This is a genomic window from Streptomyces sp. NPDC093109, from assembly GCF_040701725.1.
Classification (GTDB): Bacteria; Actinomycetota; Actinomycetes; order Streptomycetales; family Streptomycetaceae; genus Streptomyces.
In genome coordinates, this window is sequence record NZ_JBFBEZ010000031.1 from 1 (window position 1) to 57,671 (window position 57,671).

The following is a 57,671-nucleotide window of genomic DNA, read 5'->3' on the forward strand; positions in this document are numbered from 1 at the left end:
GCCCTCGTAGCGGAGCTACTAGGGCATTTCGGCAACGCCGCGAGCGTGCGTGCCACGCCCCGCGAGCCCAGATCACAACCCCACACAGGCCCTAGGCCCGCTCGACCGTGTCCCCGCCCTCCGGAGGCGGCGTCGGCGGCCCGATACCGGACGGCGGTGGCGGCCCGTCAGGGGCGGGAGCGGGGTCGGGGGCAGGCGCGGAGGAAGGGGCGGGATACGGGAGCGGGCCGTATCGCCTTCGGTAGGCGCTGCCCAGGTCGGCGGCGGCGTCGCGGGCCAGGTCGGAGTCCAGCGCGGCCAGGGAGCGGAGTGTCGCCAGGTAGACGGCGTCCGCGCGGACGGCGTCGGGGGAGGCCGGCCGCCTGCCCGGCGGCGTGACCTGGCGCCCGTCCACGATCGGTGCCGGCTCCTCCGGCGTCCCCGGCTTCCGCGACTTCCTCCGCTTCCCGCGCCGCCCCGACTTCTCCGGGAGAAGCGGGGAAAGCGGGGGACCCGGCATCCTCGCCGGATCCCCCTTCCCCGGCCCCTCCCCAGCGGGACCTTCCCCGACCGGGCCCACCCCCACGGGGCCCGGGAAGGTGTCGGTCCCGGAGAGCGGCCCCGGCTCCTCGGCCTCCCGGAAACCGAGCCAGCGTCCGATCCTGGGGACGTTCGTCACCAACCATTCCGGTCGAGCCATGTCCCGATCCTCCATTCCATCTCCGCGACCGCCGCTCGCCACTCGGCCCGCAGATCCCGTCCCAGTTGCCGGGCCCGGTACTCGACGAGCACCGGGAGGACATCCGCACACCAGACACGGACGTATTCGGCGCGGTAGCCGAGCGTCTCCCTGAACCCTCCTGTCGGAGCGAGGGAGTTGTCGTTCCTCGGCTGCAGCGCGCTCACAGCCGGTTGCGCCTCCTCTGCCGCTTCCTGTCCAGGTCGGCCAGCGCGTCCGCCCTGAGGTCGGCGTCCAGCCCGCCGGACATCAGCACCTGCCGTCCTGCCTGGTGCGCCGCCGCGATGGCCAGGACCGGAATGACGTCCTCCCGCATCACCCGCCGCTTCTCGTCCAGCAGTTGGATCGCGACGTCGCTCTCGTTCCGGATCTGGACCACGGCGTACCGCGCCGCCGACGCCACCCTGAGCGTGGTCCTGGCCAGCTCCGCGATCGCGGCCACCAGAGCTCCGTGCGGCAGCGCCGCCGGAAGTACCTGGGGCAGGCTGGCGAGCAGCCCGCTCCGGGAACCACTGAACGGCACCATCTCTTCGCTCATCGCACCTTCTCGCTCTCTCCGGGGGCCGGCCGTACGACATGCGGCCCTCGTACCTCACCCTGCACCGCCGTGCGGGCGCGCACCATCGCCCGAAGTGCGGGTGGGGACGCCCTCGGCCTCACCCTTCGGGTGACGTCGGGTGCGCGGGCGCGCGGGCGCGGCGGGGGTGTTCAGCGCGCCAGGTAGCGTCTGACGTCGTCGGCGATCTGGGCGCGGGAGCTCATCCCGTACTTCTGGCGGATTCTGCGCATATGGGTCTTGACGGTGTCGATGCTGCTGCCGAGCTCCGCGGCGATCCGCTGGTCGCTCAGCCCGTTCACCAGCGCGAGGACCACCCGCTCCTCGGCCTCGGTGAGCTTGCGGAAGCGCTCTTCGGGACCGCGGTCGGTGTGCAGCCCCATTTCGACGACTTCGGACCGTGTCCGCTCGCACTCCGCGACGATCCGTTCGAGACAGCTGTCGACGGTGTCCCGGCGCGTGTTGTCGTGTGCCGTCGTGCCACGTTCCGTGCCGCGTTCGATGCCGCGTTCGGTCATGGCCTTCTCCGCGAGCTCCTGGATTCCGGCGATCCGCGCGGTCAGATACTCGGCGACATGGCTGGAGGTCAGGGTCGGCGGCGCCGCGTCCTCCCCGCCGGGCAGTAACCGCAGGGCCTCGTCGTCCTCGGTCTTCCGGGTCAGGGCGCGCGCCACCCGGTCCGCCAGCCACTCGAAGGCGCGCACGGCGTTGTCGTTGAACGCGTTCGAGGTGTAGCTGTGCATGGACAGCATCCCGAAGACCGGCCCCCGGTCGGCGCCTTCGGACCGGAAGAGGGGGACAGTCACCACGTCGGCCGATTCCCTGAGGACATCGCCGAAGGAGATGCCGGTCCGCAGCATCGCGCCGTTGTCGTAAGCGAAGCGGTAAGTGGTCCGGTGCTTGACGATCCAGGCGGACGGGCTGTCCGGGCCCACCGTGTGGGTGACAGGGGAATCGAACTTGCCCGAGTCCCACCCATAGGCGAAGCGCACCCGGTCACTGCCGTCCAGCAGACCGATGTAGAAGGCGTCGAAGGGAGCCAGCTTCCTCATCGTCGCGCGAATGAAGTCGTACAACTCGTAGTGCTGACCGCCCGGTTGAGGAGCGAAGTAGTTCGAGATCTTGTAGTGGGCGTCATGCAGGACGAGTGTGGTGGCGGCGTCGACTCTGAGCGGTCCCGACGGCATGGCACCCCTTCGGCACGGGAGAAGGAGCGCCCATCATCACACCGGGACGCCCGCTCCTGGCCATCACCGGCGGTGCGTGCCTGACCTGTGGTAAAGCCGCCGTTACACCGGCCCCGTACCGTCGCGGGGGTCGCGGGGGTCCCGCGCGGTCAGCCGCTCCAGCAGCTCGTGGAAGTCCTCACCGACGGTGATCCGCAGCCCGTCGCCCTCCTTGGCGCTGAGCTGCGTGAGCGTGCCGCCGCGCCACCAGTAGACGTACGGGCTGATCGCGCCGGGCGTGTCCTCGAAGCCGGACGCGGCGAAGGCGGCCATCGAGTTGAGCGACGGTACGACCGAGGCGTCCCGGATGACATGGAAGGCGAGCTGGTGCCGGAACGGCATCGCGACCAGCGCGCCGTCCGGCGGGATCCACTCGCCCGTCACATGCCGCACGACCGACTCCAGGGCCAGCACCCGGCTCGCCGTGTAGAAGGAGTCTCCGACGATCACCTCGAAGCGGGTGCCGCCGGCCTCCTTGACGGTCTCGCGGCCCTCCACGGGCAGCCCCCGGAGGTTGTTCAGCGCGCGGTCCCGCAGCTGTCGGATCTCGCCGAGGGGCTCCAGCGCCTCGTCCGTGAGCATCATGACGCTCTCGGGAAGGTCGAGGGCGAGCACCTCGTACAGCCCGGGGGCGACCGAGCGCGCGTAGCCGAACGCCTGCGGGTCGAGGCTGTCCTCGCTGATCACCCGGGGGTAGAGCTGGGCGCGGATCCGCTCGGGCGGCAGCGTCTCCAGCGCGGACGGGCCGTCCATCGTACGCAGCACCATCCCGGCGTGCCGGCGGGCGAGGTCGCCCCAGACGCGGGGGCCGCGATCGTCGTTGTGGCAGACCGCCGCGAGATTGCCAAGGCCGAACTGGCGGCCGGCGCTGTCGGTCACCATGTCGGCGTAGAGCGTGACCTCCAGGCCCTGTTCCGCGAACGCCTCCCGGACCTGGCCCCGGAAGAGCGCGGCCTCGTCGACCGAGAAGAACGAGAACGCGGGATCCCGGGGCGTGTCACGGCTGTCACGCTTCGGCCCCCGTCGGAACAACCCCACGCCTTCCGCCTCCACCCATGCCGGTCCCGGACGGACGGCGGCAGCCGTCCGTCTTCGATGCTAGTCGCCACCACCGACAATCAGGTCGGCGCGCTCCCGGCCCCGCTCCACCAGCAGGGCGTTGACCTCGTCGGACTCCGCGACCCAGCGTTCGGCGAAGGGCCGGTCCTTGCCGAAGCGGACATGGCGGTCCACCAGCCGGCGCACCCGTACCGCCGGGTCGATCTCCAGGAACCAGACCTCGTCCAGCAGCGCGCGGACGGGGGCCCAGGCGGCGTCGTCGTGCAGCAGGTAGTTGCCCTCCGTGATGACGAGGGGGACGCCGGGATCCACGGCAATGCTGCCCGCCACCGGCTCCTCCAGCGAGCGGTCGAAGGCGGGCGCGTACACGACACCGCCCGGCGCTCCACCGCCACCGCCGCCGTCCGCGTGCGCACCGCGCAGCCGGGCGAGCAGCGCCGCGTACCCCGCCGCGTCGAAGGTGTCGGGGGCGCCCTTGCGGCCCGCGCGGCCGATCCTGACCAGCTCGGCCCGGGCCAGGTGGAAGCCGTCCATGGGGACGAGTACGGCGAGCCCGCCGAGGCCCTCGACGAGCCGCTCGGCGAGGGTGGACTTGCCCGCGCCCGGCGCCCCAACGATGCCGAGCACCCGCCGCCGGCCGGGGACGACGAGCCGGCGGGCCCGCTCGGTCAGCTCGTCGATCCGCGGTACGTCCGGCTTCCGCGCCAGCTCCAGCTCTGCGTCCATGGGGGCATTCTTCCATTCTTGCCACCCGGCAGTCATACGTATAACTTGTCCGCCATGTCATCTCTCGCCCTGATCACCCTCGTCGTGAACGACTACGACGAGGCCATCGCCTTCTACACGGACGCGCTCGGATTCGAGCTGGCCGAGGACACCGACCGGGGCGACGGCTCGCGCTGGGTCGTGGTCCGCCCGCGCCCCGCCGCGCCCACCGCGCCCGCGCCCACCTCCCCCGCCCCCACCGGGCTCCTCCTCGCCCGCGCCAAGGACGACGCCCAGCGCGCCAGCGTCGGCGCGCAGGCGGGCGGCCGGGTCGGTTTCTTCCTGCACACCGACGACTTCGCCCGCGACCACGCCCGGATGCGCGCCGCCGGCGTGCGGTTCCTGGAGGAGCCCCGCCACGAGCCGTACGGCACGGTCGCCGTCTTCGAGGACCTCTACGGCAACCGCTGGGATCTGCTCCGGCCCGCCCACGGCTGACGCGGCCGGCGGGCGGCTCGGCCCCGGCCGAGTGGTGCGGGGCCGCGTCGCGCCGGTACGGTCGCCCCGAACCGTCCCCGTACGCCTGGTGGTTCGGTGATCGGCGAGATGACGAGCGTCAAGGGAGCCGGCGCATGAGCCTGGCGCAGTTGCACTACACCTCGGTCCCACCGGGTCCTGACGGGGCCGGTCTGCGACTGGCGGCGATCACTCCCGGCACCCCCGAGCCACCGCTCGACGAGGTCGGGCGGATCTTCGGGTACGAGCCGCCGCGCGAGCACCGGCCCGACGCGTTCGCCAAGGCGTTGAGCCTCAGCGCGCTCTCCGACGGCGGCCGGCTGCTCGCCAGGACGGTGTACGCGGGCTCCGGGCGGCGCGGCGGGCAGCCGGGCCGCGAGGCGCGCGGGGGCGACTTCCACGCCCATGCCGTACGGCTGCCCGCGGGCGCCGCCCTGCCCGGCGGGGCGCTGCCCATCAGCGCCTGGGACTCCCCGGGGTGGGCGGCCGGCCTGCCCGAGGGCCCGGTCCCCGCGCCGCTGGAGGGGCTGCCGGGGACGGGGAGCGTCGACCGGCGCGCGCTCGTGCCGTTCGCCGCCGCCCGCGCGCCGTGGCTCGCGGAGTTCCTCGCCGCGGTGCGCGAGTCGAGCGAGCACGGGACGGCGCCGCGGATCGTGCTCGTCGAGAGCGGCGGTACGGAGGTGGCGCGGTGGATCGCGCTGGCCGCCGCCGTACTGCCGGCCGAGAGCGCCCACCGGCTGACCTTCACCACGCACACCCGTCGGCCGCACCTCGCCCCGCAGCAGATCATCGGTGTGCTGCCGGACGACGCGCGGGAGCTGGACCGGCGGGATCCGCGCTACCGGGTCATCGACTGCGCCGGCCCTCGGGCGACCGGGACGGCCTCGGTGAGCGGGGCGGCGCGCGAGCCGTACGGTGTCTGGGCCGAGACCGCCGCGCGGATCTGGCGGGGCGGCGCTCCCGAGGTGTTCGCCGAGGCGGACACCCTGCCGGGCGGCCGGTTCGCGCCGGGGCCGCTCGCCGTGGTCGCGCTGTGCGCGGGGATCGCACTGCCGACGGACGGGCGCACGGAAGCGGCGCTGTGGGCACGCGATCACGCGACCGCACTGACCGCGCCGGTGCCGCACCGGCTCGTCGAGGCCCTCTGCGCACCCGCCGAGGACCGTACCCCCGCCGAACTCGCCGCCCTGACCGGGCTGTTCACCGCGCTCGACGGCCGCGCTCCGGCCGCCACGACCGCGCCGCTCGGGGCGCTCGTGGTGACGGAGGCGGTACGGTCGCCGGGCGGCGCCGGGGCCGAACCGGCCGTCCTGCGTGCCGCGTTGTTCGACGACGGTCTCCGGCGGCGCCTCGCCGCCGAGCTGGGCACCGAGCTACGGGCCGGTATCGCGGGCGACCCGGCGGGCGATCCGGCGCACTATCCGGCGGATAACGCGACCGGCGGCCCGGCGGACGGCACTCCCGGCATCTCCCGCGCGGTCGAACTGCTCTGTGTCGCCGAGCCGTTGGGCGTGGACTGCGCCGATCTGCTCCCCGGTCTCGCGCACCGGCTGGCCCGCGCGCTGCTCACCGACCCCGAGGCCGCCCGCACCCCCGCCGTACGGACCGCGCTGGAGGAGCACTTCGATCTGCGCGCCGCGCTGCTCGGCGCGCTCGACACGCTCGCCGCCGCCGATCCCCCGGCCGCCGTCGCGCTGCTCGGCCGGATGCCCCTTCCGCTGGAGGGAGTTCAGAGCCTGCCGCAGCTGCGGATGTGCGCGCGGCAGCTGCCCCCCTCAGGGGACGGGGACGGCCCGGACGGCCGCGATCGCGTCGCCGCCCTCGGCGCACTGCTGCGCGCCGCGGGCGTCTCGCCGTTCGCCGATCCGCTCGTCCTGCGGACCGCCGTCCGGCTGGTGTGGCCCGAGTCCGTCCCGACCGCCGACGAGGCACGGCAGTTGCTCGCCGCGACCGGCTCGGACGCGCACCGCGCGGCGGGCACCTGGACCGTCCTCGTACGGGCCGCCCTCGACACGGCGGAGCCCGCTCACGCCCCCGGCCTCGCCCAGGACCTGCTGCGCTCCTTCCCGCGGGAGGTGGATCCCGCGGAGCGCCGTACCCTCCAACTCCTCGCGTTCGCCGGGGAACTCGCGGAAGGACCGCCCACCGCCGACTGGACCGCGCGGACGCTGTCGCTGCGGGCCCGCGCCGAGCCCGTCCAACCGGGCGTGCTGAACACGGTGTTCGCGATCCTCGCCCGCCAACTGCTCTCCGAGGCACGGCCGGAGGGCGAGCTGTACGCCCTGGTCCACTCCGGCGACGCCGAACTGCTCGCCGCGTACGACCGCGCCGCCCGCGAGGAGCGGGTACGGGAGCGGCTGCGCACCACGCCCGCGTACGCGGCGGACTGCTTCACGGCGTGGTCCGCGCTCCCGGGCGCGAACCGGGCCTGGGACGAGACGCGTACGGCCCTGCTCGACAAGGTGCTGCGGCCCGTGGTGCGGGCGCTGCCGGCCGCGGACGCCGAGGCCGTCGCGCGGTGTCTGCGCGAGCGGGGCACGGGCGACGCCAGGGTCGCGGAGTTCCGTACGTGGAGCCGGCCCGGCGCGCTCGGGCGGCTCGGGCTCGGCCGGCGGCTCGGGGGCGGGGGCGGGGGCCGCCGCCCCGGCGAGGGCGACGACCGGCCCTGAACCGACGGGCGGGCGGGCCTCCGGCCGGAGGTCCGCCCGCCCCTCACGTACCGGCGTCAGCCCTCGTCCGGGGCCAGCCGCAGCGAGATGCTGTTGATGCAGTACCGCTGGTCGGTGGGGGTCGCGTAGCCCTCGCCCTCGAAGACATGGCCCAGATGCGAGCCGCAGCGGGCGCAGCGCACCTCCGTGCGGCGCATGCCGTGGGAGGTGTCGTCGATCAGCTCGACCGCGTCCGTGTCCTTCGGGTCGTAGAAGGACGGCCAGCCGCAGTGCGACTCGAACTTGGTGTCGGAGCGGAAGAGGTCGGCACCGCACGCCCGGCAGGAGTAGACGCCGGTCGTCTTCGTGTCCGTGTACTCGCCGACGAAGGCGGGCTCGGTGCCGGCCTCGCGGAGCACCTTGTACTCCGCGGGCGTCAGCTCCTCGCGCCACTGCTCGTCCGGCTTGTCGATCTCGTACGGCATTTCGCTCTCTCCCTGCAGTCCGCCCGGCCCGGTCGGCCGCGCTCGGACCGACCGGTCTCAGTCGGCCAGGCGCGCCAGGATGCGCGGACCGAGGTCCGTGACATCGCCCGCGCCCATGGTGAGAACGAGATCGCCGGGCTTCGCCATTCCCGCGACGGCGTCCGGGACGGCGTTCTTGTCGTGGACGGCCGTGACCGTGGCGCCCGCGGCCTCGGCCGCGTCGGTGATCAGCGCGCTCGTGACCCCCGGGATCGGGTCCTCGCGGGCCGGGTAGATGTCCAGGACCACGGAGGCGTCGGCGAGGGCGAGCGCCCGGCCCATCTCGGTGGCCAGCTCCTGCGTACGGGAGAACAGGTGCGGCTGGAAGACCACCAGCAGCCGGGAGTCCGCCGGGGCCGCGGCCCGCATCGCCTCCAGGTCGGCGGCCATCTCGGTGGGGTGGTGCGCGTACGAGTCGATGACCTGGACGCCCGCGGCCTCGCCCTTGAGCTGGAGGCGGCGCTTGACGCCGGTGTACTTGCCGAGCGCCGAGGCCAGGTTGTGCGCCGGGATGCCGAGGGCGACCCCGGCGGCGAGCGCGGCGACGGCGTTGAGCGCGTAGTGCCGGCCGGGCACGGAGACGGTGAAGGTGAGGAAGCGGCCGTCGAGGACGACCGTGACCTCGCTGGTCAGACCGCGCGCGGTGATCTTGTGAACGCGGACGTCCGCGCCCTCGCTCTCGCCGTACGTGACGACGTTGAGGTCCGCGCGGCCCGAGACGCGCGCGGTCAGCTCGACGGCGCCCGGCTGGTCGGCGCAGACGACCAGGGTGCCGCCGGGGACGATCTTGCCGGTGAAGGCGTCGAAGGACTCGTGGATTTCGTCCATCGAGGCGTAGTTCGCGTGGTGGTCCAGCTCGACGTTGAGGACGATCGCGACCTCGGGGTCGTACTTCTGGAAGCTGCGGTCGCTCTCGTCCGCCTCCGCGACGAAGATCTCCCCGGCGCCGTGGCGCGCGTTCGTACCGGGGCCGGCGAGGTCGCCGCCGATCGCGTACGAGGGGTCGAGGTTCAGCTCGGTGAGCGCGACGGCCAGCATGGAGGTGGTGGTCGTCTTGCCGTGGGTGCCGGCGACGGCGATCGCGCGCGCGCCGCCCATCAGCGAGGCCAGCGCGTCGGAGCGGTGCACCACGGGCACGGACAGCTCGGCGGCGCGGGCCAGCTCCGGGTTGTCGGCGCGGATGGCGCTGGAGACGACCACGCAGGACGCGTCGTCGGCGAGGTGCCCGGCGGCGTGGCCGATGTGCACGGTGGCCCCCAGCGCCCTGAGCGCCTCGGCGGTCTCCGACTCCTTGGCGTCGCTGCCCGCGACCTTCGCGCCGCGCTGGGCGAGGATCTTGGCGATACCCGACATGCCGGCGCCGCCGATGCCGATGAAGTGCGGCCGTTCCATGGCGACGGGGATACCGGTACCGGATGCCATTCGTGTCTCTCCCAGGGTGCGAGCGGACGCGCGTCAGGTGTTACGCGTCGCCCCAGCCTATTCGCTGTGCGCGAAGAGTTTGAGCACCGGTACGCCGACCTTGTGGCGCGCCCGCGAGGCCCAGTCGCGGTGGAAGAACTCCTCCACGTAGTGCGGCTCGGTGAGCACGATGACCTCGTCGGCCGACGACTCGGCCACGACCTCCTTGAGCCGGTCGAGCGGGTGTTCCTCCACCACCTGGCCGACGGCCTGCGATCCCTGCTCGCGCAGCTCCGCCAGGGAGTGCGCGAGGGCGAGTTCGGCGGGCTGTCTGGCCTGGCCGCCCTCCGGTTCGTCGCCCTCCCTGGCCGCGTCCCGCAGCTCGCCGAGCGCTACGTCGTCGATGGCGCGCAGCAGCAGATCGGCCTGGTCTCCGCGGGGCTGCATGAGGACGACGAAGGAGACCGGCTCGTCGCCATGGAGGGTGGTGACGAACTCGACGTCCTCCGGTGACAGCGGCTTCTCGATCATCAATACGCTTGTGAACACGACTGGCGCCTTTCCTCTCGCAGGGCCGTGCGGCCAACTGCGGAAACCATCCTTCCCCGTGCCCGCACGGGGTCTCTCGACGTAAGTCTGCCCACCGGAGGCTAACCGGAACGGTGAATTCCGCCGATTGTCAGACGCTGTCGGCGTGGTCGGCGCGGCGGGTGCCGGGGGCCCGGCGATAGCGGGTGAAGAGGAATCCGTCCTGCTCCAGGAGCGACGCCAGGGCGAACCGCTCGGGGACGGCGGGGCCGGGACCGCCCGCGATGCGCTGCGCGGCGCCGGCCGTGAGGGCCGGAGAGACGGTCAGACAGAGCTCGTCCAGCACTCCGGCGGCCACGAACTGGCCCAGCAGCCGGGGCCCGCCCTCGGTGAGCAGCCGGACGAGCCCCCGCTCGGCCAGGGCGTGCAGGGCGCGTACGGGATCAACCCCGGGCCCGTCCCCGGCGATCAGCACCTCCGCGCCCGCCTCCCGGGCCGCGCGGATCCGCTCGGCGGGCGCGGCGTCGCCGGTCAGTACGAGCGTGGGGACGAGCGGCTCGGTGAACAGCGGGGCGGTGAAGTCGAGGCCGAGGCCCGCGCTGACCACGGCGATCACCGGCGCGGGACCCTGGCCGGCCGCCGCCCGGCGCGCGGCGAAGGCGTCCCGGGCTCGGGCCGGCCGGTAGCCCTCCAGCCGAACCGTTTCCGCGCCCACCACCACAGCATCGGCGAGCGCGCGCAGCGTGCCGAAGACCCGCATGTCGGCGGCCGAGGAGAGAAGCTGGGAGCGGCCGTCGTGCGCCGCCGCGCCGTCCAGCGTGGAGACCATGTTGGCGCGCAGCCACACCCCGGCCCGCCGCTCCTCGCCGGCCGGACAGTCGGTCGGACAACCGGTCGGACTGTCGACCGGATAGGCGTATGCGTCGGCCAGTTCGTCGAACGTCCATTCGCGGTCACCGGAGGCGTCGGCGTCGGAGGGTGTCTGATCGGTCACAGGGAACAGGCGGCGCATGCGAAGCAGTCTGGCACGGCGCATAGAGTTATTAACTGTGTCGTCCTTCCCCGCCGCCTCCGGCAGCTCACCGATAACCGCAGCGGCCCCGCTCTCCCTGTGCGCACGTGAGCCACGCGTACCCGCCGAGCGGCTGGTGGCCGAGATGGTGCCGCCGCCGCGCTTCGATTCCGTACGGTTCGACACGTACGTACCCGACCCGAACCAGCCCAGCCAGTCCGGGGCCGTGACCGTGCTGAGCGACTTCGCGGCGGGGCTCGGCGGCGCGCACCTCGCGGACGGGTCGGGGCCCGGCGGAAAACGGCGCTGGTTCACCCGGAAGCCGCAGCCGCCGACCGGGCCGCGCGGGGTCTACCTGGACGGCGGATACGGCGTCGGCAAGACGCACCTGCTGGCGTCCCTCTGGCACGCGACTCCGGCCGCGCCGGAGAAGAAAGCTTTCGGCACCTTTGTGGAGCTGACGAACCTGGTCGGCGCGCTGGGCTTCCAGCAGACCGTGGAGACGCTCGGCGGCCACCGGCTGCTCTGCATCGACGAATTCGAACTGGACGATCCGGGCGACACCGTCCTGGTCTCCAGCCTGCTCAGCAGGCTCGTCGACAAGGGCGTGGCGCTGGCCGCCACCTCGAACACCCTGCCGGGCAAGCTCGGCGAGGGCCGGTTCGCCGCCGCCGACTTCCTGCGCGAGATCCAGGGACTCTCGGCGCGCTTCCGCCCGCTGCGCATCGACGGCGAGGACTACCGGCACCGGGGGCTGCCCGAGGCGCCGGCGCCGTACTCCGACGAGCAGGTGACGAAGGCCGCGTACGCCACCGAGGGTGCCAGCCTCGACGACTTCCCCGGGCTCCTCGGCCATCTGGCGTCGGTCCACCCGAGCCGGTACGGCGCGCTGACGGACGGGGTGCGGGCCGTCTGCCTCACGGATGTCACGGCGGTGCCCGACCAGTCGACGGCGCTGCGGCTCGTCGTGCTCGCGGACCGGCTCTACGACCGGGAGGTGCCCGTACTGGCCTCCGGTCTCCCGTTCGACCGGCTGTTCAGCGAGGAGATGCTGAACGGCGGCTACCGGAAGAAGTACTTCCGGGCCATCTCCCGGCTGACGGCGCTCGCACGGGACGCGAAGGGACTGGTCGGGCAGTAGGTTCGCCGGAGAGCCAGTAGGTTCGCCGGAGGGCCGGACATCCGGCGGCGGGCATCCAGCAGCGAGCGGAAGGGTTCCACCATGGCCACCACGCGTCAGGCACACACCGTCTGGGAGGGCGACCTCCTCAAGGGCACCGGGACCGTCACCTTCGACTCCTCCGGCATCCCCGACCAGGCGGTCTCCTGGCCCTCCCGCGCCGACAAGGCGAACGGGAAGACCAGCCCGGAGGAGCTGATCGCCGCCGCGCACTCCAGCTGCTTCTCGATGGCGCTCTCGAACGGCCTGGCCACCGGCGGCACCCCGCCGGTCCGGCTGACCACCCGGGCCGAGGTCACCTTCCAGCCGGGCACGGGCATCACGGGGATCCATCTGACGGTGGAGGGCGAGGTGCCGGGCCTCGACGCGGCCGGCTTCGAGAAGGCGGCCCAGGACGCCAAGGCGAACTGCCCGGTCAGCCAGGCGCTCGCGGGCACGACGATCACGCTCAGCGCGTCGCTCGCCTGACCGCCCGGGGACACCCGGCGCCCGGCCGGTACCGGGCGCCGGAATCAGCCAGCCCGGGCCGACCACCCGTTGCAGGCGCCCCACACGGCGCATGAGGCTCTGGAGCGACGACCCGTACGCGGTTCCCGCGTTTCACACGTTCGCGCGCCCCCGGAGACGGGTGCGACGCGGGGACATGTGGGATACCTACGGGTCATGTCTCTGTCCGCCAGCAGGGAGTTGCCTCATGACTTCGACACGCCGTCAGATCCTCGCCCGCACCGGTGCGACCGCCGTGGGCATCGCCTTCACCGGAGCCGTCTCCGAACTCTTCACCGGCTCGGCCGACGCCGACGGGCGGCTCGGCCACAGCGGTTACGGACCGCTGGTCACCGACCCCGACGGGCTGCTCGACCTGCCCCGGGGCTTCCGCTACCAGGTCCTCTCCCGGGAGGGCGACAGGCTCCGCTCCGGCGAGGGGCTCGTTCCCAGCAACCATGACGGGATGGCCGCCTTCGCCGGGCGCCGGGGCCGGGTCCATCTCGTCCGCAATCACGAGAACCGGCACTACGCCCCGATCGCCGTCCCGGCCGTCGAGGGCCTCACCTACGACCCGATGGGCAAGGGCGGCTGTACGGCGCTCGAACTGGACGGTCGCAACAACGTCCTCGGCGAGCACGTCGCCATCGCGGGCACCGCCGTCAACTGCGCGGGCGGGCCGACCCCCTGGGGCACCTGGCTGACCTGCGAGGAGACCGAGGAGCGGGCCGGCACCAACGGATACACCAAGGACCACGGCTTCATCTTCGAGGTCGACGGCGCCGACCCGCACCGCACCGGAGCCGTCCCGCTGACCGCCATGGGCCGCTTCCAGCACGAGGCCGTCGCGATCGATCCCGGCAGCGGCATCGTGTACGAGACCGAGGACGCGTTCGACCACCCGTTCGGGCTCTTCTACCGCTTCCTGCCGGAGAAGCCGCGCGGCGGCGTGGGCTCGCTGCGGGCGGGCGGCGCGCTGGAGGCCATGCGGGTACCGGGGGTGCCCGACCTGTCGACCGTCCAGGAGCCCGGCGCGGCCTTCGACCGGGTGGAGTGGGTCCCCGTACCCGACCCGCTGGCCGTACAAACGCCCATCCGTTACCAGGACTTCGGCCCCGGGGGCATCACCCACGCCCAGAAGCTGGAAGGCTGTTACTGGGGCGAGGGCTGCGTCTACTTCGTCTCCAGCTTCGCGCACCGGTCGCAGGGCTCGGCGGCGTCCCACTACGGCCAGGTGTGGAAGTACGAGCCGGGGCGGCGCCGGCTCACGCTGGTGATCGTCTTCGGCCCCGACACGGACATCGATCTGCCCGGCGAGTCCCCGGACAACATCTGCCTCGCCCCCGGCGGCGGCCTGATGGTCTGCGAGGACGGCGGCGGCGCGCAGCACGTGTTCGGCGTGACACGGCGCGGCGAGGTGTACCCGGTGGCACGGGGTGCCCAGAACGTGGGGACCGCCGAGCGGCCCGAGTGGGGCGAGTTCGCCGGGGTCACCTTCTCGCCGGACGGCACCACGATGTACGTGAACTGCTACACCCCGGGCACCACCTTCGCCGTGACCGGTCCCTGGCGCTGAGCGCGGCCGGGACGGCGGGACCGCGGGCGGGCTCCGCCAGCGGTCGCCGTCCCGGCCGATCCGGCGCACCCTCGAAGGAAGCGACCGGAAGGGGTGCGCGGTGGCCAGGACGGACACGAAAGCGAAGAAGGCGAAGAAGACAAAGGGCGGCGCAGAGGCCGGGAAGACCGGTAAGGCCGTGAAGAGCGGTACGTACGGGAAGTACGCGACGAAGCCGGCCGGGACGCCGGCGGTGCCGGAGCGGACCGCCAAGCCCCCGAAACCGTCGCCCGGCCTCCGCGAGCTGCTGCGCGTCCCCCGGGACACCCGTATCGACCTCACCTCGTACGACACCCGCGCCACCCCCGGCGGCCCCGCCGACAAGGCGGCGGCGCTCGCGGCGGTGGCCGCGTCGGCGGAGCGGCTCGCCACGCTCCAGGAGCGGCTGTACGCGGCGAGCACGGCGGGCGACCGGCGGCGGGTGCTGCTGGTGCTCCAGGGCATGGACACCAGCGGCAAGGGCGGCACGGTCAAGCATGTGATCGGGCTGTTCAACCCGGCCGGCTGCCGGATCAGGGCCTTCAAGACGCCGACGGCGGAGGAGCGCAAGCACCCCTTCCTCTGGCGGATCCGGCGGGCGCTGCCTGAGCCCGGCGAGATCGGGATCTTCGACCGGTCGCACTACGAGGACGTGCTGATCGCGCGCGTCCACGAGCTGGCCGGCCACCGGGAACTGGGCCACAGGTACGAGCAGATCAACCGCTTCGAGCAGGAGCTGGCCGACGACGGGGTCACCCTCGTGAAGGTCTTCCTCCACCTCGGGCACGACGAGCAGCGCGACCGGCTGCTGGCCCGCCTCGACAATCCCGACAAGCACTGGAAGTTCAACACCGGTGACCTGGAGGAGCGCGCGCTGTGGCCCGACTACCGGGCGGCGTACGAGCTGGCGCTGCGCCGCTGCTCCACGGACGCGGCGCCCTGGTATCTGGTCCCTGCGGACCGCAAGTGGTACCGGAACTGGGCGATCGGCACCCTGCTGCTGGAGCATCTGGAGGCGCTGGCCCCGGCGTATCCTCCAGGGGGCTTCGATGTCGAGAAGTGCCGGCGGAGGCTGCTGGAAGACGCATAAGCATCATTGGCGCATAAAGGCCATCAGCGCATAAGCGTCATCTTCGGGTCGAGGGAGCGCCGCGCGCACGCTACGCACTGATCATCATATATTTTCCGTGCGTGACCAGATATGTACGCGTATGCACCGCCGTCGCCGTCCTCGGTGCCGCCCTCACCGGCTGCGGTGACGGGAGGACCGCCCCGGCGTCCGCCGCCGCCTCCGCGCCCGCCGCCCCGGCCTCCGCCTCCGTAAGCTCCCCAGCGAGCTCCTCCCCCGCGTCCGGCTCCCCGGCGGTGAAGGGGCCGCCGACCCTGGCCCCCGGCGCCGACGGGCTGACCCCGGTCTTCGAACGCGGCGGGAAGACCGCCGGGAAGACCGTCGCGCTCACCTTCGACGCGGACATGACGGCCGATCAGGGGCCCCGGGCGGCCGAGGGCGAGAGGTTCGACAATCCGTCACTGATCGCCCTGCTGCGCCGGCTCGACGTACCCTCGACGGTCTTCATGACCGGCCGGTGGGCCGAGGAGTACCCGACGCAGGCCAAGGCGATCGGCAACGACCCGCTCTTCGAGATCGCCAACCACTCCTACAGCCACTACGCCTTCACCGCCGACTGCTACGGGCTGCCGGTCGTCGGCAAGGAGCGGATGGCCGACGACGTGCGGCGGGCCTTCTCGGCGTTCAGGACGGCCGGCGCGCGCAACGTCGTGCCGTACTTCCGCTTCCCCGGCGGCTGTTACGACGACACCGCGCGCCGCGCCCTCGCCCCGGCCGGGGTCACGGCGGTGCAGTGGGACGTCGTCAGCGGCGACGCCTTCGCGACGGACGCGGACGCCGTCGCGCGGGAGGTGCTGGCCGGGGTGCGGCCCGGTTCCCTGGTGGTGATGCACTGCACGCGCAGCGCGGCGCCCGTGACGGAGGAGGCGGTGCGCCAGATCGTCCCCGAGCTGCGGAAGCGCGGATACCGCTTCGTCAAGGTCTCCGAGCTGATGAAGCCCTGACCCGGCGCCCCTTCACCCCGAGCACGCCGTCCGCTGGGCCTCCTGCCACTCGCAGACCGGGCAGAGCGTCGCACCCCTGACCGTCGCCGGGTGCTCGGTCGGCTCCCGGCACAGCACGCACTCGGCGTACGCGACCCGCGCGCTCTCGCCGCTCTCGTCGTCGCTCTCGTCCATGCCCCCAGCGTACGACCGGCCGGCGCCGGTCAGTCCCGTGCGGTGACCAGCGCGCACGCCACCGCCGCCGCCACGGCCGCCACCAGCGCGGCGGCGGCCAGCGGCAGCAGCGGGGTGTGGATCACGCCCGACCGCGAGCCGGTCACCAGCCCGACGATCGCGGACTTCGCCGGGGACCCGCTGATCACCAGGGCCAGCATCGAGACCAGCGCACTGGCCGTGATCGACCAGCCCCGGCCGCGCAGCACCGGCCTGCTGCACAGCGCGCCCGCCGCGGCGCCGATCAGCAGACAGACGGCGGCGGCGAGCAGCCCGGCCGTCCCCGCCGACAGGACGGGCACGTCCACCGTGCGGCTCGCGTTGCTCGGCTTGCTGATCAGTGTGACGACCAGCGTGCCGGCCAGGCCCGTCCCCGCCGCGAGGGCCACGGCGGTGAGCAGCGCCGAGAGATGGACCCGGCGGGCACCGGTCGCGGCGGCGGCGACCGCGCGGGCCGCGGCCGGTTCCTGGTGGACGCAGATCCGCACCAGCCAGACGGTGACGGGCAGCAGCGCCGCCGCCGCGTAGCCGAGCGAGTCCAGGATCGGCTGGCCCACCTGCACCCCGACGATCAGGAAGATCCCGTAGAGCAGGAAGGGCGGCAGCCAGCGCTGCGAGCGGACGAGCAGGGCGGTCTGGTAGCGCACCAGCGCGGTCATCATGGCTATCTCGGTCATCGGGGGGAGCGCTCCGTCGTCGTGCCGGAAAGGGCGGAGGCGGTGTCCCCGGCGGAAGCGGTGTCCCTGCCGGAAGCGGTGTCCCCGGTGGGAGCGGTGTCCCCGGCGGGCGGGGTCTCCCGGACCTCCCTGATGTGCCACGCCGGACGCGCCGTCAGCAGCGCGTGCAGCAGGGCGTCGGAGTGGACGCCGGGCGCCGTGAGGAGTACGGAGCCGTCGGGCCCCGGCTCGCAGACCGGTCCGCCGGGCAGCCCGTCCGGTGGCGCGGCGCCGGACGGCCCCGACGCGACGATCCGCACCCGCGCCCCCTCGCTCCCGCCGCCGTCCCCATCGGCCCCGCCGGCACGGGCCACCGCGGCCCGCACCTCGTCGTCCGTACGGCGCACGAGCGCGCCGTCGGTCACCGCGTACACCGCGTCTGCGGCGCCCGCCAGCCGGCGCGGATCGTGGTCGACGAAGACGACGGTGCCGCCCCCGGCGACCCGTTCGACGACAGCCAGGTCCAGCTCCGTACGGGCCGGTACGTCGAGCCCGGTCCACGCCTCGTCGAGGACCAGCAGCTCGGGCTCCGCGAGCAGCGCCTGGGCGACGGCGACCTTCTGGCTGGTGCCCTTGGACAGTTCGGAGAGCGGGGTACGGGCGTGCTCGCCCGCGCCGAACCGGTCGAGCCACTCCACGGCGCGCGCCGCCGCCAGGGCGCTCGGCAGCCCGTGGATCCGGCCGAGATGGACCAGATAGCCGGCGGCCGTGAACGGCAGCGCGACCGGGAAGCGCTCGGGCACGTACGCGGTACGGGGGCGGCCGGTCACCCGCCCCTCGGTCGGCGCGTCGATCCCCGCGACCAGCCGCAGCAGGGTCGACTTCCCGCTGCCGTTGCCTCCCTCGACCCGGACCAGCCCGCCTGCGGGCAGCGCGAGATCCACCCCGCGCAGCACCCACGGTCCCCGGAGACCGTAACGGCGGCCCACTCCCTCGAAGTTCATCGCCAACGTAATACCAGATCACCGGCGCCCGGCCGAACCCGAGCGCCCGGGCTGGCAGACTGGGCAGGTGAACGAGAGCACCCAGGACAGCCTTGCCGGCAGCCCCCAGAACAGTCCCTTCAACGCCGGCCCGACCACCCGCGACGAGGCACCGCAGTATGTGCTGCCCCTGGTGGTACGGATCGAGAAGGCGGCCCCGCCCACCCGTACCGACGCCCTGGAGACGGCGGCCCGCGCGGTGCTCACGATGCTCTCCGACGAACGGTCGCTGGGCGAGGGCGAGCACGAGGGCGCGTGGGCCCGCGCGATGCGCGACTGGCAGGACGCCCGGATCCGCAAGGTGGTACGGCGGGCCCGCGGCGCCGAGTGGCGGCGCGCCACCACGCTCCCGGGGCTCACGGTGACGGGCACGGGCGCGGACACGGAGACCTCGTCCGTCGCGGAGGTACGGGTCTTCCCGCCGGTCCCGCTCGACGGCTGGCCCAAGGAGCTGGCCAAGCTCCAGGTCTCCGGCACCGATCTGGCCGACCCCGCTCCCCCGCCCGCCCCCGACGACCCCGCGCTGCCGGTCCTGTGGCTGAGCCCCGGCCTCGGCATGTCGGCGGGCAAGGCCATGGCCCAGGCCGGCCACGGTGCCCAACTCGTCTGGTGGGAGCTTTCGGAGAAGGACCGCGAGGCGTGGCACGCGTCCGGTTTCCGGCTCGCGGTCCGCACCGCCACCCCGGACCGGTGGCGCGAACTCGCCTCCGCGGGGCTGCCGTTGGTCCGCGACGCGGGCTTCACGGAGATCGCCCCGGGGTCCGCGACGGTGATCGGAGACCATCCGTCGCTGCGCGGTTGAACGCTCTCCACCTCCCGTGCGTATCTTCCGGTACCGCCAGATAGGTTGAACGGCCGAGTGGCCGGCGGTTGGTTCACCGGTGTCACACATTTCGGTTCGGGAGGCAGCACATTGCGACGCATCAACGGTTCGGCGCTCATCATCGCGGCATTGGTCGCGACAGTGGCGGCGCTGGCGTTCCCCGTATGGTCGTACGCCGACCGATCCGGAACGGGTCAGGCGAACATCGCGGCGTCCACCGTCTCCACCCAGTGGGGGCCGCTGACGGCGATGGACCGCGACCTGATCGTGAAGGTGCGGCTGGCCGGCCTCTGGGAGCTGCCGGCCGGACAGCAGGCCATGGACCGCGCCCCCAGCGAGGCCATCAAGGAGTGCGGTGACCACCTGGTCGTCGGCCACACCGACCTGGACAAGCGGGTCGTGTCGGTAGCGGCGAAGCTCGGGGTCGAGCTGCCCAACCAGCCGACCGAGCAGCAGCAGGGCTGGCTGCGGGAGCTGTCGGACGCCCAGGGCGACGAGTACGAGCGGAAGTTCGCCCAGCTGCTGCGCAACGCGCACGGCAAGGTCTTCTCGGCCATCGCGCTGGTGCGGCACACCACCAGGAACGAGCTGGTCCGGCAGCTGGCGAGTGACGCCAACATCACCGTCCTCGACCACATCACGATGCTGGAGGCCACCGGCAAGGTCGACTTCGACGCCCTCGCCAACGAGGCCGCCGGCAATCTGACCGAGAGCCCGAGCGGCCCGCCGCCGCCCAACGGCAACCTGCCCCCGGCCGCGGTGCCGGTCGAGCCGGCCGACGGCGTGACGGTCACCTCCGAGCCGTCCACCCAGCCGGGCGCGCCGACCGCGATCAACACCAACAGGCCCGACCCGGAGACCTCACCGGCGCCCTCCGCCTCCTGACATGTCCCACGGCGTCCCCACGGCCGATCCCCTCCCCATGTCTCGTCCGGGGAGGGGATCGGCCGTTCGCGCCAGGAACCTCAAATCAACCTCTGAACGTCCCCCGCCGGGGATTCGGCGGCGCCCGCCGGGGCCATAGCCACTGCACACGGAGAGCGAGGGGGACACCATGAACGGCACATCGCACGGGAGCACACCACGGCTGGGCGTCGGCATCGGCTGGCGTCCCGAGATCGCCGGCGCGGTGGAGGCACTGCCCGGCATCGACTGGGTCGAGGCCGTCGCGGAGAACCTCTGCCCCGGCCATCTGCCTGACTCGCTCGTCCGGCTGCGCGAGCGCGGCGTCACCGTCGTCCCGCACGGGGTCTCGCTCGGGCTCGGGGGCGCGGAGCGGCCGGACCCGCGGCGGCTGGCGGATCTCGCGGAGCGGGCCGAGGCGCTCGGCTCGCCGCTGGTCACCGAGCACATCGCGTTCGTCAGGGCGGGCGGGTCCCGTACCGCGTCGCCCGCGCTCGAAGCCGGCCATCTGCTGCCGGTGCCGCGCACCCGGGACGCGCTGCGCGTGCTCTGCGAGAACGTACGGATCGCCCAGGACGCGCTGCCCGTGCCACTGGCCGTGGAGAACATCGCCGCGCTGATCGCGTGGCCGGACGAGGAGCTGACCGAGGGCCAGTTCCTCGCGGAGCTGGTGGAGCGCACCGGGGTCCGGCTGCTGATCGACGTCGCCAATCTGCACACCAACCACGTGAACCGCGGCGAGGACCCGGCCACCGCCCTCGGTGAACTGCCGGTCGAGGCGATCGCGTACGTCCATGTCGCGGGCGGAATCGAGCGCGACGGCGTCTGGCACGACACCCACGCCCACCCGGTCACCCGGCCCGTGCTCGACGTACTGGCTGAGCTGCGGCGGCGGGTCGACCCGCCGGGCGTGCTGCTGGAGCGCGACGACGACTTCCCGCCGGAGCGGGAGCTGGCCGGGGAGCTGACGGCCATACGGGAGACGCTCGACGCGGCGGCCGGGGAGTACGCGCCCCGGACGGCACGTGCGCCGCGTACGGCGGACAGCGCCGGCACACGCGCGCCCGTCCCCGATTCCGAAGCCACCCCCGGCTCCGGCTCCGAGGCCGCCCGCCGGCGTCTCGCCCTCGCCGAGACGTCCCTGCTCTCCGCCCTGGTCGCCGGTACGCCCGTCCCCGAGGGGTTCGACCGCAGGCGGCTGCGGGTCCAGAGCCGGGCCCTCTCCGTCAAGCGCGCCGGTGTCGTCGCCAAGATCGCCCCCGAACTGCCGGAGATCCTCGGCGACGGCTACCGCCCCGAGTTCCTCGGGTACGCGGCGAGCCGGCCCATGCGCGCGGGCTACCGGCGCGACGCGCTCGACTTCGCCGAGCATCTGCTGATCGCCGGACGGCCCGAGAACCACCGGGCCCGGCGGCGCCTGTCCCTGTGGTGGCAGGAGCGCGCCGGAGCGCGCCCGCCGCGCCGCGCGACCCGGCTCGTCCGCGTGGCCCGCGCCGCCCTCGCGGGAAAGTGAGCAGCCCCGCACGCCGGGACGCGCTCCGGAGTGGACGCGGGGCGCATCGGGGTCATTGGACCCGACACAGTCCGGCGGTCCTTGCGTCGTCCTGGCGGCGCCGCGTTCTCTCGGTTCGGCGGTTGATCCCACAGCCGCACGCACGAAGGGAACGCGATGAGAGCAGTAGTGAAGTGCGGGACTCTGACCGCCCTCGGCTCCCTGGTTCTGTCGGCGCTCGTCGCCGCCCCCGCGGACGGCGCGGTCGCGGCCGGACCCGGTGCCGGTCCGGACGCGGGCGCCGCCGCGCGGGCCCGGGCCGACGGGACGCGCGGGGTGGCGCGCGCGGCCGAGCGGGCCGCCGCGGCCGGTATCGCGTTCGGCGCCTGTCCCGAGGCCGAGTCGCTGCCCGCCCCCATCACCTGCGGCACGGTCGAGGTCCCCCTCGACTACGCGGCGCCCGCCGGCCGGACGATCTCCCTGACCGTCAGCCGTGTCGCGGCGAGCGCTCCGGCAGCGCAACGGCAGGGCGCGCTGGTCTTCAACCCCGGTGGCCCCGGCGCCTCCAGCATGTACTTCCCGATGGCCGCCGCGCTGCCCGAGTGGAAGCGGATCGCCGCCGCGTACGACATCGTCGGCTACGCGCCCCGCGGGGTGGGCCGTTCGGCGCCGCTGTCCTGCAAGGACCCGGCGGACGCCCTGAAGGCGCCCACGCCGTCCCCCGTCCACCCCTCCGAGTCGTACAAGCGCGAGCGGATCGCCGAGGCGAAGGCGTACGCGCGGGGCTGCGCCGACCACGCGGGGGACGCGCTGGCGCACTACAACTCGCTGAACAACGCCCGCGATCTGGATGTGCTGCGCGCCGCTCTCGGCGAGCCGAAGCTGACCTTCATGGGCGCCTCGTACGGCACGTACTTCGGCGCGCTGTACGCGACGCTCTTCCCGTCCCATGTCCGCCGGATGGTCTTCGACTCGGCGGTCGACCCGGACCCTCGGCAGATCTGGTACCGCAACAACCTCGACCAGTCCGCCGCGTTCGAGCGGCGCTGGACCGACTTCCTGACCTGGGTCGCCAAGCACGACAAGGCGTACCACCTGGGCACCGATGCCGAAGAGGTGCGCAAGAACTACGAGAAGGTACGTGCCGGGGTCACCCACGAGCCGGCCGGCGGTACGGTCGGGCCCGGTCAGCTCCAGGGCGTGATGCTGTCGGCCGGTTACTACGACGACTACTGGGCGATGCGCGCCACGGCGCTCTCCGAGTACGTCAAGGGCAACCCCAAGCCGCTGATCGAGCAGGCCACCCCCCACCCCGAGGCCGCCGCCGACAGCGAGAACGGCAGCGCCGTCTACACCGCCGTCGAGTGCAACGACGCGCCGTGGCCGACGGACTGGCGGGTCTGGGACCGCGACAACACCGAACTCGCCAGGACCGCGCCCTTCGAGACGTGGGACAACGCCTTCATGAATCTGCCGTGCGCCTACTGGCCGGCGCCCCGGCAGACCCCGCTCGACGTCGGCACCCGCCCCGGCGAGCTGCCCCCGACGCTGATCCTGGCCGCCGAACGGGACGCGGCGACCCCGTACGCGGGCGCCCTGGAGCTTCAGCGGCGGCTGCCGGGATCGGTGCTCGTGACCGAGAAGAACGCGGGCACGCACGGGGTCGCGGGCGGCACCAACGCCTGTGTCGACACCTATCTGGAGGACTATCTGCTGCACGGGAAGGCCCCGGTACGGCGGGCCGAGTGCGCGGCGCACGCGGAACCCAACCCGGTCTCGCTCGAACGGGCAAACCGGCTCGCCGACCCCCACCGGCGGCTCGATCCGGCTCCGCGCCGCTGAGGTCCGCGCCACTGAGGTCCTCGCCGCTGAAATCCGCGCTGCTGAGGTCCGCGCCGGTCACCGGGTGAGGCGCTCGTACACCGTCACCCGCCGGCCGCGGACCTGGCTGTCCGCCACCACCGTGAAGTGCTCCTCCAGTACGGAGATCTTCACCCGGTCGCGCTCCCCCGACCACGGCTTCGCCACCGTCTCCGCGTCCGTCACCAGGAGTATCCGCTCCTGGGCCAGCATCGCCTCCCGGATCCCGGCCGGGCCCGCCTCCACACCCTTGAGCGTGCCCGACGCCACCGGGCTCCGTTCCAGGGCGATGTCGCGCAGACCGGTGAAGGCGTCGGGGGAGACCGACCGGGTGTCGCGCCGCGCCGCCGGTACGAAGACCACCGCTCCCCCGGGTTCCTTCAGCCGGCGAACGTCGGCCGCCACCGCCAGGACGTCGTCCACCCGGCTCGCCGGGGACCGCTTGGCCAGCGACTGCGGGAGCAGGGCCGCCATCGCCACGGCGACCGTCCCGGGCAGGATCCAGGCCGCCGCGCGCGGGAAGCGCGGCCCGGCCGCCCGTACCGCCGCGCCCAGCCCCACGCCGATCAGCAGGGCCAGGCCAAGCAGGCTGAACACCACGTAGCGGTCGACGAACAGCGGGCGCACCAGCGAGAGTCCGGCCAGTCCGAGCTGCGGCACCGCCAGCAGCGGCAGTCCGACGGCCGCCGCCGCCGGCCGGCCGGGACGCGGCCGGTCCAGCAGGGCCCCGAGGCCGCCGATCGTCAGCAGGACGGCGGGGCCGATCATCATGTGCCAGGTCAGCGGCGGTATCCAGGAGACCTGCTCGGACTGGTTCCGGCTGAAGAGGATCAGGGGCAGTACGCCGGCCACCGCCGCCGCCGAGGCCACCGCCCAGCGCGTCCACAGGCGGCGCTCGGCCCGCGCCCAGATCAGGGTCGCCAGATGCGCGGACAGGATCATCAGGGACAGCCAGTTCAGCAGTCCGGTCAGCAGGACCACACCGCCGTACGCCGCCCAGAGCGCCGGCCCGCCGCGCCCCTCCAGCGCCCGGACCAGCAGCAGGGTCGCGATCCCGGCGCCGGCCGCCACCAGCGCGTAAGGGCGGCCCTCCTGGAGGTAGAACTGCACGGCGGGAAGCAGCCCGAACGCGAGCCCGCCGCCCAGCCCGGCCCAGGCCCCGGCCAGCCGGTGGCCGATGACCGCCACACAGGCCGCCGCCACCGCCATCGCCAGCACGGAGGGCAGCCGCAGCGTCGTGGTGCTGGGCCCGAACCAGACGAAGAGCCCCCGCATCAGCAGGTAGTAGAGCCCGTGCACGACGTCGACCTGCTCCACCATGTACCGGATCTCGGCGGTGGAGCGCAGCGCCACCTGCCAGGTCGCGGCCTCGTCCCGCCACAGGCTCTGCTCGCGGGAGAGTCCCCACAGGCCGAGAGCGAGGGTCCACAGCGCCGCTATCGGCCAGACGGGCGGGCGACGCAGGAGCAGGGCTGCCCGGAGCGGGGCTATGTGGGATGTCATGAACCGGTACAGACCCTCGGGGTGCGCGGACCGAAGCGAGCGGTCTGTGGACAACAACGAGCGCTTCAGGACCGGCCGCTGTACGACGCGCGGTGCCGGGAAGCGCCGCGCCCACACTAACCCGAGCAGGGTGTCATGCCCATGATATTTCCCGAATGCGCTCCCCGGGGGAGCACCGACCCGGGTTCCATCGGCCGCGCGCGGTCAGCGGCCGATGGGAACCCGGAGCCGAACCCGGTGTCGCTGGACGGGCGGGCGCGCAGCAGGCAACTGCCGCCCGTCGTCTGATCTTCCGGGTGGAATGGCCGGGTCCGCCACTGAGCGGACCGACCACGTCAGGTCCGGGCCCCGCCCTAGGGCCTAGGCGAGCCCGGCCACCAGATCCGCCACCGACTTGCGGCGGCCGGTGTAGAACGGCACCTCTTCCCGTACGTACAGGCGCGCCTGGGAGCCGCGCAGATGACGCATCAGGTCGACGATCCGGTACAGCTCGTCGGCCTCGAAGGCCAGGATCCACTCGTAGTCGCCGAGCGAGAAGGATGCCACAGTGTTGGCGCGTACGTCCGGGTAACCGCGCGCCATCTTGCCGTGGTCCGCGAGCATCGTGCGCCGCTCCTCGTCCGGCAGCAGGTACCAGTCGTAACTGCGTACGAACGGATAGACGCTGACGTAGTCGCGGGGCGTCTCGTCGGCGAGGAAGGCCGGGACGTGCGACTTGTTGAACTCGGCGGGGCGGTGCAGCGCCATGTTCGACCAGACCGGCTCCAGCGCGCGGCCGAGGCGGGTGCGGCGGAAGCGGTTGTACGCGTCCTGGAGTTCGTCCGCGGTCTCGGCGTGCCACCAGATCATGACGTCGGCGTCCGCGCGCAGCCCGGACACGTCGTACGTGCCGCGCACGGTGATGTCCTTGGCTCCGAGCTGGTCGAACAGCTCCTGGACCTCGTCCGCGTAACCGGTGCGGTCCTCGGGCAGGGCCTCGCGCAGTCTGAAGACGGACCACAGCGTGTAGCGGATGACCTCGTTGAGGTCCTTGGCCTTCTTGCCCGCGTTCGGGATCTTCTCTGGAGCAGCAGTCATACGGCTATTCTCCCGCGCCCCGGCCGGTGCCCCGCGCCAGGGTCGACGTGGCGATGATCTCGTCCGCGGCCCGTTGCGCGCTCGCGACACAGGCCGGGATGCCGACGCCGTCGTACGCCGCGCCGCAGACCCGCAGCCCCGGCAGCTTCGCCACCGCCTCGCGGATCCGCGCGACCCGGTCCTGATGGCCGACGGGGTACTGCGGCAGGCCGTCGGTCCACCGGGTCACCTCGGTGGCCACCGGCCGCGCGGTGAGTCCGACCGCCGCGCCGAGGTCGCGCAGGGAGACGTCGACGAGTTCGGCGTCCTCGCGCTGGAGCTGCTCCTCCTCGCCGTAGCGGCCGATGGAGGTGCGCAGCACGAACAGGCCGGGCGCGGCGTCCGCGACCCAGCCCCACTTGCGGGTGGAGAAGGTCGACGCCTTGATGGTGTGTCCGTCCACGGGCGGTACGAGGAAGCCGCTGCCGTCGGGCAGTACGGCGGCCACCTCGTCGCGCCGGAACGCCATGGTGACCAGGGCCATCGAGGCGTACTCGACGGTGGCGAGCCCGGCGGCGGCGGCCGGGGACTCCTCGGCGAGGAGCACGGAGGCGGACCAGGCGGGCGCCGCCATGATCACTCCGTCGGCGGTCAGCGGTCGCCCGGTGGTGCGGATGTGCCAGCCGTCCGCGCCGCGGGTCAGGCCGAGGGCGGGCGTCTCCAGGATGATCTCGCCGCCGCCCGCCCGTACCGCGTCGGCGACGGCGACGGCGAGCCGGCCCACGCCGCCCTCGATGCCCGCGAAGACCGGCCGGGCCGGCCCCTGTCCGGCCGGGGCGGTCTTCGCCTGGATATCGCGGACGGCCGCCAGCAGCGAGCCGTGGGCGCGGGCCGCGTCGAAGAGCTGCGGGACGGCCGCCTTCATGGAGATGCGGTACGCGTCGCCCGCGTACACCCCGCCGAGCAGCGGCTCCACCAGCCGGTCGACGACCTCGCGGCCGAGCCGGTCCGCCACGTACGCGCCGACGGCGATGTCCTCGCCGATCTCGGTGGGCGGCAGCCGCGGCTCCCGGGCCAGCCGGGCGAGGCCCTCCTCGGAGAGCAGTCCGGCGAGCGCGGCCGGGTCGCCGGGCACGCCCATCACATGGCCCTTGGGCATCGGCCGCAGCCGCCCGCGGGTCCATACGGAGGCGGTGGTGGCGGTGGGCGGCTGAAGCCGGGGCCCGAGCCCGACGGCCTCGGCCAGCGCGACCCCCTCGGGCCGGCGGGCCAGCATCGACTCGGCGCCGAGGTCGACGGGGGCGCCCTCGATATCGCCGGCCCACAGCTTTCCGCCCAGCCGGGCGGTGGCCTCCAGGAGCGTCACCCGCACCCCGGCGGCCAGCAGCCGGTGCGCGGCGGCCAGGCCGGCGATGCCGCCCCCGATGACGACGACATGGCCGGCGGATGCGGCCGGGTCCCGGTGTGGTGCGCTCGACGACTCCATGCGACCCACTCTCTCAAACGGCCGGCCGGCCCCCGCATCCCGTACCGAGTCCCGACCGTGACCGCTTCGGAACCCCGAATGGGCAACCCGCGCACCCGTCCCGTACGTCGAACCGGCATCACGACAACCACCTCAGGGGGCCGATCATGCGCAGGACACCGATGATCGCGGCAGCACTGCTCACCGCCTCGCTCGTACTCACGGGATGCAGCGGCAGCGACATGAGCGCGAGCGACAAGTCGCTCGCGCAGGAACAGCCGGCCGACGCGAAGGGCTCCGCACAGGACTCCGCCGACCGGGCGGGCGCCGGGGCGCCGGGCGGCAAGGGCACGACCGCGGACACCACGAACCCCGCCGGTACGCATGTGATCCGTACCGCCAGGCTGTCCGTGCGGGTCAAGAGCGCCGAGAAGGCGATCGACGTGGCGCGGGCGGCGGCCGTGACCGCGGGCGGCCTCGTCCAGAGCGAGACCACGGAGGGCGGCTCGGCGGGCGACGAGGTGAACTCGACCGTCGTGCTGCGCGTTCCGCAGGAGTCGTACGACGCGGTCCTGCGGGAACTCGCGGGCACCGGAAAGCTGCTGGCGCGCAGCACCAACGCCAAGGACGTCACCGACCAGGTGGTCGACGTCAACAGCAGGGTCGCCTCGCAGCGGGCGAGCGTGGCGCGGGTGCGGGAGCTGATGGACCAGGCCGAGAAGCTCAGCGATGTGGTGGAGCTGGAAGGGGAGCTGAGCACCCGTCAGGCGGAGCTGGAGTCGCTCCTGGCGCGCCAGGCGTCCCTCAAGAACCGCACCGCGCTGGCCACGATCACCCTGGAGCTCACCGAGGCTCCGGCGAAGGCCGTGGAGGAGAAGAAGAAGGACGACGACCCGGGGTTCCTGGACGCGCTCGGCGGCGGCTGGGACGCGCTGGTCACGACGGTGCGCCTGATCTCGGTGGTGCTCGGCGCGGTGCTCCCGTTCGCGGCCGTGTTCGGGGCGCTGTACGTGCTGTGGCGGCTGGTCAGCGGCCGGTGGGCGCGCGACCGCTTCCGGCCGGGCGTCCGGTACTCGCGGACCCGGAGCCGTGGCCCGGCCGGGGCCCCGAAGCCGAGTGAGGAGCAGGAGGAGCCGAGGGGCGAGCAGGACTGATCCACCGCCACCGGCGTAGCGTGCCTCCCAGATCCTGGAGACGGAGGTGCACGCGATGGCGGCGGAGCGCATGGTGGTCATCGGCGGCGACGCGGCGGGCATGTCCGCCGCGTCGCAGGCCCGCAGGGAGCGGAGTCCGGCGGAGCTGGAGATCGTCGCCTTCGAGCGCGGCCACTTCACCTCGTACTCCGCGTGCGGCATCCCGTACTGGGTGGGCGGGGACGTCACGGAGCGTGCCGCGTTGATCGCGCGGACGCCCGAGGAGCATCGAGAACGAGCCATTGATCTGCGGATGCGCACCGAGGCCGTGGAGATCGATGTCCCGGGGCAGCGGGTGCGGGCCCGTGACCTCGATACCGGTGCGGAGAGCTGGACGGGGTTCGACAAGCTGGTCGTCGCGACGGGCGCCCGGCCGGTGCGGCCCGCGCTGCCCGGCATCGGCGCGCCGGGCGTGCACGGGGTGCAGACCCTCGACGACGGCCAGGCGCTGCTGGACACGCTGGCCCGTACGGAGGGCGGGCGCGCGGTCGTCGTGGGCGCCGGCTATATCGGCGTCGAGATGGCGGAGGCGCTGCTGAAGCGGGGGTACGAGGTGACGGTCGTGCACCGGGGCGAGCAGCCGATGGCGACGCTCGACCCCGATATGGGCCGGCTCGTGCACGCGGCGATGGACTCCATGGGGATCACCACGGTGGGCGGCTCCGCGGTCACCGCGATCCTCACCGGCGCGGACGGCCGGGCGCGGGCGGTGGTCACCGAGGACGCCGAGTACCCGGCCGATGTCGTCGTGCTGGGCATCGGCGTCGAGCCGGAGACCACGCTGGCGGGCGCGGCGGGGCTGCCGCTCGGCGCGTACGGCGGGCTGCTCACCGACCTGTCGATGCGGGTGCGCGGGCACGGGAACATCTGGGCCGGCGGTGACTGCGTGGAGGTTCTCGACCTGGTCTCGGGCGCGTACCGGCATATCGCGCTCGGCACCCACGCGAACAAGCACGGCCAGATCATCGGCGCGAACGCGGGCGGCGGTTACGCCACCTTCCCCGGGGTCGTCGGGACGGCCGTGAGCAAGGTCTGCGCGCTGGAGATCGCCCGGACGGGGCTGCGCGAGAAGGACGCCGACCGGGCGGGGCTGCGGTACGTGAGCGCCACCGTCGAGTCCACCAACAGCGCCGGTTACTACCCGGGCGCGGCCCCGATGACGGTCAAGATGCTCGCGGAGCGCCGGACGGGGCGGCTGCTGGGCGTCCAGATCGTCGGCCGGGAGGGCAGCGCGAAGCGGGTGGACATCGCGGCGGTGGCGCTCACGGCCGGGATGACCGTGGAGCGGATGACCACCCTGGACCTCGGCTACGCGCCGCCCTTCTCGCCGGTCTGGGACCCGGTGCTGGTGGCGGCGCGCAAGGCGGTGACAGCGGTGCGCGCCGCCGGCATGTAGCCGTCCGCGTGCGGGTCCTCGTGCGGACGCCTCAGCGGGCCGTCTCGGTGTGTACGTACTCGACGAGCCGGGACAGCGCGTCCGGGTCCATGGTCGGCAGCACGCCGTGGCCGAGGTTGAAGATGTGTCCTTCAAGACCGGCCGCCGCGTCGAGCACCTCGCGGGTCTTGGTCTCCACCGCGGCCGTGGGGGCGAACAGGACGGCCGGGTCCAGATTGCCCTGGAGCGCCTTGCCGGGGCCGACCCGGCGGGCGGCCTCGTCGAGCGGGACGCGCCAGTCGACGCCGACGACATCCGCGCCGGCCTCGCCCATCGCGCCGAGCAGTTCGCCCGTGCCCACGCCGAAGTGGATGCGCGGCACTCCGTACGGGGCGACCGCGTCGAAGACCTTGGCGGAGGCGGGCTGGACGGAGCGCAGGTAGTCGGCGGGGGCCAGCGCGCCCACCCATGAGTCGAAGAGCTGGACGGCGCTCGCGCCCGCCTCGATCTGGACCTTGAGGAAGGCGGCGGTGATGTCCGCGAGCCGGTCGAGCAGGTCGGCCCAGAGCTGGGGGTCGCCGTACATCATCGCCTTGGTGTGCTCGTGGTTGCGGGACGGGCCGCCCTCCACGAGGTAGCTGGCGAGGGTGAAGGGCGCGCCGGCGAAGCCGATGAGCGGGGTCTCTCCGAGTTCGGCGGTGAGCAGGCCCATCGCCTCGGTGACGTACCAGACGTCGTCGGGGGTGAGGTCGCGCAGCCGGGCGAGGTCGGCGCGGGTGCGGATCGGCTCGGCGACGACGGGGCCGACGCCGGGCTTGATGTCGAGGTCGAGGCCGATCGCCTTGAGGGGGACGACGATGTCGCTGAAGTAGATGGCCGCGTCGACCTTGTGACGCCGTACCGGCTGGAGGGTGATCTCGGCGACCAGCTCGGGCCGCATGCAGGACTCCAGCATCGGAATCCCCTCACGCACCTTCAGATACTCCGGCAGTGAGCGCCCCGCCTGCCGCATGAACCAGACCGGCGTGTGCGGCACGGGCTCGCGCCTGCATGCCTTCATAAAGGCCGATTCGTACGTCTTCGTCTGCTGGCCCGAAGGGCGGTCGTTGGCGCTCACGACCAGAATCTTCGCATGTACGGGGAAGCCGCCGCCCCGGCCAGGGTGTCTCTCCCTGCGCGGGACGCGGGTTCCGCCTACTCTTCCCCGCATGGCTGCGGCTCAGGGACAGTTTTCCGATCATTCCAACGGCACCGAGGGAACAGGCGGCGAGGGCGGCATGGAGGGCGATTCCGCACCGGCCGCACCGGCCGTTCCGGCCGCGTTCCGTGCGGCGGTCGACGCACTGCGGGCGGCCAGGCCACGGCCGGGGATCGAGCTCGACCCGACGCCACCGCCGAAGCGGCTCGCGCCGTACGCGTACGCGCTGGAGGCGGCCGTCGTGGACGGCGAGGACGATCTCGCGGACGGCCGGCTCATCCTGCTGCACGACCCGTCGGGCCACGACGCCTGGCAGGGCGCCTTCCGGCTGGTGACGCTCGTACGGGCGGAGCTGGAGCCGGAGATGGCCGCCGATCCGCTGCTGCCGGAGGTGTGCTGGTCCTGGCTGACGGGCGCGCTGGAGGCGCGCGGGCTGTCGTACGGGGAGGCGAGCGGCACCGTCACGCGGGCCGGGTCGCACTACTTCGGCGGTCTCGCGGAGCGCCGGCCGGCGACGCGGATCGAGATCCGGGCGTCGTGGACCCCGCGCGAGGGGCGCGGCGGGGTGCCGGACACGGCGGCGCATCTGGCGGCCTGGTGCGATCTGCTCTGCCAGGTCGCGGGGGTGCCGCCGGTCTCCCCGGGGGCGGTGCCGGGGCCCGGCGAGACCGGGACGGGCGCGGGCGTGGTGTCGCTGCCGCAGCGGCGCGGGCCGCAGACCCCGTGACGCCGCCCTCGTGACGCCCGACCCGTGACGTCCCGCCCGGAAGCGCCCCCGCCTCTGTCCCGCCGGCCCGGCCGCCGGGGCGTACGCGGGGGCGCTTCCGGGTGGGACCACTCGTAGGATGATCGATCACGCATCCGAATTGCCCGAATTGTTACTCACTAATTCGTGATCATTCTCTAAAGGCGAGCGGGATTGCTGCCGAAGAGGTCATTGACCCTTCCCGCACGGTTCGCCCCGGCTTCAGCCCCATCCCCGGCCGGCTCCGACCCGCACCTTCCCCAGGAGGCCTGGTGTCCGTTCTCCTTGAGCAGCCCGCAAGCCTGGTCGCCTACCGCCCGAACAAGCCGACGGCCATGGTCGTCGTGGCCGACCCCCGCGTCCGCTCCACCGTCACCCGCCACCTGTGGGCCCTCGGAGTACGTGACGTCATCGAGGCGTCGTCCATCGCGGAGGCCCGCCCCCGCGTCGGCAACCCGCGCGACATCTGCGTTGCCGACGTCCATCTGCCCGACGGTTCCGGGCTGACCCTGCTGTCCGAGACCCGTGCGGCGGGCTGGCCCAACGGCCTCGCCCTCTCCGCCGCCGATGACATCGGCGCGGTGCGCAACGCCCTCGCGGGCGGCGTCAAGGGCTACGTCGTCACCGGAACCCGTACCAACATCGGCCACCCGGGCCGTCCCGGCGCCGCCCCCATCGGCGCCGGACAGCGGATGCACCGCCGCCCGCCCGGCGCCCCGAGCCACCCCGGCGGCTACCGCGAGCTGTCCGGCCGCGAGGTCGAGGTGCTCCGGCTCGTCGCCGAGGGCCAGTCCAACAAGGCCATCGGCGTCTCGATGGGCCTGTCCGCCCTCACCGTGAAGAGCCATCTCGCCCGGATCGCGCGCAAGCTCGGCACGGGCGACCGGGCCGGAATGGTCGCCGTGGCCCTCCGGACCGGAATCATCCACTGACCACTTCTCGCCCCCACCGCCCGTCGACGGAACGTTCCGTCGACGGGCGCCGTCCGTTCACGGATACCCTTGACCGGTGACCGACGCCCAAGACACCGCAGCAGAGCCAGCACTGCGAGCTACCGGGGGCCCGCGGCACCAGCCGCTGATGTCGCAGCCCCCGGCCGACGTCGAATCGGCGCCGATCCCCTTGCTGGAGCCCCGCGAGGGCATCCCGCCCGTGGTGGCCACCGACGAGGCGCTCGCCGAGGTGATCGCGGCCTTCGCCGCCGGCACCGGACCCGTCGCCGTCGACGCCGAGCGCGCGTCCGGCTACCGGTACGGCCAGCGCGCCTACCTCGTCCAGCTGCGCCGCGAGGGCGCCGGCAGCGCGCTGATCGACCCGGTCGGCTGCCCCGATCTCTCCGGGCTCGGCGAGGTGCTCGCCGACACCGAGTGGATCCTGCACGCCGCCACCCAGGACCTTCCGTGCCTGCGCGAAATAGGCATGACGCCGACCCGGCTGTTCGACACCGAGCTGGCCGGCCGGCTCGCGGGCTTCCCCCGCGTCGGCCTCGGCGCCATGGTCGAGAACGTCCTCGGGTACGCCCTGGAGAAGGGGCACTCCGCCGTCGACTGGTCGACCCGCCCGCTCCCCGAGCCCTGGCTCCGTTACGCGGCGCTCGATGTCGAGCTGCTGATCGACCTGCGGGACGCGCTGGAGAAGGAGCTCGACCGGCAGGGCAAGCTCGACTGGGCCCACCAGGAGTTCGACGCCATCGCCGCCGCCCCGCCGGCGCCCCCGCGCAAGGACCCCTGGCGCCGTACCTCCGGGATGCACAAGGTGCGCCGCCGCCGCCAGATGGCCGCCGTACGCGAACTGTGGACGACCCGCGACCGGGTCGCGCAGCGGCGCGACGTCTCCCCCGGCAAGGTGCTCAGCGACACCGCGATCATCGAGGCGTCCCTCGCCATGCCCGGCGACGCCCAGGGGCTCATCGGGCTGCCCGGGTTCGGGCGGATGGGAAGACGCCAGCTCGAACAGTGGCAGGCGGCGGTCGACCGGGCGAAGGAGCTGCCCGACAGCGCGCTGCCCCAGCCCGGCCAGACCGTCGCGGGTCCGCCGCCGCCGCGCTCCTGGGCCGACAAGGACCCGGAGGCGGCGGCCCGGCTGTCGGCGGCGCGGACGGCCGTCTCGGCGCTGGCGGAGCAGCTGAACATGCCGCAGGAGAACCTGATCACACCGGACACGGTCCGGCGGGTGTGCTGGGAGCCGCCGCGCGAGCGTTCGGTGGAGGCGGTGGCCGAGGCGCTCACGGGGTACGGGGCACGGGCCTGGCAGGTGGAGCAGGTGGCGCCGCTGCTGGCCCGCGCGGTGTCGCCCGCGGGCTGAGCCGATCCCTGACGGTGACGCGTGGGGCGCCGATCGGCGCCCCACAGGGCCGGGTGAGAGCGATCGCTCACCACCGGGGGTGGGCAGGTTGGTTACTCGCAAGTAGCATGGGGAGCGGAAGCGTGCCACCCCGCACCCTGGAGGAGAGCCATCGTGCCTCGTACCGTCAGGGATGTCGTCTTTGTCGACGGCGTCCGCACCCCGTTCGGCAAGGCGGGCCCGAAGGGCGTCTATCACGAGACGCGGGCCGACGACCTCGTCGTCAAGGCGATCCGGGAGCTGCTGCGCCGCAACCCGGACCTCGATCCCGGCCGTATCGACGAGGTCGCCATCGCGGCGACCACGCAGATCGGTGACCAGGGGCTGACGCTCGGGCGGACCGCGGGAATTCTCGCGGGGCTGCCGCAGTCCGTGCCCGGGTACTCGATCGACCGCATGTGCGCCGGCGCGCTGACCGCCGTCACCACGACCGCGGGCTCGATCGCCTTCGGCGCGTACGACGTGGTGGTGGCCGGGGGCGTCGAGCACATGGGCCGGCACCCGATGGGTGAGGGCGTCGACCCGAACCCGCGGTTCGTGTCGGAGAAGCTGGTCGACGAGGCCGCGCTGTTCATGGGCATGACGGCGGAGAATCTGCACGACCGGTTCCCGCATCTGACGAAGGCCCGCGCGGACGAGTACGCGGTGCACTCGCAGGAGAAGGCGGCGAAGGCGTACGCGAACGGGAAGATCCAGCAGGATCTGGTGCCGATCTCGGTACGGCGCACCAACGCCGATGTGGGCGAGACCGGCTGGGGGCTCGTCACCGCCGACGAGCCGATGCGCCCCGGTACGACGCGGGAGATGCTGGCCGGGCTCAAGACGCCGTTCCGGCCGCACGGCCGGGTCACCGCGGGCAACGCGGCGGGGCTCAACGACGGCGCGACCGCCTCGCTGATCGCCGCCGAGGACTTCGCGCGCGAGCAGGGCCTGCCGGTGCGGATGCGGCTCGTGTCGTACGCCTTCGCTGGTGTGGAGCCCGAGGTGATGGGGTATGGGCCGATCCCCGCGACCGAGAAGGCGCTCGCCAAGGCGGGGCTCTCGATCGGGGACATCGGGCTGTTCGAGGTCAACGAGGCTTTCGCCGTACAGGTGCTGGCCTTCCTGGACCACTACGGGATCGCCGACGACGACGCGCGCGTCAACCAGTACGGCGGCGCCATCGCGTTCGGCCACCCGCTGGCCTCCTCCGGCGTACGGCTGATGACGCAGCTGGCGCGGCAGTTCGAGGAGCAGCCGCAGGTGCGCTACGGCCTGACCACGATGTGTGTGGGCTTCGGCATGGGCGCGACGGTCGTCTGGGAAAACCCGCACTTCGACGGAGGAGACAAGTGAGCACAGCGGAACTCCTGAGGGGCGCGGCCGAGCTGTTCCCCGGCGAGGTCGTCACACAGGCGCAGGTGCGCCATCTCGAACTGCCGGGCGGTGCCGGGCGGTTCGCGCTGATCACGCTGGACAACGGTCTCGACCACACCAAGCCGACGACGTTCGGCCCGCAGTCCCTGGCGAACCTGGACGCGGCGATCGACCAGGTCGAGGCGGAGGCGGCGGAGGGTTCGATCGTCGGCGCTGGGGTGACGGGCAAGCCGTTCATCTTCGCGGTCGGCGCCGACCTCAAGGGTGTGGAGCTGCTGAAGCGCCACGAGGACGCGCTGGCCATCGGCAGGGGCGGCCACGAGGTGTTCAAGCGGCTGGCCGCGCTGGCCGTGCCGACGTTCGCGTACTACAACGGCGCAGCGATGGGCGGCGGTGTCGAGATCGGGCTGCACTGCTCGTACCGTACGGTGTCGTCGGCCGCGGCGGCGTTCTCGCTGCCCGAGGTCTTCCTCGGGCTGGTGCCGGGCTGGGGCGGCTGCACGCTGCTGCCGAACCTGATCGGCGCGGACAGGGCGGTCTCGGTCGTCATCGAGAACTCGCTCAACCAGAACCGTCAGCTCAAGGGCGCCCAGGTGCGTGAACTGGGCATCGCCGACGCCCTGTTCGAGGGCGCGGACTTCCTGGAGCGCTCGCTGGTGTGGACGGCGGGCGTGCTGAAGGGCGAGGTGAGCGTCGAACGGCCCGAGGTCGACCGGGGTGAGGCCTGGGACCAGGCCGTCGCCAGGGGCCGTGCCTTCGCCGACTCCAAGGTGCACGGCGCCGCACCGGCCGCGTACCGCGCGCTGGAGATCATCGCGGCGGCCAAGGACGGCGATCTCCAGGCCGGGTTCGACGCCGAGGACACGGCGCTGGCCGATCTGATCATGGGCGGCGAACTGCGGTCCGGTATCTACGCGTTCAATCTGGTGCAGCGGCGTGCCAAGCGGCCGGCCGGGGCTCCGGACAAGGCGCTGGCCCGGCCCGTCTCCAAGGTGGGCGTCGTCGGCGCGGGGCTGATGGCCTCGCAGCTGGCGCTGCTGTTCGTGCGCAGGCTGGAGGTGCCCGTCGTGCTGACGGACATCGACCAGGACCGGATCGACAAGGGGGTGGGCTATGTCCACGCCGAGATCGATAAGCTGCTGCTGAAGTCCCGTATCAACCAGGACAAGGCCAATCGCCTCAAGGCGCTCGTGACGGGCGTGCTGGACAAGGCCGAGGGCTTCGCGGACGCGGACTTCGTGATCGAGGCCGTCTTCGAGGAGATGGGCGTCAAGCAGCAGGTGTTCGCCGAGGTGGAGGCGGTCGCTCCGGCGCACGCGATCCTCGCCACGAACACCTCGTCACTGTCGGTCTCCGAGATGGCGTCGAAGCTGAAGAACCCCGAGCGGGTCGTCGGCTTCCACTTCTTCAACCCGGTCGCGATCCTGCCCCTGCTGGAGATCGTGCGCGGGGAGCGGACGGACGACGCGTCGCTGGCGACGGCGTTCGGGGTGGCGAAGAAGCTGAAGAAGTCGGCGGTGCTGGTGAAGGACGCCCCGGCGTTCGTCGTCAACCGCATCCTGACCCGCTTCATGGGCGAGATCCAGAACGTCATCGACGAGGGCACCCCGGTCGAGGTGGCGGAGCGCGCGGTGGAGCCCCTCGGGCTGCCGATGTCGCCGCTGGTGCTGCTGGAGCTGGTCGGGCCCGCGATCGGGCTGCATGTGTCTCAGACGCTGCACGGCGCGTTCCCCGAGCGGTTCACCGTCTCGGAGAATCTGGCGGCGGTCGTGAAGGCCGGCAAGCGCGGGTTCTACGTGTACGGATCCGGGAAGCCGGAGCTGGACCCGGAGGTCGCCGCGCTGCTGAAGCAGGGCGACACCGTGCTGACCGAGGAGCAGACCCGGGACCGGGTGCTGGACGCGGTGGCGCAGGAGATCGGGCTGATGCTGGCCGAGGGTGTGGTCGCGGAGGCGCAGGACATCGACCTCTGCCTGCTCACGGGGGCCGGCTGGCCCTTCCACCTGGGCGGCGTCACCCCGTACCTGGACCGGGCGGGTGTCTCGGAGCGGGTGAACGGGAAGCCGTTCCTGGCGCCGGGTGTGGCCAGCGTGCCGGCGTAGGCGCGGGCTCAGGTGTACTGACCGGCCGGGAGCGGGCCGTACGGGGATCGCCCGTGCGGCCCGTTCCCGTGCGGCCCGATTCCCGTACGGCCCGTTCTCAGATACGGGTCCATGCCTCCAGCGCGAGGCCCGGCTCCGCCTTCTGGCGGGCCACCCGCAGGGCGCCGTCCTCGCCCATCGCCGCCAGGACCACCCGGCCGGTGCCGTCGAGGGCGAGGGCGGGCGCGCCGACGCACCGGTCGCCGATGCGGGTCCAGTTGAGACCGGCGGCCTCGTCCTCCGTCGGGTAGGCGGCGATGCTGGGGCGGCCGTCGGTGCCGCACTGGGCCAGGATCACGCAGTCGTGGCCGTCGATGGCGGTACGGAGCGCGGCCAGCGGGCCGGTGCCCCGGCCGCCGAGCGGAAGGGGCTCCTTCCCCGGCCGCCAGGCGCGGACCGCGCCGTCGTCGGCGTCGCGCCAGAAGTGGGTGAGCCGGCCGGGTCCGGTGCGCTCGGCGACGAGGGTGCCGGACTCGGCGCGGGCCGCCGGCTCGTCGTCGGAACGCACCAGCCCTGAGTCGGACTTGCCGCGGAACCAGCGCACGAGGGAGTCGCCCGCGGGGACGAGCAGATCGACCAGACCGTGGTCGGTGAGGGCGGCGGCGGTCTCGCCGGTCAGCGGCTTCCCCTTGGGGTTGGCGCCGCCCCAGGCCTTCCAACGGCCGGTGGGGGTCTGCCGTTTGACGGAGAGTCCGCCGTTCGCGTTCCGCACGAAGAGCTGCACGGAGTCGGTGTCGTCCACGATGATGGACGGCAGACCGATCGCGGCGCCCTTCTCCAGGTCCTTGCCGTGCGGGTTGCCGAGCGAGAACCAGTCCCGCAGCGGCCGGCCCGTCTGGAACTGGATGGCGTGCACGAGATCCGTGTCGTCGGGCCCCTCGGCCCGGGGCCGCTTCCGTACGGCGAGCAGATGTACGAAGCCCGCCTCGCTGCGGGCGATGGCGAGATGGGGCAGCAGCCCCTCGGCCGCGAGGAGTTCGGGGCCCGTCCAGTCCGGGCCGCCCACCTGTCGCTCGGTCCAGCGCAGCACGCCGGCGGCCGTCGGCGCGTACGCCGTGAGCCTGCCGTCCTTGCCGCGCAGGAGCCAGCCGGTGGTCGCGGGGAGCGCTGTCATGGCCTGCTGGCCGCCTTCCTGAGCCGCCGGAAACCCAGCCACGATAGTACGCGGGGGCTCCGGCGCGGTTCGCTGTGGCAGGCTGCCCGGTGTGCTGAGGCAAGTGATCGTCGACGCGGCGAATGTGGTGGGGTCCGTCCCGGACGGCTGGTGGCGGGACCGGCGCGGGGCCACCGAGCGGCTGCGGGACGGCCTCGTACCGTACGCCGAGGCGGGGTTGCCGGGGTATCAGGGCCCGGTCGAGGTGGTGCTCGTGGTGGAGGGCGCGGCCCGGGGTGTGGAGCCGGTGGCGGGGGTACGGGTGGAAGCGGCGACCGGCAGCGGCGACGACCTGATCACGGAGCTGGCGGCGCGGGCGGCGGCCGGCGGGGTGCCCTGTGTGGTCGTCACGGCCGACCGGGAGCTGCGGGGGCGGGTGGCGGCGTACGGCGCGGAGTGTGTCGGCCCCCGGACCGTACGCCGGTCCGCCGCCCCTTAGCTCTTGCCGAGGCGGCCGAGGCGGCTGTGGGCGCGGCCGTAGACGAAGTAGACGACGAAGCCGATGACCATCCAGATGCCGAAGCGCAGCCAGGTCTCGGCGGGCAGGTTGAGCATCAGCCACAGGGACGCGAGGACGGACGCGATCGGTACGTACGGCACGAGCGGGGTGCGGAACGAGCGCGGCAGGTCGGGGCGGGTCCGGCGGAGGATGATGACGCCGAGGGCGACCACGACGAAGGCGAACAGCGTGCCGATGTTGACGAGTTCGGCGAGTTCCTCGATGGAGGTGAAGCCCGCGACGACCGCCACGACCAGCCCGAGGAGGAGGGTCGAGCGGTAGGGCGTGCCGAACCTCGGGTGGACCCGGGAGAAGGTCCGCGGCAGCAGCCCGTCGCGGCTCATCGCGAAGAAGACCCGGGTCTGGCCGAGCAGCAGGATCATGCAGACCGAGGTGAGTCCGACGGCCGCGCCGAAGCTGATCAGTCCGGCCCAGAAGGGGTGGCCGACCGCCTTGAACGCGTCGGCGAGCGGGGCGTCGACGGACAGGTCGGTGTAGTGCTGCATCCCGGTGACGACGAGCGAGACGGCGACGTAGAGCACGGTGCAGATGATGAGGGAGCCGAGGATGCCGCGCGGCACGTCGCGCTGCGGGTGGACGGTCTCCTCGGCGGCGGTCGCGACGATGTCGAAGCCGATGAAGGCGAAGAAGACCACGGCGGCGGCGGTGAAGATGCCCATGACGCCGAAGTCGCTGGGGGTGAATCCGGCCATGAGCTGGATGATCGGGGCGCTCAGTCCGCTCTCGCCGGTGCGCGGCTCGGACGGCGGGATGAACGGGTGGTAGTTGGCGCTCTTGATGAAGAACGCGCCGACGATGATGACCAGCAGGACGACGGTGACCTTGATGCCCACGATGACCGAGGTGATCCGGGAGGAGAGCTTCATCCCGACGACGAGGATCGCGGTCAGGGCGAGGACGAGGAGGAAGGCGAGCAGGTCGAAGCCGAAGTGCCCGTCGTGGGTGCCGGAGAGCCCGTCGGGCATACTCAGTCCCGCGTTGCCCATGAGCGAGCGGACGTAGCCGGACCAGCCGACCGCCACCACCGCGCAGCCGAGGGCCAGTTCCAGGACGAGGTCCCAGCCGATGATCCAGGCGGGCAGTTCGCCGAGCGAGGCGTACGAGAAGGTGTACGCGGATCCGGCGACCGGCACGGTCGAGGCGAACTCGGCGTAGCAGAGGGCGGCCAGCGCGCAGACGACGCCGGCGACGACGAAGGCGAGGGCGGTGGCCGGTCCCGCGGTCTGCCGTGCGACGACGCCGGTCAGGACAAAAATGCCGGTGCCGATAATCACGCCGACGCCGAAGACCGTCAGATCGAGGGCGGAGAGGGACTTTCTGAGCGCGTGCTCGGGATCCTCGGTGTCGCGGATCGACTGCTCGATGTTCTTGGTGCGGAAGATGCCGTTTCCGGCCGGTCCCGGGGACTGCTGGGTACTCAACGGCGTACCTCCGTGTGCGCGTTCATCCGGCCATGATCGGGAGGCGTGCGGCCCCGCGTCGGCGGTGACGCCGTATTTCACACGGATGGGCCGTTCGGACCACCCGTACAGGGCGGACCGAACGGCCCTTCGGCGGTTCCGGCGGGCTCTTGCCTCAGTCCCTGGCGGCCTCGGTGGGCGAGTGCGCCAGCCGGCCGTCCAGCTTCGCGACCAGGCCGGTGACCTGGCGTGCGATGTCCGGCGCTGTCAGCCCGATCTCGGCCAGGACCTCGCTGCGCGAGGCGTGGTCGAGGAAGCGCGGCGGGATGCCGAAGTCGCGCAGGGGGACGTCGACGCCGGCGTCGCGCAGCGCCTGGGCGACGGCGGAACCGACCCCGCCGGCGCGGCTGTTGTCCTCGACGGTGACAACAACGCGGTGCTGCTCGGCGAGCGGGGCGAGTGCCTCGTCGACGGGTTTGACCCAGCGGGGGTCGACGACGGTCGTCGTGATGCCCTGCTTGGCCAGCAGGTCGGCGATGTCGAGGCACATCGGGGCGAGCGCGCCGACGGAGACCAGCAGGACGTCCGCCGTGCCCTCGTCGGTCCTGCGCAGCACGTCCATGCCGCCGATGCGGGCGACGGCGGGCACGGCCGGGCCGACCGCGCCCTTGGAGAAGCGGACCACGGTCGGGGCGTCCTCGACGGCGACGGCCTCGCGCAGCTGGGCGCGGACCTGGTCGGCGTCTCGGGGGGCGGCGATCCGCAGTCCGGGGACGCACTGGAGGATCGACATGTCCCACATGCCGTTGTGGGAGGCGCCGTCGGTGCCGGTGATGCCGGCCCGGTCGAGGACGAAGGTCACTCCGCAGCGGTGCAGGGCGACATCCATCAGGACCTGGTCGAAGGCGCGGTTGAGGAAGGTCGCGTAGACGGCGAAGACGGGGTGCACTCCGCCGGTGGCGAGACCGGCGGCGGAGACCGCGCCGTGCTGCTCGGCGATCCCGACGTCGTACACCCGGTCGGGGAATGCCTTGGCGAACTTGTCGAGGCCGACGGGCTGGAGCATGGCCGCGGTGATGGCGACGATGTCGGCGCGCTCGTTGCCGAGCTTGACCATCTCCTCGCCGAAGACGGAGGTCCAGTCGACGCCGGAGGAGGCGATCGGCAGTCCGGTGTCGGGGTGGATCTTGCCGACGGCGTGGAAGCGGTCGGCGTCGTCCTGGAGGGCGGGCTGGTAGCCGCGGCCCTTCTCCGTGATGCAGTGGACGATGACCGGGCCGCCGAAGCCCTTGGCGCGCAGCAGCGCGGACTCCAGGGCCTCCAGGTCGTGGCCGTCGATGGGGCCGACGTACTTCAGGCCGAGGTCCTCGAACATGCCCTGCGGGGCGATGAAGTCCTTGAGGCCCTTCTTGGCGCCGTGCAGGGTCTCGTACAGGGGCTTGCCGACGACCGGGGTGCGTCCCAGGATGTCCTTGCCGCGGGCCAGGAAGCGTTCGTACCCGTCGGTGGTGCGCAGGGTGGCGAGGTGGTTCGCGAGGCCGCCGATGGTCGGCGCGTACGAGCGCTCGTTGTCGTTGACGACGATGACGAGGGGGCGGTCCTTGGCGGCGGCGATGTTGTTGAGCGCCTCCCAGGCCATACCGCCGGTGAGCGCGCCGTCCCCGATCACCGCGACGACATGGTCGTCCTTGGCGCGGACCTCGTTGGCCTTGGCGAGGCCGTCGGCCCAGCCGAGCACCGTCGAGGCGTGCGAGTTCTCGATGATGTCGTGCTCGGACTCGGCACGGGACGGGTAGCCGGAGAGGCCGCCCCTGCTCTTGAGCCGGGAGAAGTCCTGACGGCCGGTGAGCAGCTTGTGCACGTACGACTGATGCCCCGTGTCCCAGAGGACCTTGTCCTTCGGGGAGTCGAAGACACGGTGCAGGGCGATGGTCAGCTCGACGACACCGAGGTTGGGGCCGAGGTGGCCACCGGTCTTGGAGACCTCCGTCACAAGAAAGGACCGGATCTCCCCGGCCAGCTGCTCCAGCTGTTCGGGCCCGAGCCGGTCCAGATCGCGCGGTCCCTTGATCAGGGGGAGCAACTCGCCCTCGTCGCCCGTCGCCGTCCCTGCCCGACGCGCTTCGCGCGGCACCTGCGTCACTGTGCCTCCTTGCTGCATATGGAATGGTCGAGATATGGAATGGTCGAGCCTGTCGATCCGCAGAGTCTAATGTTCCACCCGCGCGGGTGGTCGGCGGGCCGTACGTTGCGAGTCACCCGATCGGCGGTATGTACGTCATATTGACGGACGCCAGGACGCGACCGTGCCCGACACCCCGGTGAGGGGGTGCCGGGCACTGATTTTTACGCGGGGCCGTGCACCGGTCGGGCTCTCAGGCGCGGCCGGCCGTCTTCTGGGTCTTGCGGGTGACGGCGTCGATGACCACGGTGGCCAGCAGCACCGCACCGGTGATCATGAACTGGACCGCCGAGGCGATGCCCTGGAGGGCGAGCCCGTACTGGATGGAGACGATCACCAGTACACCGAGCAGCGCGCTCCAGGTGCGGCCCCGGCCGCCGAAGAGGCTCGTACCGCCGATGACGGCCGCCGCGATGGCGTTCATCAGCAGGTCGCCGCCGCCGGCGCTCTGGTTGGCGGAGGCGATCTTGGAGGCGATGAAGAGACCGCCGACGGCCGCGAACGTACCGGCGATCGCGAAGACCGAGATACGGATCATGGTGACGTTGATACCGGCCCGGCGGGACGCCTCGACGCTGCCGCCGAGCGCGAAGACCTTGCGCCCGTACGAGGTGCGGCGCAGCACGAAGTCGGTGATGACGAGGACCGCGAGGAAGATCACGACCGCCAGCGGCAGACCCTTGTACTGGTTGTAGAGGACCGCGACGGCGAAGGCGACCACCGCGAGCAGGGCCGTACGCAGCACGATCTCGTTGAGCGGGGTGGACGGCACACCGACCGCCTCGCGGCGCCGGTTCTCGAAGAACGACGTCAGGAAGTACGCCGCGACCGCGACGGCGGCGAGGCCGTAGGCAGCCGCGACATCGGCGAAGTAGTAGCTGGTCAGATGGGCGACCACACCGTCGGAGTCGAGGTTGATGGTGCCGTTGTCGCCGAGGATCCGGAGCATGAAGCCGGACCAGAACAGCAGCCCGGCCAGGGTGACGGCGAAGGCGGGCGCGCCGACCTTGGCGAAGAAGAAGCCGTGGACCGCGCCGATGACGGTGCCGCTGAGGATGGCGACCAGCAGGGCCAGCCACTCGTTCATGCCGTGGGTGACGCTCAGTACGGCGACGATCGCGCCGGACACGCCGCTGACCGAGCCGACCGACAGATCGATCTCGCCGAGCAGCAGCACGAAGACGATGCCGACCGCGATCATGCCGGTGCCGACCATGGCCACGGAGATGTCGGAGAGGTTGTGCGCGGTGAGGAAGTTCGAGTTGAGGCTCTGGAAGATGGCCCAGATGACGATCAGGCCGATCACGACGGGCAGGGAGCCGAGGTCGCCACCGCGTATCTTCCGCCGGAACTCGGCCACATAGCCGGCGAGGCCCTGTTCGCGTACGAGCAGCCGGGGGTCGACCACGGTGACGGAGCCGGCCGCGGCGGGCTCGGCGGGCGCGGGCTCGGCCGTCGCCGCGGGCGCGGTGCCGGCGGCCTTGTCGAGCGGCGTGGAGGGGTTGTCCGTACTCACTTCTGAACCTCCACAGTGCGCGACGCGCGGCGGGTCACGGCGTTCTCCGTGGCCCCGGTGATGGCGGCGATGATCTCTTCCTGCGTGGTGTTCGCGACCTCGAACACACCGTTGTTGCTGCCGAGCCTGAGCACCGCCACCTTGTCGGCGACGGCCTTGACGTCGGCCATGTTGTGACTGATGAGGAGGACGGCGAGACCGCGCTCCCGCAGCCGCTCGACCAGGTCGAGCACCTGGGCGGTCTGCTCGACGCCCAGGGCCGCCGTCGGCTCGTCGAGGATGACGAGCTTGGGCTCGCCGAGCATGGACCGGGCGATGGCCACGGTCTGGCGCTGGCCGCCGGAGAGCGAGGCGATCGGGATCCGGACGCTGGGGATCCGGATCGACAGGGTGGTGAGCAGTTCGCGCGAACGGCGCTCCATCTCGACCTCGTTGAGGACACCCCAGGCGCGCAGCTCGCGGCCGAGGTAGAGGTTGCCGACGACATCGAGGTTGTCGCAGAGCGCGAGGTCCTGGTAGACGGTCGCGATGCCCAGGTTCTGGGCGTCGTGGGGGCGGCCGATCGATACGGGGCTGCCTTCCCACTCGATGACTCCGTCATCGATGGGGTGCACACCGGCGATGGTCTTCACCAGGGTGGATTTGCCGGCTCCGTTGTCGCCCACCAGGGCGACCACCTCACCGGGATGGACCTCAAGCTCTACATCGGTGAGCGCCTGGACGGCACCGAATCGCTTGGAGACCCCTCGCAACGCCAACACGGGCGTAGCGGTCACGTGAACCATCTCCTTCGCCGCCTGACCGGCGGGGATGCCGCGCCGAGGGTGGCGCGGAGGTCGAGCAGAAGGGAATTCGGGAGGGGGGAGGCCGCTCGGCGGAGCGCTGCCCCGCCCGGCCGTGGCCGGGGCGGGGTTCCATCCGGCACCCCGCCCCAGCTGCGGGGCGTTGACGGGCGGGGTGCCGGACAGGCTTCACCGGGACGGGCCACCGGGTGGTCCTGGCGGAGTCCGCGCGGTGCGGAGGGTCCGCCGGCCGTAACGGCCCGGTCGGGGTTACTTCAGGCCGATCGCGTCGCAGCCGGCCTTGTACTTGGTGGTGCAGATCTCGGCGGTGGTGTAGATGCCGTCCTTGAGGACCGTGTCGTTGATGTTGTCCTTGGTCAGCGAGACGACCGGGACGAGCACGGACGGGATGCCCTTGGTGGACGGGCTGTCGACGGTGGTACCGCTGGTGATGGAGTCGAGCTTCTCGCCCTTGGCGAGCGCGACGGCCATCGCGGCGCCGATCTCGGCCTCGCGCGGGTACGGCTTGTAGACGCTCATGAACTGCTCACCGGCGACGATGCGCTGCACCCCGGCGAGTTCCGCGTCCTGGCCGGTGACCGGCGGGAGGGGGGAGATACCGGCGCTCTTGAGGGCGGTGATGATACCGCCGGCCATGCCGTCGTTGGCGGAGTAGACGCCGATGACCTTCTTCTTGCCGAGGGCGGAGATGGCGCCTTCCATGTTGGCGTTGGCGTTCTCCGGCTTCCACTCCTTGGTGTCGTACTCCTTGCCGACGGTCACCTTGCCGTCGAGCACGGAGTGCGCGCCCTTCTTGAAGAGAGCGGCGTTCGGGTCGGTGACCGCGCCGTTCATCATGACGATGTCGCCGGACTTGGCCTTGTCGCCCAGCTGGTCGAGGAGCGCCTGTCCCTGGACCCGGCCGACCTCTTCGTTGTCGAAGGAGGTGTAAGCGTCGATCGGCCCCTCGGCGAGCCGGTCGTAGGCGACGACCGGTATGCCGGCGTCCTTGGCCTTCTGGACCGATCCCTTGATCGCCTTGGAGTCGACCGCGTCGATCATCAGCACGCTCACCTTGTTGGTGATCATGGTTTCGACCTGCTGGGCCTGTGTGGTCGCGTCCTGCTTGGCGTTGTTGTAGACGACCTTGCCGGTGCCGCCGGTCAGCTCACTGACCTTCTTCTCGATCAGGGGCTTGTCGAACTTCTCGTACCGGGCCGTCTCGTTCTCCGGCAGGAGCAGGCCGACCGTGATGGGGCCCTTGTCCGCTGCCTTCGAAGGCGTTTCCGCCTTGTCCCCGGACTCCTTGGCGCTGCCACAGGCGGCGAGAGAGACAGCCATGGCGGTGGCGGCGGCGGCCACGACAGTGCGACGCATCATTGCGTTCACTTCAAAAACCTCCCTGACGAGGCCGCGTCATTGCGGCCGAGGTGGCAGGAAGTCAACTCGCCAGTAACGACGACGTCAAGGAGTTAATCCTTAACGAGATGACAACGGTGCCATTCGTTATCTAAGTGAAGGCGGGCAGTGCGGCGGGAAGGGCGCTGTCCAGCAGGGTCGAATCACCCATCTCGCTCAGTACGAGGGCGAGCGCCCCCAGCACCTCGGCCCGGCCGCCGAGCGCCCCGGGGAGCACCGACAGCTGGCGGGCCGCGCTCGGGATGGCGTACCGGGAGACGGACTCCCTGATCGGCGCGAGGACCAGCTCCCCGGCCTCGGCGAGGTCGCCGCCGAGCACCACCCGGCTGGGGTTGAGCAGGTTGCAGAGATTCGCCACGCCGCTTCCGACATGGCGGCCCACGTCCGCGATGACGCGCCGGCAGCCCGGATCGCCCTCGCGGGCGAGCTGGACGACCCGCTCCATGGTGAGGTCCGCGCCGTGGTTGGAGCGGAGCAGCGGCAGTACGTAGCGGGTCGCCGCGAAGGTCTCCAGGCAGCCCCGGTTCCCGCAGCGGCAGACCGGGCCCGACTCGTCGAGCGTGATGTGCCCGATCTCGCCTGCCGTGCCGCCGGGGCCGCGGTAGATCTGGCCCGCTATGACCAGCCCGGCGCCGACGCCGCTGCCGACCTTGATGTAGGCGAGGTCCTTGACCCCGCGCCCGCTCCCCCAGACCATTTCGCCGAGCGCGCCGAGGTTGGCGTCGTTGTCCACGTACACCGGTACGCCGAGGCGGCCGGCGAGCTCGTCGCCGGGGTTGATCCCGGACCAGCCAGGGAGGATCGAGGTGGAGCCGAGCGTGCCCGACTCGACGTCGATCGGGCCGGGGACGCCGAGTCCGACACCGATCACCTTCTGACGGCTGACCCCGGTGGTCACGATCAGCCGCTCGACCAGTTCCTCGGCCCGGCCGAACCCGTGGGCGGACGAGGCGTCCACGTCGAGGGGCTCGGACTCCTCGGCGAGCACCTGGTGGGCGAGGTTGCCGATGGCCACCCTCAGATGCGTATGGCCGAAATCCACTCCGACGACAATGCCCGCGTCCCCGCTCAGCGAGACGCTGCGGGCCCGGCGGCCACCGGCCGAGGTGGGGGTGACCTGGACCGTACCGCCGTCCTTCAGCTCCCGGACGATATTGGAGACCGTGGCCGCGGACAGCCCGGTGGACCTGGCGATCTCCGCCTGGGTGAGCGAACCGGCCATACGTACGGCGCGTACGACCCGTTCGAGGTTGGCCCGGTGCAGCGAGGACTGCGACCCTGGAGTCTCCACGACTCATCCACTCCCGCCCTTGGCGGACGGCACGACGGCCGTCCCCGGCCGGGGCCGCGACGATGAGACCCCGACGTATCTCCAACTTGTGAACCCTAAGCTCAGCCTCAGGGCCGCGTCCCGTCAAGACCTTGACCGTGGGCGGCCGGCGCCGGGCACTGTTCACAGCCAGGTACGCGGAGGGTACGTAACGTGACAGATCGGCTACTTGAGTGCTCCCGCCGTCAGACCGGTCACCACTTGGCGCTGGAAGACGATGTACGCGCCGAGCACCGGCAGCATCGCCATGACGAGCCCGGCGAAGAGCCCGGACCAGTCGCCCTTGTACCCCTGGCTGACGGCGAGCTGCACCAGGCCCTGGGAGAGCACTTTGTTGTCCTGTTCCGTATTGAGGACGGTCGGCAGCAGGTACTGATTCCACTGCCCGAGGAAGTTGAAGATGCCCACGCTGATCAGCCCCGGCCGGGCCATCGGGAGCATCACCTGGAAGAAGATCCGGGTGTGCGAGGCGCCGTCGATGAGCGCGGCTTCCGCTATCGAGGTCGGCAGCGTCCGGAAGAACGAGGTGAGGAAGAAGACCGTGAAGGGCAGCGAATAGGCGATGTAGACGAGGATCAGGCCGTGGAGGGTGTTCAGGAGGCCCATGTTGTTCATCACGAAGAACAGCGGGACCAGCGCGAGAATGACCGGGAAGCTCATCCCGCCGACGAACAGGTAGTAGAGGAAGCGGTTGCCCGGGAACTCGAAACGGGCCAGCACATAGGCCGCCATCGAGCCGAACAGCAGCGTCCCGGCCAGCGAGCCGCCCACCACCACCACGGTGTTGAGGAAGTACTCGGCCATGTGCGCCTCGGTCCAGGCGCGCGACCAGTTCTCGAAGTGGAGCTTGTCCGGCAGCGCCCAGGGCGAGGTGAAGATCGACCTGTCGTCCTTGAAGGACGTCATGACGGCCCAGAGCAGTGGCATCGCGACCAGGAACGCCCAGATCACCAGGACGCCGTGCGAGAAGACATTGAGGACGCCGCCGGTCCTGGACTCCCGGGCCGGCCGCGCGGGCGCGCCCGGCACCCCCGGCGACGCGGGCGGAGCGGCCGGGAGACCGGTGGACGGCTGGGGTGTGTCGGTGGTCGTCATCAGTACTCCAGCCGCTCACGCCGCCCGAGCCGCATCACGACGGCGGCGAAGGCCAGGGTGATGAGCAGCAGGGCGACACCGATCGTGGTCGCGTAGCCGGCCTGGCCGCCGACGAACGCCTTCTGGTAGACGAGCAGCGTCAGGACGTTGGTGGAGTCGGCGGGCCCGCCCGGCCCCACGGTCATGATCTGGACGACCGCGAAGGACTCCGCGCCCAGCGCGAGGATGCCCATGTAGACCCACCCCGACTGCACGGTGTCCCAGAGCAGCGGCAGGGTGATGCGGAAGAAGGTCGTGACGCGGTTCGCGCCGTCGAGCAGCGCCGCCTCGTAGAAGTCCTTCGGGATGGAGGCCATGCCCGCCGAGAAGAGGACCACGTAGAAGCCCACGTTGGCCCAGACGAGGACGGCCATCACGCACCACAGCGCGAGACTCGGATCGCCCAGCCAGTCGGGCTGCACGCTGTCGAGGCCGACGGCGCTCAGCGCGGAGTTGAGGGCGCCGCTGTTCGGGTTGTACGCGAACTGGAAGACCAGCGCGACGATCGCGATCGAGAGCACCTGCGGGAAGAAGTACACGATCTTGTAGAAGGCTGAGCCGCGGACCCCCGAGACGGCCGCGCCCTTCCGCCCGCGCCCGCCGACGTTCAGCATGAAGGCGAAGAACAGCGCGAGCCCGAGAACCACCACGGGCAGCAGGAGCATGAAGGTCACGCTGTGCTGGAGCGCGCTCCAGAAGCTGTCGTCGCGCAGCATCTTGGAGTAGTTCCCGAGGCCGACCACCGAGAACTCCGGGCTGAGGCCGGTCCAGTCGGTGAACGAGTAGTAGATGGACTGGAGGAACGGCCACACGACGAAGAGCGTGTAGATGGCCAGTGGGCAGATCAGAAACCCCACGATGAACCCGTACTTGCCGTGCTGCATGTCTCCCGACCCCGAATCTCCGGCGGCGTACCGCCGTCCTGCTGTGGGGGCCGGCCCGAAGGCCGGGCCGGGACCGGAGGCCCGCGGTGGGGCCTCCGGCCGTCTGTCTCTCCCTGCTTTCCGTGCCTCTGCGCTGTGCCGCGCCGCCGCTTCCGCTTCCGCGCTGCTACTGGTGCTTGTAGTGCTTGAGCGAGCCGTCCTTGGCCGCCTCGTCCGCGAACTCCTGACACTTCTTCATGGCCTCGGCGGGCGTCATGCGACCGGCCATCAGCTCGCCGAGCGCGCCCGTACCGATCTTCTGCTTCTGGAGCTCCGCGTACCAGTCCTGCATGCGCGGGTTGAGTACGTTGTCACCCGCCTTGGCGAGCGCGTCCACGCCTGCCTGGAGCGCGGTGGAGAGGGCGAGGCCGTCCGTACCGCCGTTCAGAGAAGTCAGGGACTTCACCTTCGTGGTGAAGTTCTTCGACGACGCCTCGCTGAGCATGAGGCGCAGCTGCTCCATGGCGCCGGCCTGGTTCTTGGCCTTGGCCGGTACGATGAACGGCTCGCCGCCGGAGGCCCAGATGGCGCCGAACGGCAGCTTGTCCGAGCTGTCCAGGGAGGACGGCGCCGCCACCTTCATCTGGAAGTCCTTCGGGGTGGTCTTCGCCGCCTCGTTCTCCACCCAGGAGCCGTTGGGGAGGAAGAGGGCCTTGCCCTCGGTCCACGCGGTCTGCGACTGGATGTGGTCGAGTCCGGGGGTGCCCTTGAGGATGTAGCCCTTCTGGTACAGCTCGTAGTACGCCTCGAAGGCGGCCTTGACCGCCGGGTGCTTCCAGGCGTTCGGCTCCAGGTTGTCGATGGCGTCGAGTACCTCGCGGCCACCGATCTTGCCGATGAACGGGTAGAGCGAGAAGGGGAGGTAGTACGGGTACTTGCCCGCGTACGTCCAGCCCGCGACGCCCTTCTTCTTGGCCTTCGCGCAGAGGGCCAGCATGGCGTCCCAGTCCTCGGGGTACTCCGCGTCGAGCTTGTCCAGCTCGGTCTGCGAGTACCAGACGCCGTACACCGTGTACGCGTAGTACAGGACCCAGACGGGGTCGCCGTCGAACTGGCCCATCTCCAGGACGCCGGGGCGCAGCGTGTCGCGGACCTTCTTGGCCGGATCGTCGACGGACGGCGCGTCGAGGAGCGGGGTGAGGTCGGTGAGCTGGTTCTTGCCGACGAGGACGCCCATGTCCATCTGCTCGGCGCCCGAGTTGTCGATCAGGTCGGGCGGGGTGCCGCCGTTGAAGCTCGGCTGGAGTTCGGTCCGGATCTTCTGGGTGGCCCGGAAGTCCACCTTGGCCTTGGGGAACGCCGTCCCGTACTGCTTGACGGCGTCCGTGGCGTACTCCGTGCCGAACCCGCCGTCGAACAGGACGAAGTCGAGCGGCGCGGTCTCGTTCACGCCGAGCGGGTTCTTGGCCGAGGTGGTGCCCTTCTCGGCCTTCGGGCCGCTTCCGCTGTCACTGCTGGCACACGAGGCCAGAAAACTCATCGTCGGGACGGTGATCAGCCCGATCGCGGCCGAGCGCTTGATGACATCGCGCCGGCCGAGGCCCCCGTTGTACTGAGCGGAGGTGGATCCCATGCTCAAGTCCTCGCCTTCTCCAGGACTCAGGCGGTGTACCGGTCTCCCCGCCCTTCTCGCTCGAAGGAGAGGGGCCCCGCCACCGCGGTCGAATGAAGCTGGTCGTGCAGGTTGCCGTGCTCGATCGGGCCGCTTCGAAACCGCCCGGGGCGGACGCGACAGGTATAGTCCACTTCCCTCCGCCGGAGCAAGATCGAAAGCGGGTTTGGGCGGCAGTCTTTCCCTAGTTGAGACCTCGCGGAAATCCGGGCCGGGCTGTTGAACATTCGTTCGGATCGCGCCATCGCGCTTTGGCCGGGCTTTGACCAGGCTTTGGCCGGACTCCGGGCGGGGTTCGGCCCGGTCTTTCTGCCACCGGTGGCTCATTCCGTACGAGCCACACCGCCAACACCCTTGACACCACAAGCCACTTGGCACCTACTGGACCCTGCGCCTCTCGTTTGACAACGTTGTCCAACTGAGCACGCAGGAGGAAATCCCCTCATGCCCAAGGGAATCGGACCCCGACGCAGACATCGGTATATGACCGCCCCCGCGGTGGTCGCCGCACTGATCGCCATGACGGCACCGCCAACGGCCGCCCTGGCGCGCCCCGCGCAATCCCCCTCGGCGTCCAGCGAATTCACGTCGTCCTTCGAGGCGGACGAATCCCAGCCGGACTGGCGCAACACCACGGAAGTCGGGCCCGACGGCGAGAAGCGGGCATCGGGTGTCGAGGGCGGCTTGAGCGGCGGAATTCCGGGCAATATCACGGAGCGCGTGGTGGAACTCCGGGCCAGCGGCGAGAACTCGGGCGCCGGCGAGATCAAGGAAAACCTGATCGATATTCAGCCGTCCACCAAATGGCTCGCGTTCCAGCCGAAGGCCTGGGTGGAGTTCGATCTCGACACCCCGGCCGCGGTCACCACCTACGCGCTGACCTCGGCCAACGACTTCCCCGAGCGCGACCCCAGGGACTGGACGCTCCAGGGTTCGACGGACGGCAAGGAGTGGCGGGATCTGGACACCCGGAAGGGCGAGACTTTCGGGCAGCGCTTCCTGACCCGCTCCTTCGACGTGGCCGCCGAGCACGTGGCGGCGTACCGGCACTACCGGCTGGACATCACCGCGAACAACGGCGCCTCCGGCGCGACCCAGCTGGCCGATGTGCAGTTCTCCGACGGGAGTACGGACACCCCGGCGCCCCGGAACATGCGCACCCTCACCGACCGCGGCCCCGGCTCCTCCCCGACCGCCAAGGCCGGCATGGGCTTCACCGGGAAGCGCGCGCTGATGTACGCGGGCTCGCACGGGCCGGCCGGGCGCGCGTACGCGTACAACAAGGTCTTCGACGTCACGCTGCCGGTACGCCGCGACACCGCGCTCTCGTACCGGATCTTCCCCTCCCTGCCGGCCGCCCCCACGCCCGATCTGAGCTACGCGGCCACGAACGTCTCCGTCGACCTCGCGTTCACCGACGGCACCTATCTGAGTGAACTGGGAGCGACCGACGCGCACGGCGGGGCGCTGACCCCGCAGGGCCAGGGCGATGCCAAACGCCTCTACGTGAACCAGTGGAACCAGGTCGACGCCCGGATCGGCGCGGTCGCGGCCGGCAAGACCGTGGCGCGGATCCTGGTCGGATACGACTCCCGCCGGGGCCCCGCCTCGTTCCAGGGCTGGATCGACGACATCAGCCTGCGGCCGAAGCCGGCGGAGAAGCCCCTGGCCCGCGTCTCGGACTATGTGTCCACCACCCGGGGCACCAACTCCAGCGGCTCCTTCTCGCGCGGCAACAACTTTCCCGCCACCGCAGTGCCCAATGGCTTCAACTTCTGGACGCCGGTGACCAACGCCGGTTCCACCAGCTGGCTGTACGAGTACAGCCGCGCCAACAACGCCGACAACCTGCCCACGCTCCAGGCGTTCAGCGCCAGCCACGAGCCGAGCCCCTGGATGGGCGACCGGGGAACCTTCCAGCTGATGCCCTCGACCGCCGCCGGCCCGCCCGACGCGTCCCGTACGGCACGGGCGCTGCCCTTCCGGCACGAGAACGAGACCGCGAAGCCGCACTACTACGGCGTCACCTTCGAGAACGGCCTGCGGACCGAACTGGCCCCGACGGATCACGCGGCGATGGTGCGCATCACCTATCCGGATGACAACGCCAGCCTGATCCTCGACAACGTCTCCAACGCGGGCGGACTGACCCTCGACCCCGCGACCCGTTCCTTCAGCGGCTTCTCGGACGTGAAGAGCGGGCTGTCGACCGGCGCGACCCGGCTCTTCGTGTACGGCGTCGTCGACGCGCCGGTCACCGCGAGCGGCCGGCTCACCGGGGGCGGCGGCAGCGATGTGACGGGCTATCTGCGGCTCGACGCGGGCGCCGACCGTACGGTCACGGTGCGGCTGGCGACCTCGCTGATCAGCCTCGACCAGGCGGAGCGCAACCTCGCCGCGGAAGCGCCCGCCGGTATCCGCTTCGAGCAGGTCAGGGACCGCGCGCAGCGCGCCTGGGACGACATCCTGGGCCGGGTGCGGGTCGAGGGCGCGGACCGGGACCGGCTGACCACGCTCTACTCCAACCTTTACCGGCTCTACCTCTACCCCAACTCCGGTTCGGAGAACACCGGTACGCCGGCCCGCCCGAAGTACCAGTACGCCAGCCCGTTCTCCCCGGCGACCGGCCAGGACACCCCGACACGGACCGGCGCCAAGATCGCGGACGGCGAAATCTACGTAAATAATGGCTTCTGGGACACCTACAGGACCACCTGGCCCGCGTACTCCCTGCTCACCCCCAAGAAGGCCGGCAAGCTGGTGGACGGCTTCGTCCAGCAGTACAAGGACGGCGGCTGGACCGCGCGCTGGTCCTCCCCCGGCTACGCCGACCTGATGACCGGCACCAGCTCCGACGTGGCGTTCGCCGACGCGTATCTCAAGGGCGTCGGCTTCGACGCGAAGGCCGCGTACGAGGCGGGCGTCAAGAACGCGACGGTGGTCGCGCCGCGCTCGGGCGTCGGCCGCAAGGGCATGGACACGTCGACCTTCACCGGGTACGCCTCCACCGCCACCCACGAGGGTCTCTCCTGGTCGCTGGAGGGATACCTCAACGACTACGGGCTGGCCAGGATGGGCGCGGCGCTGGCGAAGAAGACCACGGACAAGCGGCAGAAGGCGCGGTACGAGGAGGAGTCCGCGTACTTCCTCAACCGCGCCCAGTACTACGTCTCCCTCTTCGACGCGAAGGCCGGCTTCTTCCAGGGCCGCGACACCAAGGGCGACTGGCGGGTCCCTTCGGAGAAGTTCGACCCGCGGGTGTGGGGCTACGACTTCACCGAGACGAATGGCTGGAACTTCGCGTTCACAGCCGTCGCGGACACCCGGGGCCTGGCCAATCTGTACGGCGGGCGCGCGGGCCTGGCCCAGAAGCTGGACACGTTCTTCTCGACGCCCGAGACGGCCACGTCCGAGTTCAAGGGCTCGTACGGCTCGGTCATCCACGAGATGACGGAGGCCCGCGACGTCCGGATGGGCATGTACGGCCACTCCAACCAGCCGTCCCACCACATCCCCTACCTCTACGACGCGGCCGGGCAGCCGTGGAAGACGCAGGAGAAGGTACGGGAGGTGCTGAGCCGCCTCTACACCGGCAGCGAGATCGGCCAGGGCTACCCGGGCGACGAGGACAACGGCGAGATGTCCGGCTGGTACGTCTTCTCCGCGCTCGGTTTCTACCCGCTGGTGATGGGCGGCAACGAGTACGCGATCGGCTCGCCGCTCTTCACGAAGGCGACCGTACGGATGGACAACGGCCGGACCCTGGTGGTGAAGGCGCCGAAGAACAGCGAACGGAACGTCTACGTCCAGGGCCTGAAGGTGAACGGGAAGCCGTGGCACTCCACCGCGCTCCCCCACGACCTGCTCGCACGCGGCGGAACCCTGGAGTTCGCGATGGGCCCGCGCCCCTCGTCCTGGGGTACGGGCGCGAACGCGGCGCCGTCCTCCGTCACCCGGGACGACAAGGTGCCGTCGCCGCGTACGGACGCGCTGCGCGGCCCTGGCGCGCTCTTCGACGACGCGGCGTCGACGTCGGCCCCGGTCGAGTCCGTGGACCTGCCGGTCGCGTCGCCGGTGCGGGCCGTCCAGTACACCCTGACGTCGGCGACGGCGGCCACCGCGCCCACGGGCTGGCGGCTGGAGGGCTCGGCGGACGGAACGGCCTGGCGGGTCCTGGACACCCGGGCCGGTGAGTCCTTCTCCTGGGACAAGCAGACACGGGTCTTCACGGTGCCGGTTCCGGGGACGTACGCGCACTACCGCCTGGTGAGCGACGCGCCGGCGACACTGGCGGAGGTGGAGCTGCTGCGCTAGGCGTCGCGTCCGGAACCGTGTGCGGCGGGCCGCTTGCCCGGCGGCCCGCCGCACACGGCCAGAATCCGTACGCTTGGCCGCCAACACCCTTGCGCGGCGGCTATGTTGTGGTCGATTGCCGCCTTCACGGCGTGCGGCTTCTGCTTCCAAGGACGGTTTCATGAGTGGCGATGTCCCCAGCCGGGATCCCGGCGCACCGGACCCCGACGAGCCCGGGAGGATCGACACCTCCAGGGCCCACCCGGCGCGGGTCTACGACGTCTTCCTCAACGGGAAGAACCACTACCCGGTGGACCGCGAGGCGGCTGCCGCCGCGCTGTCGGCCAATCCCCGCGGCTATCTGGACGTCCGGCACAACCGCGACTTCCTGCGGCGGGCGGTGGGCTCGCTGGCGGCGGAGTCGGGTATCCGCCAGTTCCTGGACATCGGCACCGGCCTCCCGACCGAGCAGAACGTGCATCAGATAGCCCAGCACATCGCACCGGAGTCCCGGATCGTATACGTCGACAACGACCCGGTGGTGCTGGCCCACGCGCGCGCCCTGCTGACCAGCGGCCCGGACGGCGTGACCGACTACATCGACGCCGATTTCCGCGACCCGGCGGCCATTCTGCGCGACGCGTCGAAGACGCTGGACCTTTCCCGCCCGGTGGCCCTGGTGCTCGTGGCGATCCTGCACTTCATCGAGGACGACGAGGCGTACGGCATCGTCAAGCACCTGGTGGACGCGCTGCCCTCCGGCAGCTGTGTCGCCCTGAGCCATCTCACCGAGGACCTCAACCCGGTCCAGATCGGCAAGGTCGCGCAGACCTACCACGAGCGCGGCTTCACCTTCGTGCTGCGCTCCCGCGAGCGCCTCCTGAAGTTCTTCACCGACAGCGGCCTGGAACTCGCCGCCCCCGGCATCGTCCCGGCCCACCACTGGCGCCCCGACCACGTGGCGACCGTCCCGGAGACCCCGGACGCGGAGTACCTCGCCGGCCTGGACGCCATCGAGCGGACCAAGTACGCGGACATCCGCGACGTCACGGACGCGGACATCAACGTGTACGCGGCCGTGGCCCGCAAGCCGTAGGAGCGGGCCGGGCCCCGCGAACCGCCGAGGGCGGTGCCCCGTACACGTACGTACGGGACACCGCCCTCGGCGTGGCTGCTCGTGGCGCGTGGTGCCTACTTGCGGATCAGGCTGCGCAGCACGTACTGCATGATGCCGCCGTTGCGGTAGTAGTCCGCCTCGCCCGGGGTGTCGATGCGGACGACCGCGTCGAACTCGACGCCCGTGTCGGTCGTGACCTTGACCGTGCGGGGGGTGGTGCCGTTGTTGAGCTCGGTGACGCCGGTGAAGGTGAAGGACTCCTCGCCGGTGAGGCCGAGGGCCTCGGCGGAGGCGCCTTCCGGGTACTGGAGCGGGAGGACGCCCATGCCGATGAGGTTCGAGCGGTGGATGCGCTCGTACGACTCGGCGATGACGGCCTTGACGCCGAGGAGCGCGGTGCCCTTGGCGGCCCAGTCGCGGGACGAGCCCGAGCCGTACTCCTTGCCGGCCAGGACGACCAGCGGGATGCCCTGCTCGATGTAGTGGCGCGAGGCGTCGTAGATGAAGGCGACGGGCGCGCCCTCGACGGTGAAGTCGCGGGTGTAGCCGCCCTCGGTGCCCGGCGCGATCTGGTTGCGCAGGCGGATGTTGGCGAAGGTGCCGCGGATCATGACCTCGTGGTTGCCGCGGCGGGAACCGTAGCTGTTGAAGTCGCGCCGCTCGACGCTGTGCTCGGTGAGGTACTTGCCCGCGGGGGTG

The 57,671-nt window shown here is 71.9% G+C and carries 49 protein-coding genes (1 of these 49 running past the window's edge); 21 read left to right on the forward strand and 28 right to left on the reverse strand.

The annotated features are described in order from the left end of the window. Positions 1–91: 91 nt before the first annotated feature. From AB0389_RS26480 to AB0389_RS26505, 6 genes are all read right to left on the reverse strand, one after another. Positions 92–394 (reverse strand): hypothetical protein, encoded by a 303-nt coding sequence (locus AB0389_RS26480; RefSeq protein ID WP_366397986.1) that lies wholly within the window; start codon positions 392–394, stop codon positions 92–94. 260 nt (positions 395–654) lie between these two features. Beyond that, on the reverse strand, positions 655–885 hold the full coding sequence (locus AB0389_RS26485; protein ID WP_366397987.1) for a hypothetical protein: 231 nt from the start codon (positions 883–885) through the stop codon (positions 655–657). Further along, the gene (locus AB0389_RS26490) at positions 882–1,256 is read right to left on the reverse strand and encodes a hypothetical protein (RefSeq protein ID WP_366397988.1); all 375 of its coding nucleotides are present in this window, start codon (positions 1,254–1,256) and stop codon (positions 882–884) included. Before AB0389_RS26490 ends, AB0389_RS26485 begins: the two co-directional genes overlap by 4 nt. Before the next feature lie 170 nt (positions 1,257–1,426). Next, positions 1,427–2,461, reverse strand: coding sequence for a LuxR C-terminal-related transcriptional regulator (locus AB0389_RS26495; RefSeq protein WP_366397989.1), 1,035 nt, complete (start codon positions 2,459–2,461; stop codon positions 1,427–1,429). Positions 2,462–2,563: 102 nt separating this feature from the next. Beyond that, positions 2,564–3,538, reverse strand: coding sequence for a hypothetical protein (locus AB0389_RS26500; protein ID WP_366397990.1), 975 nt, complete (start codon positions 3,536–3,538; stop codon positions 2,564–2,566). A 60-nt stretch (positions 3,539–3,598) separates the two neighbouring features. Then, positions 3,599–4,285: a nucleoside/nucleotide kinase family protein gene (locus AB0389_RS26505; RefSeq protein ID WP_366397991.1), complete on the reverse strand. Its 687-nt coding sequence runs from the start codon at positions 4,283–4,285 to the stop codon at positions 3,599–3,601. Positions 4,286–4,339: 54 nt separating this feature from the next. Between AB0389_RS26505 and AB0389_RS26510 the strand changes: the two genes are divergently transcribed. Continuing rightward, a complete protein-coding gene (locus AB0389_RS26510; protein WP_366397992.1) occupies positions 4,340–4,762 on the forward strand; it encodes a VOC family protein in 423 nt (140 codons plus the stop codon). A gap of 134 nt (positions 4,763–4,896) precedes the next feature. Further along, positions 4,897–7,449: a GTPase-associated protein 1-related protein gene (locus tag AB0389_RS26515; protein ID WP_366397993.1), complete on the forward strand. Its 2,553-nt coding sequence runs from the start codon at positions 4,897–4,899 to the stop codon at positions 7,447–7,449. A gap of 56 nt (positions 7,450–7,505) precedes the next feature. Here AB0389_RS26515 and msrB read toward each other — a convergent pair whose 3' ends face one another. The 4 genes from msrB to AB0389_RS26535 all read right to left on the reverse strand — a co-directional run bounded on the left by msrB (position 7,506) and on the right by AB0389_RS26535 (position 10,893). Next, on the reverse strand, positions 7,506–7,913 hold the full coding sequence (gene msrB / locus AB0389_RS26520; protein ID WP_366397994.1) for a peptide-methionine (R)-S-oxide reductase MsrB: 408 nt from the start codon (positions 7,911–7,913) through the stop codon (positions 7,506–7,508). A 57-nt stretch (positions 7,914–7,970) separates the two neighbouring features. Continuing rightward, positions 7,971–9,374 carry a UDP-N-acetylmuramate--L-alanine ligase gene (murC, locus tag AB0389_RS26525; protein WP_366397995.1) on the reverse strand — a complete coding sequence of 468 codons (1,404 nt, stop codon included), beginning with the start codon at positions 9,372–9,374 and terminating at the stop codon, positions 7,971–7,973. A gap of 57 nt (positions 9,375–9,431) precedes the next feature. After that, on the reverse strand, positions 9,432–9,902 hold the full coding sequence (locus tag AB0389_RS26530; protein WP_366397996.1) for an indole-3-glycerol phosphate synthase: 471 nt from the start codon (positions 9,900–9,902) through the stop codon (positions 9,432–9,434). A gap of 130 nt (positions 9,903–10,032) precedes the next feature. After that, complete coding sequence (locus AB0389_RS26535; protein ID WP_366397997.1) at positions 10,033–10,893, reverse strand: pyrimidine reductase family protein; 861 nt, start codon at positions 10,891–10,893, stop codon at positions 10,033–10,035. On the opposite strand from AB0389_RS26535, the gene zapE reads away from it, so the two are divergent. The 5 genes from zapE (at position 10,892) to AB0389_RS26560 (ending at position 16,226) form a co-directional block, all read left to right on the forward strand. Next, entirely contained in the window at positions 10,892–12,034 is a 1,143-nt protein-coding gene (gene zapE / locus AB0389_RS26540; RefSeq protein WP_366397998.1) for a cell division protein ZapE, read from the forward strand. The genes AB0389_RS26535 and zapE overlap by 2 nt on opposite strands. A gap of 81 nt (positions 12,035–12,115) precedes the next feature. Beyond that, positions 12,116–12,541 (forward strand): OsmC family protein, encoded by a 426-nt coding sequence (locus AB0389_RS26545; protein WP_366397999.1) that lies wholly within the window; start codon positions 12,116–12,118, stop codon positions 12,539–12,541. A 226-nt stretch (positions 12,542–12,767) separates the two neighbouring features. Continuing rightward, positions 12,768–14,135, forward strand: a complete 1,368-nt coding sequence (locus AB0389_RS26550) for an alkaline phosphatase PhoX (protein ID WP_366398000.1) — start codon at positions 12,768–12,770, stop codon at positions 14,133–14,135. A 232-nt stretch (positions 14,136–14,367) separates the two neighbouring features. Further along, positions 14,368–15,243: a PPK2 family polyphosphate kinase gene (locus AB0389_RS26555; RefSeq protein ID WP_366398051.1), complete on the forward strand. Its 876-nt coding sequence runs from the start codon at positions 14,368–14,370 to the stop codon at positions 15,241–15,243. 101 nt (positions 15,244–15,344) lie between these two features. Then, a complete protein-coding gene (locus AB0389_RS26560; protein ID WP_366398001.1) occupies positions 15,345–16,226 on the forward strand; it encodes a polysaccharide deacetylase family protein in 882 nt (293 codons plus the stop codon). A 12-nt stretch (positions 16,227–16,238) separates the two neighbouring features. On the opposite strand, the gene AB0389_RS26565 is transcribed toward AB0389_RS26560, so the two are convergent. The 3 genes from AB0389_RS26565 to AB0389_RS26575 are packed head-to-tail and all read right to left on the reverse strand — an operon-like array spanning position 16,239 to position 18,099. After that, a complete protein-coding gene (locus AB0389_RS26565) occupies positions 16,239–16,400 on the reverse strand; it encodes a hypothetical protein (RefSeq protein WP_366398002.1) in 162 nt (53 codons plus the stop codon). A gap of 29 nt (positions 16,401–16,429) precedes the next feature. Then, complete coding sequence (locus AB0389_RS26570; RefSeq protein ID WP_366398052.1) at positions 16,430–17,098, reverse strand: ABC transporter; 669 nt, start codon at positions 17,096–17,098, stop codon at positions 16,430–16,432. A 14-nt stretch (positions 17,099–17,112) separates the two neighbouring features. Further along, positions 17,113–18,099 (reverse strand): ABC transporter ATP-binding protein, encoded by a 987-nt coding sequence (locus AB0389_RS26575; RefSeq protein ID WP_366398003.1) that lies wholly within the window; start codon positions 18,097–18,099, stop codon positions 17,113–17,115. Between the two features lie 67 nt (positions 18,100–18,166). Between AB0389_RS26575 and AB0389_RS26580 the strand changes: the two genes are divergently transcribed. From AB0389_RS26580 to AB0389_RS26595, 4 genes are all read left to right on the forward strand, one after another. After that, a complete protein-coding gene (locus tag AB0389_RS26580; protein WP_366398004.1) occupies positions 18,167–18,940 on the forward strand; it encodes an aminoacyl-tRNA hydrolase in 774 nt (257 codons plus the stop codon). Between the two features lie 111 nt (positions 18,941–19,051). Next, positions 19,052–19,846 carry a DUF4142 domain-containing protein gene (locus AB0389_RS26585; RefSeq protein WP_366398005.1) on the forward strand — a complete coding sequence of 265 codons (795 nt, stop codon included), beginning with the start codon at positions 19,052–19,054 and terminating at the stop codon, positions 19,844–19,846. Between the two features lie 169 nt (positions 19,847–20,015). After that, on the forward strand, positions 20,016–21,377 hold the full coding sequence (locus AB0389_RS26590) for a DUF692 domain-containing protein (protein ID WP_366398006.1): 1,362 nt from the start codon (positions 20,016–20,018) through the stop codon (positions 21,375–21,377). A 156-nt stretch (positions 21,378–21,533) separates the two neighbouring features. Then, positions 21,534–23,198, forward strand: a complete 1,665-nt coding sequence (locus tag AB0389_RS26595) for an alpha/beta hydrolase (RefSeq protein ID WP_366398007.1) — start codon at positions 21,534–21,536, stop codon at positions 23,196–23,198. Positions 23,199–23,255: 57 nt separating this feature from the next. On the opposite strand, the gene AB0389_RS26600 is transcribed toward AB0389_RS26595, so the two are convergent. The 3 genes from AB0389_RS26600 to hemG all read right to left on the reverse strand — a co-directional run bounded on the left by AB0389_RS26600 (position 23,256) and on the right by hemG (position 27,261). Then, positions 23,256–24,719: a hypothetical protein gene (locus AB0389_RS26600; RefSeq protein ID WP_366398008.1), complete on the reverse strand. Its 1,464-nt coding sequence runs from the start codon at positions 24,717–24,719 to the stop codon at positions 23,256–23,258. Positions 24,720–25,079: 360 nt separating this feature from the next. Continuing rightward, entirely contained in the window at positions 25,080–25,796 is a 717-nt protein-coding gene (gene hemQ, locus AB0389_RS26605; RefSeq protein ID WP_366398009.1) for a hydrogen peroxide-dependent heme synthase, read from the reverse strand. A 4-nt stretch (positions 25,797–25,800) separates the two neighbouring features. Beyond that, positions 25,801–27,261, reverse strand: coding sequence for a protoporphyrinogen oxidase (gene hemG / locus AB0389_RS26610; protein ID WP_366398010.1), 1,461 nt, complete (start codon positions 27,259–27,261; stop codon positions 25,801–25,803). A gap of 146 nt (positions 27,262–27,407) precedes the next feature. Between hemG and AB0389_RS26615 the strand changes: the two genes are divergently transcribed. Together AB0389_RS26615 and AB0389_RS26620 are read left to right on the forward strand one after the other, a co-directional pair. Continuing rightward, complete coding sequence (locus tag AB0389_RS26615) at positions 27,408–28,394, forward strand: DUF4349 domain-containing protein (RefSeq protein ID WP_366398011.1); 987 nt, start codon at positions 27,408–27,410, stop codon at positions 28,392–28,394. Between the two features lie 55 nt (positions 28,395–28,449). Continuing rightward, entirely contained in the window at positions 28,450–29,829 is a 1,380-nt protein-coding gene (locus AB0389_RS26620) for an FAD-dependent oxidoreductase (RefSeq protein WP_366398012.1), read from the forward strand. 31 nt (positions 29,830–29,860) lie between these two features. On the opposite strand, the gene hemE is transcribed toward AB0389_RS26620, so the two are convergent. Further along, on the reverse strand, positions 29,861–30,925 hold the full coding sequence (gene hemE / locus AB0389_RS26625) for a uroporphyrinogen decarboxylase (RefSeq protein WP_366398013.1): 1,065 nt from the start codon (positions 30,923–30,925) through the stop codon (positions 29,861–29,863). A gap of 91 nt (positions 30,926–31,016) precedes the next feature. Here hemE and AB0389_RS26630 point away from each other — a divergent pair, with 91 nt between their 5' ends. From AB0389_RS26630 to AB0389_RS26650, 5 genes are all read left to right on the forward strand, one after another. Next, the gene (locus AB0389_RS26630; protein WP_366398014.1) at positions 31,017–31,733 is read left to right on the forward strand and encodes a DUF3000 domain-containing protein; all 717 of its coding nucleotides are present in this window, start codon (positions 31,017–31,019) and stop codon (positions 31,731–31,733) included. A gap of 290 nt (positions 31,734–32,023) precedes the next feature. Then, entirely contained in the window at positions 32,024–32,683 is a 660-nt protein-coding gene (locus tag AB0389_RS26635) for a response regulator transcription factor (protein WP_030350743.1), read from the forward strand. Positions 32,684–32,759: 76 nt separating this feature from the next. Then, positions 32,760–34,055, forward strand: coding sequence for a ribonuclease D (locus AB0389_RS26640; protein WP_366398015.1), 1,296 nt, complete (start codon positions 32,760–32,762; stop codon positions 34,053–34,055). A gap of 153 nt (positions 34,056–34,208) precedes the next feature. Next, the gene (locus AB0389_RS26645) at positions 34,209–35,429 is read left to right on the forward strand and encodes an acetyl-CoA C-acyltransferase (protein WP_366398016.1); all 1,221 of its coding nucleotides are present in this window, start codon (positions 34,209–34,211) and stop codon (positions 35,427–35,429) included. Continuing rightward, positions 35,426–37,552 carry a 3-hydroxyacyl-CoA dehydrogenase NAD-binding domain-containing protein gene (locus AB0389_RS26650; protein WP_366398017.1) on the forward strand — a complete coding sequence of 709 codons (2,127 nt, stop codon included), beginning with the start codon at positions 35,426–35,428 and terminating at the stop codon, positions 37,550–37,552. Before AB0389_RS26645 ends, AB0389_RS26650 begins: the two co-directional genes overlap by 4 nt. 97 nt (positions 37,553–37,649) lie before the next feature. Here AB0389_RS26650 and AB0389_RS26655 read toward each other — a convergent pair whose 3' ends face one another. Then, the gene (locus AB0389_RS26655) at positions 37,650–38,705 is read right to left on the reverse strand and encodes a hypothetical protein (RefSeq protein ID WP_366398018.1); all 1,056 of its coding nucleotides are present in this window, start codon (positions 38,703–38,705) and stop codon (positions 37,650–37,652) included. Between the two features lie 82 nt (positions 38,706–38,787). On the opposite strand from AB0389_RS26655, the gene AB0389_RS26660 reads away from it, so the two are divergent. Then, a complete protein-coding gene (locus AB0389_RS26660) occupies positions 38,788–39,183 on the forward strand; it encodes an NTP pyrophosphohydrolase (RefSeq protein WP_366398053.1) in 396 nt (131 codons plus the stop codon). Here AB0389_RS26660 and AB0389_RS26665 read toward each other — a convergent pair. The 9 genes from AB0389_RS26665 to ngcE all read right to left on the reverse strand — a co-directional run bounded on the left by AB0389_RS26665 (position 39,180) and on the right by ngcE (position 51,523). Continuing rightward, positions 39,180–40,685: an amino acid permease gene (locus AB0389_RS26665; protein WP_366398019.1), complete on the reverse strand. Its 1,506-nt coding sequence runs from the start codon at positions 40,683–40,685 to the stop codon at positions 39,180–39,182. The two genes, AB0389_RS26660 and AB0389_RS26665, sit on opposite strands and share 4 nt — an antisense overlap. Before the next feature lie 154 nt (positions 40,686–40,839). Beyond that, positions 40,840–42,747 carry a 1-deoxy-D-xylulose-5-phosphate synthase gene (dxs, locus tag AB0389_RS26670; protein ID WP_366398054.1) on the reverse strand — a complete coding sequence of 636 codons (1,908 nt, stop codon included), beginning with the start codon at positions 42,745–42,747 and terminating at the stop codon, positions 40,840–40,842. Positions 42,748–43,039: 292 nt separating this feature from the next. Further along, entirely contained in the window at positions 43,040–44,362 is a 1,323-nt protein-coding gene (locus AB0389_RS26675; RefSeq protein WP_366398020.1) for a sugar ABC transporter permease, read from the reverse strand. Continuing rightward, positions 44,359–45,147, reverse strand: a complete 789-nt coding sequence (locus AB0389_RS26680; RefSeq protein ID WP_366398021.1) for an ATP-binding cassette domain-containing protein — start codon at positions 45,145–45,147, stop codon at positions 44,359–44,361. Before AB0389_RS26680 ends, AB0389_RS26675 begins: the two co-directional genes overlap by 4 nt. A gap of 267 nt (positions 45,148–45,414) precedes the next feature. Further along, on the reverse strand, positions 45,415–46,521 hold the full coding sequence (locus AB0389_RS26685) for a sugar ABC transporter substrate-binding protein (protein WP_366398055.1): 1,107 nt from the start codon (positions 46,519–46,521) through the stop codon (positions 45,415–45,417). A 133-nt stretch (positions 46,522–46,654) separates the two neighbouring features. Continuing rightward, complete coding sequence (locus AB0389_RS26690) at positions 46,655–47,854, reverse strand: ROK family transcriptional regulator (RefSeq protein ID WP_366398022.1); 1,200 nt, start codon at positions 47,852–47,854, stop codon at positions 46,655–46,657. A 204-nt stretch (positions 47,855–48,058) separates the two neighbouring features. Continuing rightward, positions 48,059–48,988: a carbohydrate ABC transporter permease gene (locus tag AB0389_RS26695; protein ID WP_366398023.1), complete on the reverse strand. Its 930-nt coding sequence runs from the start codon at positions 48,986–48,988 to the stop codon at positions 48,059–48,061. Continuing rightward, complete coding sequence (locus AB0389_RS26700) at positions 48,988–49,911, reverse strand: sugar ABC transporter permease (RefSeq protein WP_366398024.1); 924 nt, start codon at positions 49,909–49,911, stop codon at positions 48,988–48,990. Before AB0389_RS26700 ends, AB0389_RS26695 begins: the two co-directional genes overlap by 1 nt. Positions 49,912–50,077: 166 nt before the next feature. Continuing rightward, positions 50,078–51,523: an N-acetylglucosamine/diacetylchitobiose ABC transporter substrate-binding protein gene (ngcE, locus tag AB0389_RS26705; protein WP_366398025.1), complete on the reverse strand. Its 1,446-nt coding sequence runs from the start codon at positions 51,521–51,523 to the stop codon at positions 50,078–50,080. Positions 51,524–52,045: 522 nt separating this feature from the next. Between ngcE and AB0389_RS26710 the strand changes: the two genes are divergently transcribed. Together AB0389_RS26710 and AB0389_RS26715 are read left to right on the forward strand one after the other, a co-directional pair. After that, positions 52,046–55,876 (forward strand): GH92 family glycosyl hydrolase, encoded by a 3,831-nt coding sequence (locus tag AB0389_RS26710; protein ID WP_366398026.1) that lies wholly within the window; start codon positions 52,046–52,048, stop codon positions 55,874–55,876. Positions 55,877–56,036: 160 nt separating this feature from the next. Beyond that, positions 56,037–56,951 (forward strand): SAM-dependent methyltransferase, encoded by a 915-nt coding sequence (locus AB0389_RS26715; protein WP_366398027.1) that lies wholly within the window; start codon positions 56,037–56,039, stop codon positions 56,949–56,951. A gap of 95 nt (positions 56,952–57,046) precedes the next feature. Here AB0389_RS26715 and acnA read toward each other — a convergent pair whose 3' ends face one another. Further along, positions 57,047–57,671: the final stretch of an aconitate hydratase AcnA gene (gene acnA / locus AB0389_RS26720; RefSeq protein ID WP_366398028.1), read on the reverse strand. 2,090 nt of this gene lie beyond the right edge of the window; only the last 625 of its 2,715 coding nucleotides appear in the window; its start codon lies beyond the right edge, outside the window; it ends in the stop codon at positions 57,047–57,049.

Bases quoted from the DNA above. Each gene is read 5' to 3' on its own strand.
- zapE (WP_366397998.1), top strand. From the start codon at position 10,892: ATGCGAAGCAGTCTGGCACGGCGCATAGAGTTATTAACTGTGTCGTCC.
- AB0389_RS26695 (WP_366398023.1), bottom strand. From the start codon at position 48,988: ATGACGACCACCGACACACCCCAGCCGTCCACCGGTCTCCCGGCCGCT.
- AB0389_RS26570 (WP_366398052.1), bottom strand. From the start codon at position 17,098: ATGACCGCGCTGGTGCGCTACCAGACCGCCCTGCTCGTCCGCTCGCAG.
- AB0389_RS26680 (WP_366398021.1), bottom strand. From the start codon at position 45,147: ATGGTTCACGTGACCGCTACGCCCGTGTTGGCGTTGCGAGGGGTCTCC.
- AB0389_RS26535 (WP_366397997.1), bottom strand. From the start codon at position 10,893: ATGCGCCGCCTGTTCCCTGTGACCGATCAGACACCCTCCGACGCCGAC.
- AB0389_RS26595 (WP_366398007.1), top strand. From the start codon at position 21,534: ATGAGAGCAGTAGTGAAGTGCGGGACTCTGACCGCCCTCGGCTCCCTG.
- AB0389_RS26545 (WP_366397999.1), top strand. From the start codon at position 12,116: ATGGCCACCACGCGTCAGGCACACACCGTCTGGGAGGGCGACCTCCTC.
- AB0389_RS26710 (WP_366398026.1), top strand. From the start codon at position 52,046: ATGACCGCCCCCGCGGTGGTCGCCGCACTGATCGCCATGACGGCACCG.
- murC (WP_366397995.1), bottom strand. From the start codon at position 9,374: ATGGCATCCGGTACCGGTATCCCCGTCGCCATGGAACGGCCGCACTTC.
- AB0389_RS26490 (WP_366397988.1), bottom strand. From the start codon at position 1,256: ATGAGCGAAGAGATGGTGCCGTTCAGTGGTTCCCGGAGCGGGCTGCTC.
- AB0389_RS26655 (WP_366398018.1), bottom strand. From the start codon at position 38,705: ATGACAGCGCTCCCCGCGACCACCGGCTGGCTCCTGCGCGGCAAGGAC.
- msrB (WP_366397994.1), bottom strand. From the start codon at position 7,913: ATGCCGTACGAGATCGACAAGCCGGACGAGCAGTGGCGCGAGGAGCTG.
- AB0389_RS26550 (WP_366398000.1), top strand. From the start codon at position 12,768: ATGACTTCGACACGCCGTCAGATCCTCGCCCGCACCGGTGCGACCGCC.
- AB0389_RS26575 (WP_366398003.1), bottom strand. From the start codon at position 18,099: ATGAACTTCGAGGGAGTGGGCCGCCGTTACGGTCTCCGGGGACCGTGG.
- AB0389_RS26620 (WP_366398012.1), top strand. From the start codon at position 28,450: ATGGCGGCGGAGCGCATGGTGGTCATCGGCGGCGACGCGGCGGGCATG.
- AB0389_RS26510 (WP_366397992.1), top strand. From the start codon at position 4,340: ATGTCATCTCTCGCCCTGATCACCCTCGTCGTGAACGACTACGACGAG.
- AB0389_RS26565 (WP_366398002.1), bottom strand. From the start codon at position 16,400: ATGGACGAGAGCGACGACGAGAGCGGCGAGAGCGCGCGGGTCGCGTAC.
- AB0389_RS26590 (WP_366398006.1), top strand. From the start codon at position 20,016: ATGAACGGCACATCGCACGGGAGCACACCACGGCTGGGCGTCGGCATC.
- AB0389_RS26600 (WP_366398008.1), bottom strand. From the start codon at position 24,719: ATGACATCCCACATAGCCCCGCTCCGGGCAGCCCTGCTCCTGCGTCGC.
- hemG (WP_366398010.1), bottom strand. From the start codon at position 27,261: ATGGAGTCGTCGAGCGCACCACACCGGGACCCGGCCGCATCCGCCGGC.
- AB0389_RS26495 (WP_366397989.1), bottom strand. From the start codon at position 2,461: ATGCCGTCGGGACCGCTCAGAGTCGACGCCGCCACCACACTCGTCCTG.
- ngcE (WP_366398025.1), bottom strand. From the start codon at position 51,523: ATGGGATCCACCTCCGCTCAGTACAACGGGGGCCTCGGCCGGCGCGAT.
- AB0389_RS26515 (WP_366397993.1), top strand. From the start codon at position 4,897: ATGAGCCTGGCGCAGTTGCACTACACCTCGGTCCCACCGGGTCCTGAC.
- AB0389_RS26615 (WP_366398011.1), top strand. From the start codon at position 27,408: ATGCGCAGGACACCGATGATCGCGGCAGCACTGCTCACCGCCTCGCTC.
- hemQ (WP_366398009.1), bottom strand. From the start codon at position 25,796: ATGACTGCTGCTCCAGAGAAGATCCCGAACGCGGGCAAGAAGGCCAAG.
- AB0389_RS26715 (WP_366398027.1), top strand. From the start codon at position 56,037: ATGAGTGGCGATGTCCCCAGCCGGGATCCCGGCGCACCGGACCCCGAC.
- AB0389_RS26685 (WP_366398055.1), bottom strand. From the start codon at position 46,521: ATGCGTCGCACTGTCGTGGCCGCCGCCGCCACCGCCATGGCTGTCTCT.
- AB0389_RS26505 (WP_366397991.1), bottom strand. From the start codon at position 4,285: ATGGACGCAGAGCTGGAGCTGGCGCGGAAGCCGGACGTACCGCGGATC.
- AB0389_RS26630 (WP_366398014.1), top strand. From the start codon at position 31,017: ATGGCTGCGGCTCAGGGACAGTTTTCCGATCATTCCAACGGCACCGAG.
- AB0389_RS26700 (WP_366398024.1), bottom strand. From the start codon at position 49,911: ATGCAGCACGGCAAGTACGGGTTCATCGTGGGGTTTCTGATCTGCCCA.